General features: G+C 70.0%; 54 protein-coding genes (2 of these 54 running past the window's edge). 36 read left to right on the forward strand and 18 right to left on the reverse strand.

Going from position 1 to position 55,999, the window contains the following annotated elements; all coding sequences use genetic code 11:
* Window positions 1–116, reverse strand: partial view of a hypothetical protein gene (locus tag ACTOWY_RS19960; RefSeq protein ID WP_441311148.1) — the beginning only. The gene continues 262 nt to the left of window position 1, outside the view; 116 of the gene's 378 nt are visible here — the first part of the coding sequence; its start codon is at window positions 114–116; its stop codon lies beyond the left edge, outside the window.
* Between the two features lie 112 nt (window positions 117–228).
* Complete coding sequence (locus ACTOWY_RS19965) at window positions 229–2,010, reverse strand: discoidin domain-containing protein (RefSeq protein WP_441311149.1); 1,782 nt, start codon at window positions 2,008–2,010, stop codon at window positions 229–231.
* Between the two features lie 416 nt (window positions 2,011–2,426).
* On the opposite strand from ACTOWY_RS19965, the gene arfB reads away from it, so the two are divergent.
* The gene (gene arfB, locus ACTOWY_RS19970) at window positions 2,427–2,852 is read left to right on the forward strand and encodes an alternative ribosome rescue aminoacyl-tRNA hydrolase ArfB (protein ID WP_441311150.1); all 426 of its coding nucleotides are present in this window, start codon (window positions 2,427–2,429) and stop codon (window positions 2,850–2,852) included.
* Between the two features lie 29 nt (window positions 2,853–2,881).
* On the forward strand, window positions 2,882–3,880 hold the full coding sequence (gene moaA / locus ACTOWY_RS19975) for a GTP 3',8-cyclase MoaA (protein ID WP_441311151.1): 999 nt from the start codon (window positions 2,882–2,884) through the stop codon (window positions 3,878–3,880).
* Window positions 3,881–3,889: 9 nt separating this feature from the next.
* Here the strand turns inward: moaA and ACTOWY_RS19980 are convergent, their stop codons facing one another.
* Window positions 3,890–5,335, reverse strand: coding sequence for an NAD(P)H-dependent oxidoreductase subunit E (locus tag ACTOWY_RS19980; protein WP_441311152.1), 1,446 nt, complete (start codon window positions 5,333–5,335; stop codon window positions 3,890–3,892).
* Window positions 5,336–5,392: 57 nt separating this feature from the next.
* On the reverse strand, window positions 5,393–6,385 hold the full coding sequence (locus tag ACTOWY_RS19985; protein WP_441311153.1) for a 2-dehydropantoate 2-reductase: 993 nt from the start codon (window positions 6,383–6,385) through the stop codon (window positions 5,393–5,395).
* 193 nt (window positions 6,386–6,578) lie between these two features.
* Here ACTOWY_RS19985 and ACTOWY_RS19990 point away from each other — a divergent pair, with 193 nt between their 5' ends.
* The 7 genes from ACTOWY_RS19990 to ACTOWY_RS20020 all read left to right on the forward strand — a co-directional run bounded on the left by ACTOWY_RS19990 (window position 6,579) and on the right by ACTOWY_RS20020 (window position 16,976).
* Window positions 6,579–8,246, forward strand: coding sequence for a SelB domain-containing protein (locus ACTOWY_RS19990; protein ID WP_441311154.1), 1,668 nt, complete (start codon window positions 6,579–6,581; stop codon window positions 8,244–8,246).
* A gap of 219 nt (window positions 8,247–8,465) precedes the next feature.
* The gene (locus ACTOWY_RS19995) at window positions 8,466–10,193 is read left to right on the forward strand and encodes a thiamine pyrophosphate-binding protein (protein ID WP_441311155.1); all 1,728 of its coding nucleotides are present in this window, start codon (window positions 8,466–8,468) and stop codon (window positions 10,191–10,193) included.
* Window positions 10,194–10,214: 21 nt separating this feature from the next.
* Entirely contained in the window at window positions 10,215–11,444 is a 1,230-nt protein-coding gene (gene frc / locus ACTOWY_RS20000; RefSeq protein WP_441311156.1) for a formyl-CoA transferase, read from the forward strand.
* A gap of 3 nt (window positions 11,445–11,447) precedes the next feature.
* On the forward strand, window positions 11,448–13,586 hold the full coding sequence (locus ACTOWY_RS20005; protein WP_441311157.1) for an acetate--CoA ligase family protein: 2,139 nt from the start codon (window positions 11,448–11,450) through the stop codon (window positions 13,584–13,586).
* 116 nt (window positions 13,587–13,702) lie between these two features.
* Window positions 13,703–15,220 (forward strand): Nramp family divalent metal transporter, encoded by a 1,518-nt coding sequence (locus ACTOWY_RS20010; protein ID WP_441311158.1) that lies wholly within the window; start codon window positions 13,703–13,705, stop codon window positions 15,218–15,220.
* A gap of 5 nt (window positions 15,221–15,225) precedes the next feature.
* The gene (locus ACTOWY_RS20015) at window positions 15,226–15,942 is read left to right on the forward strand and encodes a hypothetical protein (RefSeq protein WP_441311159.1); all 717 of its coding nucleotides are present in this window, start codon (window positions 15,226–15,228) and stop codon (window positions 15,940–15,942) included.
* A complete protein-coding gene (locus tag ACTOWY_RS20020) occupies window positions 15,942–16,976 on the forward strand; it encodes a TerC family protein (RefSeq protein ID WP_441311160.1) in 1,035 nt (344 codons plus the stop codon). The genes ACTOWY_RS20015 and ACTOWY_RS20020 overlap by 1 nt, the downstream gene beginning before the upstream one ends.
* A 75-nt stretch (window positions 16,977–17,051) precedes the next feature.
* On the opposite strand, the gene ACTOWY_RS20025 is transcribed toward ACTOWY_RS20020, so the two are convergent.
* From ACTOWY_RS20025 to ACTOWY_RS20035, 3 genes are all read right to left on the reverse strand, one after another.
* On the reverse strand, window positions 17,052–17,252 hold the full coding sequence (locus ACTOWY_RS20025; protein WP_441311161.1) for a hypothetical protein: 201 nt from the start codon (window positions 17,250–17,252) through the stop codon (window positions 17,052–17,054).
* A gap of 98 nt (window positions 17,253–17,350) precedes the next feature.
* Entirely contained in the window at window positions 17,351–18,106 is a 756-nt protein-coding gene (locus ACTOWY_RS20030) for a GntR family transcriptional regulator (protein WP_441311162.1), read from the reverse strand.
* 241 nt (window positions 18,107–18,347) lie between these two features.
* Entirely contained in the window at window positions 18,348–19,691 is a 1,344-nt protein-coding gene (locus tag ACTOWY_RS20035; RefSeq protein ID WP_441311163.1) for an MFS transporter, read from the reverse strand.
* Window positions 19,692–19,811: 120 nt separating this feature from the next.
* Between ACTOWY_RS20035 and sucC the strand changes: the two genes are divergently transcribed.
* The 7 genes from sucC to ACTOWY_RS20070 all read left to right on the forward strand — a co-directional run bounded on the left by sucC (window position 19,812) and on the right by ACTOWY_RS20070 (window position 28,743).
* On the forward strand, window positions 19,812–20,984 hold the full coding sequence (gene sucC, locus ACTOWY_RS20040) for an ADP-forming succinate--CoA ligase subunit beta (protein ID WP_441311164.1): 1,173 nt from the start codon (window positions 19,812–19,814) through the stop codon (window positions 20,982–20,984).
* 4 nt (window positions 20,985–20,988) lie between these two features.
* Window positions 20,989–21,882 carry a succinate--CoA ligase subunit alpha gene (gene sucD, locus ACTOWY_RS20045; protein WP_441311165.1) on the forward strand — a complete coding sequence of 298 codons (894 nt, stop codon included), beginning with the start codon at window positions 20,989–20,991 and terminating at the stop codon, window positions 21,880–21,882.
* Window positions 21,883–21,905: 23 nt separating this feature from the next.
* Complete coding sequence (locus ACTOWY_RS20050; protein ID WP_441311166.1) at window positions 21,906–22,766, forward strand: hydroxypyruvate isomerase family protein; 861 nt, start codon at window positions 21,906–21,908, stop codon at window positions 22,764–22,766.
* Complete coding sequence (locus ACTOWY_RS20055) at window positions 22,763–23,653, forward strand: 2-hydroxy-3-oxopropionate reductase (RefSeq protein ID WP_441311167.1); 891 nt, start codon at window positions 22,763–22,765, stop codon at window positions 23,651–23,653. The genes ACTOWY_RS20050 and ACTOWY_RS20055 overlap by 4 nt, the downstream gene beginning before the upstream one ends.
* Before the next feature lie 14 nt (window positions 23,654–23,667).
* On the forward strand, window positions 23,668–25,365 hold the full coding sequence (gcl, locus tag ACTOWY_RS20060) for a glyoxylate carboligase (RefSeq protein WP_441311278.1): 1,698 nt from the start codon (window positions 23,668–23,670) through the stop codon (window positions 25,363–25,365).
* A gap of 187 nt (window positions 25,366–25,552) precedes the next feature.
* Window positions 25,553–25,747 carry a hypothetical protein gene (locus ACTOWY_RS20065; protein WP_441311168.1) on the forward strand — a complete coding sequence of 65 codons (195 nt, stop codon included), beginning with the start codon at window positions 25,553–25,555 and terminating at the stop codon, window positions 25,745–25,747.
* Window positions 25,748–25,788: 41 nt separating this feature from the next.
* On the forward strand, window positions 25,789–28,743 hold the full coding sequence (locus ACTOWY_RS20070) for a helix-turn-helix transcriptional regulator (RefSeq protein WP_441311169.1): 2,955 nt from the start codon (window positions 25,789–25,791) through the stop codon (window positions 28,741–28,743).
* 15 nt (window positions 28,744–28,758) lie between these two features.
* Here the strand turns inward: ACTOWY_RS20070 and ACTOWY_RS20075 are convergent, their stop codons facing one another.
* Window positions 28,759–29,157 carry an NUDIX hydrolase gene (locus ACTOWY_RS20075; protein WP_441311170.1) on the reverse strand — a complete coding sequence of 133 codons (399 nt, stop codon included), beginning with the start codon at window positions 29,155–29,157 and terminating at the stop codon, window positions 28,759–28,761.
* A gap of 65 nt (window positions 29,158–29,222) precedes the next feature.
* On the opposite strand from ACTOWY_RS20075, the gene ACTOWY_RS20080 reads away from it, so the two are divergent.
* Window positions 29,223–29,768, forward strand: coding sequence for an EF-hand domain-containing protein (locus ACTOWY_RS20080; protein WP_247763673.1), 546 nt, complete (start codon window positions 29,223–29,225; stop codon window positions 29,766–29,768).
* A 59-nt stretch (window positions 29,769–29,827) separates the two neighbouring features.
* On the forward strand, window positions 29,828–30,562 hold the full coding sequence (locus tag ACTOWY_RS20085; RefSeq protein ID WP_441311171.1) for a DUF4429 domain-containing protein: 735 nt from the start codon (window positions 29,828–29,830) through the stop codon (window positions 30,560–30,562).
* Here the strand turns inward: ACTOWY_RS20085 and ACTOWY_RS20090 are convergent.
* On the reverse strand, window positions 30,559–31,557 hold the full coding sequence (locus ACTOWY_RS20090; RefSeq protein WP_441311172.1) for a LysR substrate-binding domain-containing protein: 999 nt from the start codon (window positions 31,555–31,557) through the stop codon (window positions 30,559–30,561). The two genes, ACTOWY_RS20085 and ACTOWY_RS20090, sit on opposite strands and share 4 nt — an antisense overlap.
* Window positions 31,558–31,673: 116 nt before the next feature.
* Here ACTOWY_RS20090 and ACTOWY_RS20095 point away from each other — a divergent pair, with 116 nt between their 5' ends.
* On the forward strand, window positions 31,674–32,606 hold the full coding sequence (locus ACTOWY_RS20095; RefSeq protein WP_441311173.1) for a trypsin-like serine protease: 933 nt from the start codon (window positions 31,674–31,676) through the stop codon (window positions 32,604–32,606).
* 82 nt (window positions 32,607–32,688) lie between these two features.
* The gene (locus tag ACTOWY_RS20100; RefSeq protein WP_441311174.1) at window positions 32,689–34,428 is read left to right on the forward strand and encodes a lipoxygenase family protein; all 1,740 of its coding nucleotides are present in this window, start codon (window positions 32,689–32,691) and stop codon (window positions 34,426–34,428) included.
* On the opposite strand, the gene ACTOWY_RS20105 is transcribed toward ACTOWY_RS20100, so the two are convergent.
* Entirely contained in the window at window positions 34,425–34,988 is a 564-nt protein-coding gene (locus ACTOWY_RS20105; RefSeq protein ID WP_441311175.1) for a TetR/AcrR family transcriptional regulator, read from the reverse strand. The genes ACTOWY_RS20100 and ACTOWY_RS20105 overlap by 4 nt on opposite strands.
* 95 nt (window positions 34,989–35,083) lie before the next feature.
* Here ACTOWY_RS20105 and ACTOWY_RS20110 point away from each other — a divergent pair, with 95 nt between their 5' ends.
* From ACTOWY_RS20110 to ACTOWY_RS20130, 5 genes are read left to right on the forward strand one after another with little or no spacing between them, the layout of a single operon-like run.
* Window positions 35,084–35,569, forward strand: a complete 486-nt coding sequence (locus ACTOWY_RS20110) for a DoxX family protein (RefSeq protein ID WP_441311176.1) — start codon at window positions 35,084–35,086, stop codon at window positions 35,567–35,569.
* Between the two features lie 58 nt (window positions 35,570–35,627).
* Window positions 35,628–35,969: an ArsR/SmtB family transcription factor gene (locus tag ACTOWY_RS20115; RefSeq protein WP_441311177.1), complete on the forward strand. Its 342-nt coding sequence runs from the start codon at window positions 35,628–35,630 to the stop codon at window positions 35,967–35,969.
* Window positions 35,962–36,459: an SRPBCC family protein gene (locus tag ACTOWY_RS20120; protein ID WP_441311178.1), complete on the forward strand. Its 498-nt coding sequence runs from the start codon at window positions 35,962–35,964 to the stop codon at window positions 36,457–36,459. The genes ACTOWY_RS20115 and ACTOWY_RS20120 overlap by 8 nt, the downstream gene beginning before the upstream one ends.
* Window positions 36,456–36,875 (forward strand): glyoxalase superfamily protein, encoded by a 420-nt coding sequence (locus ACTOWY_RS20125; RefSeq protein WP_441311179.1) that lies wholly within the window; start codon window positions 36,456–36,458, stop codon window positions 36,873–36,875. Before ACTOWY_RS20120 ends, ACTOWY_RS20125 begins: the two co-directional genes overlap by 4 nt.
* Window positions 36,875–37,603 (forward strand): DNA alkylation repair protein, encoded by a 729-nt coding sequence (locus tag ACTOWY_RS20130; RefSeq protein WP_441311180.1) that lies wholly within the window; start codon window positions 36,875–36,877, stop codon window positions 37,601–37,603. Before ACTOWY_RS20125 ends, ACTOWY_RS20130 begins: the two co-directional genes overlap by 1 nt.
* Here ACTOWY_RS20130 and ACTOWY_RS20135 read toward each other — a convergent pair.
* The gene (locus tag ACTOWY_RS20135) at window positions 37,593–38,630 is read right to left on the reverse strand and encodes an MBL fold metallo-hydrolase (RefSeq protein WP_441311181.1); all 1,038 of its coding nucleotides are present in this window, start codon (window positions 38,628–38,630) and stop codon (window positions 37,593–37,595) included. The two genes, ACTOWY_RS20130 and ACTOWY_RS20135, sit on opposite strands and share 11 nt — an antisense overlap.
* A gap of 115 nt (window positions 38,631–38,745) precedes the next feature.
* Here ACTOWY_RS20135 and ACTOWY_RS20140 point away from each other — a divergent pair, with 115 nt between their 5' ends.
* Window positions 38,746–39,702, forward strand: coding sequence for a LysR substrate-binding domain-containing protein (locus tag ACTOWY_RS20140; protein ID WP_441311182.1), 957 nt, complete (start codon window positions 38,746–38,748; stop codon window positions 39,700–39,702).
* Window positions 39,699–40,553: a serine hydrolase gene (locus tag ACTOWY_RS20145; RefSeq protein WP_441311183.1), complete on the forward strand. Its 855-nt coding sequence runs from the start codon at window positions 39,699–39,701 to the stop codon at window positions 40,551–40,553. Before ACTOWY_RS20140 ends, ACTOWY_RS20145 begins: the two co-directional genes overlap by 4 nt.
* 76 nt (window positions 40,554–40,629) lie before the next feature.
* Here ACTOWY_RS20145 and ACTOWY_RS20150 read toward each other — a convergent pair whose 3' ends face one another.
* Together ACTOWY_RS20150 and ACTOWY_RS20155 are read right to left on the reverse strand one after the other, a co-directional pair.
* Window positions 40,630–41,631 carry an ArsR/SmtB family transcription factor gene (locus ACTOWY_RS20150; RefSeq protein ID WP_441311184.1) on the reverse strand — a complete coding sequence of 334 codons (1,002 nt, stop codon included), beginning with the start codon at window positions 41,629–41,631 and terminating at the stop codon, window positions 40,630–40,632.
* 224 nt (window positions 41,632–41,855) lie between these two features.
* Window positions 41,856–42,521 carry a DUF6766 family protein gene (locus ACTOWY_RS20155; RefSeq protein WP_441311185.1) on the reverse strand — a complete coding sequence of 222 codons (666 nt, stop codon included), beginning with the start codon at window positions 42,519–42,521 and terminating at the stop codon, window positions 41,856–41,858.
* Window positions 42,522–42,822: 301 nt separating this feature from the next.
* On the opposite strand from ACTOWY_RS20155, the gene ACTOWY_RS20160 reads away from it, so the two are divergent.
* The 3 genes from ACTOWY_RS20160 (at window position 42,823) to ACTOWY_RS20170 (ending at window position 45,283) form a co-directional block, all read left to right on the forward strand.
* Complete coding sequence (locus tag ACTOWY_RS20160; protein ID WP_441311186.1) at window positions 42,823–43,896, forward strand: type III PLP-dependent enzyme; 1,074 nt, start codon at window positions 42,823–42,825, stop codon at window positions 43,894–43,896.
* Between the two features lie 101 nt (window positions 43,897–43,997).
* Window positions 43,998–44,405, forward strand: a complete 408-nt coding sequence (gene speD, locus ACTOWY_RS20165) for an adenosylmethionine decarboxylase (protein ID WP_441311187.1) — start codon at window positions 43,998–44,000, stop codon at window positions 44,403–44,405.
* The gene (locus ACTOWY_RS20170; protein ID WP_441311188.1) at window positions 44,402–45,283 is read left to right on the forward strand and encodes a spermidine synthase; all 882 of its coding nucleotides are present in this window, start codon (window positions 44,402–44,404) and stop codon (window positions 45,281–45,283) included. The genes speD and ACTOWY_RS20170 overlap by 4 nt, the downstream gene beginning before the upstream one ends.
* 49 nt (window positions 45,284–45,332) lie before the next feature.
* Here the strand turns inward: ACTOWY_RS20170 and ACTOWY_RS20175 are convergent, their stop codons facing one another.
* The 5 genes from ACTOWY_RS20175 to ACTOWY_RS20195 all read right to left on the reverse strand — a co-directional run bounded on the left by ACTOWY_RS20175 (window position 45,333) and on the right by ACTOWY_RS20195 (window position 49,531).
* Window positions 45,333–46,577, reverse strand: a complete 1,245-nt coding sequence (locus ACTOWY_RS20175) for a hypothetical protein (protein ID WP_441311189.1) — start codon at window positions 46,575–46,577, stop codon at window positions 45,333–45,335.
* Between the two features lies 1 nt (window position 46,578).
* Entirely contained in the window at window positions 46,579–47,181 is a 603-nt protein-coding gene (locus ACTOWY_RS20180) for a DUF3558 domain-containing protein (RefSeq protein WP_441311190.1), read from the reverse strand.
* On the reverse strand, window positions 47,178–47,714 hold the full coding sequence (locus ACTOWY_RS20185; protein ID WP_441311191.1) for a hypothetical protein: 537 nt from the start codon (window positions 47,712–47,714) through the stop codon (window positions 47,178–47,180). Before ACTOWY_RS20185 ends, ACTOWY_RS20180 begins: the two co-directional genes overlap by 4 nt.
* Before the next feature lie 99 nt (window positions 47,715–47,813).
* Window positions 47,814–48,677, reverse strand: a complete 864-nt coding sequence (locus tag ACTOWY_RS20190; RefSeq protein ID WP_441311192.1) for a S1 family peptidase — start codon at window positions 48,675–48,677, stop codon at window positions 47,814–47,816.
* On the reverse strand, window positions 48,674–49,531 hold the full coding sequence (locus ACTOWY_RS20195; RefSeq protein WP_441311194.1) for a S1 family peptidase: 858 nt from the start codon (window positions 49,529–49,531) through the stop codon (window positions 48,674–48,676). The genes ACTOWY_RS20190 and ACTOWY_RS20195 overlap by 4 nt, the downstream gene beginning before the upstream one ends.
* Before the next feature lie 491 nt (window positions 49,532–50,022).
* Here ACTOWY_RS20195 and ACTOWY_RS20200 point away from each other — a divergent pair, with 491 nt between their 5' ends.
* The 6 genes from ACTOWY_RS20200 to menC all read left to right on the forward strand — a co-directional run.
* The gene (locus ACTOWY_RS20200; RefSeq protein ID WP_441311195.1) at window positions 50,023–51,555 is read left to right on the forward strand and encodes an MFS transporter; all 1,533 of its coding nucleotides are present in this window, start codon (window positions 50,023–50,025) and stop codon (window positions 51,553–51,555) included.
* A gap of 10 nt (window positions 51,556–51,565) precedes the next feature.
* Entirely contained in the window at window positions 51,566–52,168 is a 603-nt protein-coding gene (locus ACTOWY_RS20205; RefSeq protein ID WP_441311196.1) for a class I SAM-dependent methyltransferase, read from the forward strand.
* 171 nt (window positions 52,169–52,339) lie between these two features.
* Entirely contained in the window at window positions 52,340–53,716 is a 1,377-nt protein-coding gene (locus ACTOWY_RS20210; RefSeq protein ID WP_441311197.1) for a serine hydrolase domain-containing protein, read from the forward strand.
* A gap of 123 nt (window positions 53,717–53,839) precedes the next feature.
* On the forward strand, window positions 53,840–54,928 hold the full coding sequence (locus tag ACTOWY_RS20215) for a M20 family metallopeptidase (protein WP_441311279.1): 1,089 nt from the start codon (window positions 53,840–53,842) through the stop codon (window positions 54,926–54,928).
* On the forward strand, window positions 54,925–55,776 hold the full coding sequence (locus tag ACTOWY_RS20220) for a GNAT family N-acetyltransferase (protein ID WP_441311198.1): 852 nt from the start codon (window positions 54,925–54,927) through the stop codon (window positions 55,774–55,776). Before ACTOWY_RS20215 ends, ACTOWY_RS20220 begins: the two co-directional genes overlap by 4 nt.
* A protein-coding gene (gene menC / locus ACTOWY_RS20225; protein WP_441311199.1) for an o-succinylbenzoate synthase crosses the window boundary here: on the forward strand, window positions 55,773–55,999 show its beginning. 883 nt of this gene lie beyond the right edge of the window; 227 of the gene's 1,110 nt are visible here — the first part of the coding sequence; it begins with the start codon at window positions 55,773–55,775; the stop codon falls past the right edge of the window. The genes ACTOWY_RS20220 and menC overlap by 4 nt, the downstream gene beginning before the upstream one ends.

Raw genomic sequence — 55,999 nt, forward strand, 5'->3', positions numbered from 1 at the left:
TGGCGGATCGGCGCGCCGCTCAGCCCGGTCATGATGCCGTGGATGTACAGGCCCGCCGCGCCGATCGCGGCAACACAGCAGGTCAGCAGCAGGATGTCCCGAGTTCGTTTCCCCACGCCCTCCACCATGCGGCACCGGCGGCGCGGATGGCTCGGACTTTCGGCCAGGAAAACTCAGCCGAGTGGCCAAAGCCGTGCGCACCGCCGGTGCCCGGATGATCGCGCAGGGTCAGGACACGAACGCCGAACCCAGCCAGGCCTCGTCCACCCGCAGCCGCTTGTGCCGGGTGCCGTCACTGGCGGCGGCCCAGGTGCTGACCACCTCCAGGCGGACATGCCGGGCGGTGGTCTGCGGGATGTCCACAAAGGACACGCCGCGGTGGCTGGCCAGCTGACCGGAGGCCACCGGCGAACCCCAGTTGCCGCCGTCGTCGCTCACGTAGACCCGGTAGTCCTTGATCCGCGCGGACTGCTCGGTGCCGGAGCGGGCATAGCTCACCGAATCCTCCCGCTGGTTCACCGCCAGGTAGCGCACCGGCTTGGCCGAACCGAGGTCGAAGCGCAACGAGACCGGGGTGGACTTGTTGCTGTCCCAGTAGGTGGCGTGGTTGCCGTCGTTGACCGCGGCCGCGGCGTGCCCCGAGGCCGAGGCGGAGGCGGACACGGTGAAGGCCGAGGACGGGTAGACCCCGGCCCGGCCGTCGGTGTCCACCCGGAACACGGTGTCGTACTCGTTCCAGCCGGTCACCCCGGTCAGCGTCAGCGAACCGTTGGCCTGGCTGAAGGACACCGGGTTCCCGGTGCGCAGGTTGGTCACCTTGGCCACCTGGTACCCGTTGTCCCGCAGGCGAAGCGTGCTGCCGGATGGGCGGTTGAGCACGTGGATGTAGTGCCGGTTCGGATCGGCCTTAGCCACCGTGGTGACCCCGTGCGCGCCGTCGTTCCAGAAGCCCGGCTTGAGCCCGCCGTGCCCGTACCCGCCGCCGTGCACGCCGTAGATCGACTCCCGGATCTCGCCGAAGAAGTTCGCGGCGAAGTTGTTGAACGCCACCTGTTTCGACGGGAATTTCCCGTTCACCATGGCGGTCTCGGCCATCAGCGCCTTGACGTCGGAGCCCAGGTTGGTCAGATAGCGGCCGATAGTGAGCTTGTAGTCCACGGTCGAATCCGAGCCGGAGTACCACCAGGCGCCCGCGGAGGGCAGCTTGAAGCAGGCCTCGATCAGGCGCGGCGCGGCGGTGTAGACGGCCTGCGGGTAGTCGTAGTTCGGTGACATGCCGGTCTTCTGCTCATTGCTGATGGTGTCCATGATCGGCGTGTCTTCGTTGTTGTTGCTCAGCAGGAAATGCGGCCGCTCCTTGCGGATGCGCTCGTAGAGGCCGGTGCGCTCCCAGTAGGCGTTGTCGTTGTCGATCCAGAACCCGGACAGCTCCGGATACCGTTGCGCCACTTCGACAATGCTGTCCGAGCTGAACTCGCCGAACCCGTCCCGGGTGGTGATGTCGACATTCCGGCCCTTGTACCTGGAATATGCCGCCGAGTCCAGCCAACTGCCACTGGGCCGGCCTTCCTGGTGCCACTGCGGGTCGTCGGTCATGTACATGATGACCTTCATGTCCCGCTTGTTCGCCGCGTCCAGGAGTTCCCGGACGAAGTCCCGCTTGGTGGAGCAGCTGCCGGGCACCTTGGACGGCCAGGCCTTGCTGTAGCCCAGCCTGCTGTGGAAGGAGGCCAGCACCAGATACTGCGCGTGCAGCTTCTGCGCCTCGGTGATCCAGTAGTCCGGGCTCCAGCCGCCGGAGGTGATCGCGTTCTCCCAGGCGGAGCAGCTGGTGTAGCCGGGCGAGGTGCGCATGCCCCAGTGCAGGAACAGCCCCGCGGTGGAGGCTCGCAACCAGTCCTGGCGGGGGTGCTGTACCTCCGCGGTGGCCGGGGTCACGCCCAGGCCGAGCAGAGCGAGAACGGAAAACAGGACGACGATGGCGGAACGTCGCCGACCGGGTGCGGACATCAGAATGCCTCCTCGACGCGGCGGGTGCGCCCCAGGATCTACCGCCGAGGGTGGGCGGCGGCAAGAGGTCATCGGAGGTCTGGCGGCAGACGGCCGCCATTTGGATCGATCCAGTCCACTCGGCCCCACCCGGACAGCCGAGGTCTACCCCACCCCCACACCGAGTGTTGGCCGATCTGGTACGCCGAGTTGGCCGAAGTGGTACGGGTCGTTGGCCCAAGTGGGACGCCGACTTGGGCCAAGTGGGACGTCGGGTTGGCCCAAGTGGGACGGCGGGTTGGCCCAAGTTGGCGGGGATCGGTCCGTAACGGCCAACTCGGCGTACGACAACGGCCAACACGCCGTCTATTTCGGCCAACACTCGGGGTGGGGGAATGTGGTTGGTGTGGGTGGGGGTGGTGGGGCATTCTTGGGGTATGGCCGAGGACCTGCGGGTTAACGCCGCGCTGGTGATCCCCGGCGCGGAGCTGAGTGAACGGTTCTCCAGGTCCTCCGGGCCTGGTGGACAGGGGGTCAACACGGCGGACAGCCGGGTGGAGTTGTCCTTTGACGTCGCCGGGTCCCGGGTGCTGGCCGAGCATGTGCGGCGGCGGGCGCTGGCGCGGCTGGCGCCTCGGCTGATCGACGGCGTGGTGACGATCGCGGCTTCGGAGTATCGGACGCAGCTGGCCAATCGCAAGGCCGCGCGGGAACGCCTGGCCAGCCTGTTGCGGGACGCGGTGTTGCCGCCCGCGCCGCCGCGGCGGGCGACCAAGCCGAGCCGGGGAGCCCGGGAGCGGCGGCTGACGGCCAAGCATCAGCGGGGCGCGTTGAAGCGGGATCGGCGTAGTACCGACGACTAGGTTCCCGCTTTTTGGCATACAATATGCAGATGACCGGTCTTGGGCTGCTGGACTCGTTCGGCCGGGTGGCGACGGACCTGCGGGTCTCGCTGCTCGACCGGTGCAATCTGCGCTGCACCTACTGTATGCCCGAGCAGGGTCTGGACTGGCTGGCGAAGCCGGATTTGTTGACTGGCGCGGAGTTCGTCCGGTTGATCGGCATCGCGGTGCGTGAGCTGGGTGTCCGGGATGTGCGGTTCACCGGTGGCGAACCGTTGCTGCGGCGGGATCTGGCCGACATCGTGCGTGGCGTGGCTGCACTGGAACCTCGGCCGCGGATCGCGTTGACCACCAATGGGATTGGACTGGTGCGCGCTGCTGACGCACTGGCCGCGGCGGGGTTGGACCGGGTGAACGTCTCCCTGGACACGTTGCGGGCGCCGCGATTCCTGCGGATCACCCGGCGGGATCGGCTTGATCAGGTACTGGCCGGGTTGCGGGCGGCGCGGCGCGCCGGGCTGGGACCGGTCAAGGTGAACGCGGTGTTGTTGCGTGGGATCAATGAGGATGAGGCGGCGCCGTTGCTGCGGTTCTGCCTGGCGGCCGGGTACCAGTTGCGGTTCATCGAGCAGATGCCCCTGGATCCGCAGCACGGGTGGGACCGGGACGCGATGGTGTCCGCGGCGGAAATCCTGGCGATGCTGCGACGGGAGTTCGAGTTGACGCCGGAGCCGGGGGAGCGCGGCTCGGCGCCAGCCGAGCGGTGGCTGGTCGACGGGGGACCGGCGACCGTGGGCGTGATCGGCTCGGTCACCCGGCCGTTCTGCGCGGACTGCGCGCGGACCCGGCTCACCGCGGACGGGCAGGTGCGATCCTGTCTGTTCGCGCACACCGAGACCGACCTGCGGGCCGCCCTGCGCGGTGGCGCGAGTGACGCTGAACTGGCCGGGCTGTGGCGGGCGGCCATGTGGGCCAAGCCCGCCGGACACGGGATCGACCGGCCCGGATTCGCGCAGCCGGACCGGCCGATGAGCGCCATCGGCGGCTGACCCGCCGGCTCAGCGATCCCGCTCCTCATCCAGCAGCACCACCGAACCCGGACCGGCCGCGGGCAGCGGGCGATCCAGGTGCAGCGGACGGGTGAGGGTGCCGTTGATCAGCGCGGCGCGGGGCGTGCGGCCGGTCAACGCGCCGCCCGCCGCGGCCAGCAGGCGGCTCAGCGTGGTGCCGCGCGGCAACTCGTACACGCCGGGGCGGCGGAAGATGCCGGAGGCGCTGTACAGGCGGGAGCCCGTGGGCAGCCCGGTGATCACCGGCGGGACGGCGATCAGGGTCTCCACCGAGTGCACGATCACCGGTTTGCCCGCCAGCACCGGTTCGGCCGGGAACGGCGGCATGCCACGGGACTCGCCGCGGCGGCCGGGATAGGCGCCGCCACCGCGGCGGATCTCCAGGTCGAAACTGTGACCGGAGCCGAGGATGTTGCGGCCCAGCAACCCTTTCTCCCGGGCCTGGGCGACCGCTTCGGTGATCGCCTGGCGGGCGCGCGGGTACTCGCCGCGCAGGTGCAGGTAGCCGTGGCGGCTGCCGGTGGCGATGGCGGCGATGGTCATCGCCTCCACCACCGCGAACGGATCGCCCTCCAGGAGCACCCGGTCGGCGAAGGCGGCCGGGTGGCTCTCGTCGGCGTCGCACACCAGGTAGTGCGGGCTTTCCTGTTGTCCGGCAAGCACTTCCCAGCTCCGCGCGACCGGCACGCCCGCGCCGTCCCGGCTGGGCAGACCGGATTCCCGGACCAGGCGCAGGATCTCCGCCGGGCCCATCCGCAGCGCGTGGTGCAGGGCGGTGTAGCCGCCGGTGTTGAGGTAGTCGGACAGACTGGCCGGGTCGACCTGGCCGATCCGGCGCAGCAGCACCAGGTTCTCGCCACCGGACTGGGGCGCGGCGGCCGCGGCCGGGGGTTCCGGCCGGGCGCGGCGCAGGTCCAGCGCGGCGGAAATCGTGGCGTCCACAGTGGATGGTGCGGAGACGGCGGTGCGCGGTGGCTCGCCCGCCTCCAGGATCAGGGCGGCCGGGGCGCGTTCGCACAGGCCGAGGCAGGGCGAACGCTGCCAGATCACCCCGCCCGCGGGGCGGTCGGCCGGACCCAGGCGACGTTCCAGGGTCCGGCACAGGGTGGTGGATCCCGTTGCGCGGCAAGCGGGTCCGGCGCACACGTGCAGCACCCGGCGCGGCCGGGGCCGCAGCGAGAACAGGGCGCACGAGGAAGCGACGCCGAAGACCTCGGCCGCCGAGAGGGTGAGCCGGCGGGACAGGTAGTCCAGTGCCGCCTCGCTGATCCAGCCCACCCGGTCGTTGAGCGCGTGCAGGGCGGGCAACAGCAGGTCGTGCGGACTGGCGGGGAGCCCGCCGTCACTCCGACCGGAGGACGACGGGGCCAGCACGACATCGATCGCCGCACGTTCCTCAGTGGACGGTGCGGTGTCACGAGAACGGGAATCCATGAGCTGCCCCCGGGAGGTCAGGCAGGAGGGAGGGAGAGGGCCTGGCGGAGCAGGCCGTTAAGAAGCGACCGCGGTGGGCAGCCGGGTGACCGAATCGTTGAGCAGATCGGCCACCGCGTGGATCGCCTTGAGCGTGGGCACCTCGGCGCCGGTCAGCGCGGCCAGTTCGACCACCGCCGCCAGGATCACGTCCAGTTCCAGGGGTTTGCCCTTCTCCAGGTCCTGGAGCGTGGACGTCTTGTGCTCACCGGCACGTTCGGCCCCGGCCAGCCGTCGTTCGATGGAGATCTCGGGGTGGGACCCCAGCCGTCGCGCGACCTCCAGGGTCTCCCGCATCATCGACACCACCAGTTCCCTGGTACTGCGGTGCTTGCAGATGGCGGCCATGGTGGAACGGGTCAGCGCGGAGATCGGGTTGAACGCGATGTTGCCCATCAGCTTGAGCCAGATGTCCTTGCGGAGATCGGCTTCCACCGGACACTTGAGCCCACCTTCGATCATGGCCGTGGAGAAGTCCAGGCAGCGGGCGGAGATCGACTGGTCCGGCTCGCCGATGGAGAAGCGGGTGCCCTCCAGGTGGCGGATGACGCCGGGAGCCTCGATCTCGGTGGCCGCGTAGACCACGCAGCCGATGGCCCGCTGGACCGGGAGTGCGGCGCTGACCGCGCCGTCGGGGTCCACGCTGTTGATCCGGTGGTTGTGGAAAGGGCCGGGCAGACCGTGGAAGTACCACCACGGAATCCCGTTCTGCGCAGCGATGATGGTGGTGCGCTCGTGTAACAGCGGCTCGATCATCCGGCCCGCGGCGGCGTACGAGTTCGCCTTGAGGCCAAGGAAGATGTGGTCCACCGGGCCGACCTCGGCCGGGTCATCGGTTGCGTGTGGGCGGGCATGGAAGTCGCCGCGGTCGGAGAGCACCCGAACCCCGGCTTCGCGGATGGCCGATAGATGCGCACCGCGGGCGATGAGATGAACCTGCGCTCCGGCACGGTGTAGGGCTGCACCCACGTACGCGCCGATGGCGCCGGCACCAAGAACAGCGATTCGCACATCACTCTCCTGTTCTTGTGTCGACAACTCATTCAGCATACAGTATGGAGTAGCCCGGTCAACGGGCCGCACGCGGCAGCGACCGCGTGGGTGAGGAGGCGTTGCGGTGCCTGAAGGGTTCGGGTTCCAGTCGCTCCCGCCGATGCGCGTGGTCGCCACTGCTGGAAGCGCCGGAGCCGGCACATCCACCCTGGTGCGAGCGCTCACCGGACGGGATCCGTGGGCACGTCTGCCCTCGGGGCGGGTACTGGCATTGGTCGATCGCGCACCCGGCGCGGTCCAGGCGAGCGTGGCCACCGCCGAGGCGGTGGTGGTCGTGGTCGCGGCCGACCAGGAGTTCTCCGCCGAGCTGGCGAGGCAACTGGATGTGTTGCACGCCTTGGACATCCGGCACGGGTTGCTGGTGGTGACCCGGTCCGACCTGGCCGATCCTGGCCCGGTGCTGCGGCGGAGCAGGCGCGCGCTGGCCACCGGCGCGCTCGGCCGGATCGAGTGCGCGGTGGTGAGCGCGCGCACCGGCGCGGGCATCGACCGGTTGCGCTCGCTGCTGGACCGGCTGGCCGCCGCGCTGCCCCCGCCGCCGGAGGTCCCGGTGCGGCTGTGGCTGGACGAGGTCGCCGAAGCGGCGGCGGAGGAGGAGAAGGGGGCGCTGGTCACCGGCACCCTGACCGCCGGATCGATCGAGACCGGCGCCGAACTCGCCCTCGGACCCGAGGACCGGCGGGTGCGGGTCGGCGGCCTCGAATCGTTGCGGTGTCAGGTGTCCGCCTTGTCCGGTCCGGCCCGGATCACGGTGCACCTGCCCGAGGCGCGACCGGAGGAACTACCCGTGGGCGCCGCGCTGGTGACCCCGGGCCGGTGGCGGCACGTCAGCGTGCTCGACGTGCGGCTGCGCCCGCTGCCCGGCCGCAAACTGGACGGGGTCGCCGGCGATCTGGAGCTGGGCTGCGGTTCGGCCCGGCAACCGGTGTTCACCAGGGTCCTGGACGGCGATATCGCGCGACTGCGGCTCAGTGAGCCGCTGCCGCTGCGCATCGGCGACCGCGGCCTGCTGCGCGGCGGCGAGGAGATCCTGGCCGGGTTCACCGTGCTGGACATCCTGCCGCCCGAACTGGGCAGCGAGGCGGAGCTGATCGCACGCGGAAACGAACTGATGAGTCGGTCAGGGATTCCCAACGGCCAGGACGAACTGCGCAGGCGTGGTCTGGTCCGGGCAGGCGACCTGCTCGCCATGGGCGCGGGCCTGCCACTGGCGCCCAGGGCGGGGGACTGGCTGATCGACCCGGCCCGGCTGGACGAACTGTGCGGGCAACTGGCCGAACTAGTGCGCGCCCGCGCGCGCGAACAACCCTATGACCCCGGCGTGCCCAAGGCGGAAGCGGTGGCACTGCTGGCTTTGCCACACCGAAGACTGCTCGAACCGGTGGCGAGAGCGGCTCGTGACCTCGGTGTGCGGATCAACCAGGGCCGGCTGGTGCTGGCCGAGAACGGGAGCGAACTCCCGCTGCCGGTGCGGCAGGCGATCGAGGCGTTGCGGGCCGAGCTGGCGCGCACTCCTTTTCTCGCACCGGAAGCCGATCAGCTGACCGCGCTGCGACTGACCCCCAAGTCACTCGCGGCGGCCGTGCGCACCGGATTGCTGCTGCGCCTGGCCGACGGCGTCTACCTGGGACCGGACGCGGTGGAACGGGCGGTGGCGGTGCTGTGCGCGCTCCCACAACCCTTCACCGTGGCCGCGGCCCGAACCGCGCTCGGCACCTCCCGCCGGGTCGCGGTGCCCCTGCTGGAACTGCTCGACACCAAGCGGATCACCCTCCGGCTGCCCGACAGCCGGCGTCGGATTCGCCCGGAACACGACTGATGAAGGGCCCTCGATGGGTGGAATTCCGTCGAGCGGCTGACCTGTGGACCCTGGACAACGTTTGCTCGACGGAGTATCACTAAACCACCATACGGTATGCAGTATGGGGATCGAGTGGTGTGCGGTCCGCGCAACGTCGGCCTTCACCAGTCACCACCAAACCAGCCCGGCTCGCCCAGAGCAGACGAGTGGGCAGCGACGTGAGGAGATGACGCACCTATGGCGCAGACTGCCGAGGCACCCCCCAGCGCCAGTCAGGTCGAGGTGAAGGAGACCGGAGCAGGTCTCATCTCGGGCGGCCACCTGGTGGCGAAGGCACTCAAGGCCGAAGGCGTCGACGTGGTGTTCACTCTGTGTGGCGGCCACATCATCGACATCTACGACGGCTGTGTCGACGAGGGCATCGAGGTCATCGACGTCCGGCACGAGCAGGTCGCCGCGCACGCGGCCGACGGCTACGCCCGGATCACCGGCAAACCGGGTTGCGCGGTAGTCACCGCGGGACCCGGCACCACCGACGCGGTCACCGGCGTGGCCAACGCGCTGCGCGCGGAGAGCCCGATGCTGCTCATCGGCGGCCAGGGCGCGCTGAGCCAGCACAAGATGGGCTCACTGCAGGACCTGCCGCACGTGGACATGATGGCCCCGATCACCAAGTTCTCCGCCACCGTGCCGGACACCGCCCGCGCGGCCGACATGGTCTCGATGGCCTTCCGCGAGTGCTACCACGGCGCGCCCGGCCCGTCCTTCCTGGAAATCCCCAGGGACGTGCTGGACGCCTCGGTGCCGCTGGAGAAGGCCAGGATCCCCAAGGCAGGCGCCTACCGGGCCTCCACCCGTTCAGCCGGTGACCCCGAGGCGATCGAGAAGCTGGCCGACCTGCTGACCCAGGCCGAGAAGCCGTGCATCCTGCTCGGCAGCCAGGTCTGGACCACCCGGGGCACCGACGCGGCGATCGACCTGGTCCGCGGCCTCAACATCCCCGCCTACATGAACGGCGCCGCCCGCGGCACCCTGCCGCCCGGCGACCCGCACCACTACCAGCTCTCCCGCCGCTACGCCTTCACCAACGCCGACCTGATCATCATCGTCGGCACCCCGTTCGACTTCCGGATGGGTTACGGCAAGCGGCTTTCCGCCGACGCCACCGTGGTCCAGATCGACCTGGACTACCGCACCGTCGGCAAGAACCGGGACATCGACCTGGGCATCGTCGGCGACGCGGGCCTGGTGCTCTCCCAGGTCCTGGCCGCCACCACCGGCCGGATCAGCAACGGCGCCACCAGTCGCAAGGCCTGGCTGGAGGAGCTGCGGGCGGTGGAGGAGCAGTCACTCGGCAAGCGGATGGCGCGGCAGCTGTCCAATGCCAACCCGATCGACCCCTACCGCCTGGTGCACGAGATCAACGAGTTCCTCACCGAGGACTCCATCTACATCGGCGACGGCGGCGACATCGTCACCTTCTCCGGCCAGGTGGTCCAGCCCAAATCGCCGGGTCACTGGATGGACCCGGGGCCCCTGGGCACCCTCGGCGTCGGCATCCCGTTCGTGCTGGCCGCCAAGTACGCCCGCCCGGACAAGGAGGTCGTCGCGCTCTTCGGCGACGGCGCGTTCTCCCTGACTGGCTGGGACTTCGAGACCCTGGTCCGGTACAACCTGCCGTTCGTGGGCATCGTGGGCAACAACTCCTCGATGAACCAGATCCGCTACGGCCAGGCCGTCAAGTACGGCGAGGACCGCGGCCGGATCGGCAACACCCTCGGCGATGTGCCGTATGACCAGTTCGCCAAGATCCTCGGCGGCTACGGCGAGGAAGTCCGCGACCCCGCCGACATCACACCCGCCCTGCAGCGTGCCCGCGAGTCCGGGCTGCCCTCGCTGATCAACGTGTGGGTGGACCCCGACGTGTACGCGCCGGGCACCATGAACCAGACCATGTACAAGTAGGTCCGGAGGGGGAAAGCCGTTATGGGACAAGCACTCGAAGGTGTTCGCGTCCTCGACATGACGCACGTCCAGTCCGGGCCGTCGGCCACCCAGATCCTGGCCTGGCTGGGCGCGGACGTGGTCAAGCTGGAGGCGCCCAGCGGGGACATCACCCGCAAGCAGCTGCGCGACATCCCCGATGTCGACAGCCTCTACTTCACCATGCTCAACTGCAACAAGCGCAGCATCACGCTGAACATGAAGAGCGACAAGGGCAAGGAGCTGTTCACCAAGCTCGTGTCCGATGTGGACATCCTGGTGGAGAACTTCGGTCCAGGCGCGGTGGACCGGATGGGCTTCACCTGGGAGAAACTCCAGGAGATCAACCCGAGGCTGATCTACGCCTCCATCAAGGGTTTCGGCGACGGCCCCTACACGCACTACAAGGCGTATGAGGTCGTGGCCCAGGCCATGGGCGGCTCGATGACCAGCACCGGCTTCGAGGACGGCCCGCCGCTGGCCACCGGAGCGCAGATCGGCGACTCCGGCACCGGCATCCACACCGTGGCGGGCATCCTGGCCGCGCTGTACCAGCGGGAGTCCACCGACCGCGGCCAGCGGGTCACCGTGGCCATGCAGCACGCGGTGCTCAACCTGTGCCGGGTCAAGCTGCGCGACCAGCAGCGCCTGGCGCACGGACCCCTGGCCGAGTACCCGAACGAGGAGTTCACCGACGAGGTGCCGCGTTCGGGCAACGCCTCCGGCGGCGGACAGCCCGGCTGGGCGGTCAAGTGCAGTCCCGGCGGGCCCAACGACTACGTCTACGTGATCGTGCAGCCCGTGGGCTGGCAGCCCATCGCCGAGCTGATCGGGCGGCCGGAACTCGCCGAGGACCCCGAGTGGGCCACCCCGGAGGCCCGGCTGCCCAAGCTGGACAAGATGTTCCAGCTCATCGAGGAGTGGACGGTCCACCACACCAAGCGCGAAGTCCTGGCGATGCTCAATGCCAAGAACGTCCCCTGTGGACCGATTCTGTCCACAAAGGAACTGATCGAGGACGAATCGCTGGTGGCCAACGAGATGGTGGTCACGGTGGACCACCCCGAACGCGGCGCGTTCAAGACCGTGGGCATGCCGCTCAAGCTGTCGGACTCCCCGGCCAAGGTCGAGCGCTCCCCGCTGCTCGGCGAGCACAACGAGGACGTGTACGTGAAGGAGCTGGGCGTCTCCGTCCCGGAACTGGCCCAGCTCAAGGCGAACGGAGTGATCTGAGCCATGGTGGCTTACGACAAGGCCGCGGTTCGCGAAGTCCTGGACAAAGCGCGCGCCGAGGGCCGCGAGTCGCTCAGCGCCCCCGAGGGCAAGCGGCTCTGCGACGCCTACGGCATCCCGACGCCTGGCGAGGGACTCGCGGCCACCGCCGACGAAGCGGTGGCCCTGGCCGGTGAGATCGGCTTCCCGGTGGTGATGAAGATCGTCTCACCGGACATCCTGCACAAGACCGAGGCGGGCGGCGTCATCGTCGGCGTCACCGACGAGGCAGGCGCCCGCGCCTCCTACGAGAAGATCATCGCCAACGCCAAGGCGTACAAGGCGGACGCGGACATCACCGGTGTCCAGGTGCAGAAGCTGCTCGCCGAAGGGCAGGAGGTGATCATCGGCGCGACCACCGACGACACCTTCGGCAAGATCGTGGTCTTCGGCCTCGGCGGCGTGCTGGTGGAGGTCCTCAAGGACGTCACCTTCCGGCTGGCCCCCCTGGAACAGGGCGAGGCCCGCGCCATGGTGGAGGACATCAAGGCGGTGGAGATCCTGCGCGGGGTGCGCGGGGCCGACCCGGTGGACCTCGACGCACTGGCCGAGGTGGTCAAACGGCTCTCCGACCTGGTCACCGACTTCCCGGAGATCCGCGAACTCGACCTCAACCCGGTCTTCGCGGCCAAGGACTCCGCGATCGCCGCGGACGTCCGGGTGCTGGTGGAGACCGGCGAGATCACCGAGAAACACGTCTACTCCGACGAGGACATCATCATCGCGATGAACCGGCTGATGAAGCCGAAGAACATCGCGGTGATCGGCGCCTCCGCCGAGGACGGCAAGATCGGCAACTCGGTGATGAAGAACCTGGTCAACGGCGGTTACCAGGGCGGGATCTACCCGATCAACCCCAAGGCCGACGAGATCCTGGGGCGCAAGGCCTACAAGGCGGTCGGCGATGTCCCCGCCGACGTCGACGTCGCGGTCTTCGCCATCCCGGCCAAGTTCGTCGCCGGGGCGCTGGAGGAATGCGGCAAGAAGGGCATCCCGGCCGCGGTGCTCATCCCCTCCGGGTTCGCCGAGACCGGCAACCAGGAGTTGCAGGACGAGGTCGTGGCGATCGCGCACAAGTACAAGATCCGGCTGCTCGGACCCAATATCTACGGCTACTACTACACGCCGGAGAACCTCTGCGCGACCTTCTGCACGCCCTATGACGTCAAGGGCGGGGTGGCGCTGACCTCCCAGTCCGGCGGCATCGGGATGGCCATCCTCGGCTTCTCCCGCACCACCAAGATGGGTGTCTCGGCCATCGTCGGCCTCGGCAACAAGTCCGATGTGGACGAAGACGATCTGCTCACCTTCTTCGAGCAGGACGAGAACACCCAGTGCGTGGCCATGCACCTGGAGGACCTGAAGAACGGCCGTGCCTTCGTGCACGCGGCCAAGCGGATCACCAAGAAGAAGCCGGTGGTGGTGCTCAAGGCCGGGCGCACCTCGGCCGGGGCCAAGGCGGCCAGCTCGCACACCGGCGCGCTGGCCGGTGACGACAAGGTCTACGACGACATCCTGCGCCAGGCCGGGGTCGTGCGCGCCCCCGGGCTGAACGAGATGCTGGAATATGCCCGCGGGCTGCCGCTGCTGCCCACGCCCAAGGGCGAGAACGTCGTGATCATCACCGGCGCCGGTGGCTCCGGCGTGCTGCTGTCGGACGCCTGTGTCGACAATGGACTGTCCATGATGGAGATTCCACCCGACCTGGACGAGGCGTTCCGCAAGTTCATCCCGCCCTTCGGCGCGGCGGGCAACCCGATCGACATCACCGGCGGCGAACCGCCCTCCACCTACGAGGCCACCATCCGGCTCGGGCTGGAGGACCCGCGGATCCACGCGCTCATCCTCGGTTACTGGCACACCATCGTCACCCCGCCGATGGTCTTCGCCGAGGTGACCGCGCGAGTGGTCAACGAGGCGCGCGCGAAGGGCATCGACAAGCCGGTCGTGGCCTCACTCGCGGGTGACACCGAGGTCGAGCGGGCTAGTGAATACCTGTTCGACCATCGTATTGTCGCCTATCCCTACACCACGGAGCTGCCGGTCGCGGTGCTGGGAGCCAAGTACCGCTGGGCACGTGCGGCGGGACTGATCGAACAGTAAGGCGACGGCCGACCAGTGTGGTGGGGGTCCCGTCGGCCAGGCGGGACCCCCACCACACCAGGCCAGGGAGGTCAACGGGCGGAGTCCGAGAGTTCTCGTGAAAGAGGTTTCTCATCATGGATCCTTCGAACACCCCGAGCGCGGGGCCGACCACCAGCGGGGGCAATGACCTCGCCGGCGGCGGCTCGGAACGCGTGTGGCGGGCCGGTCGGCTCGATCCGATGCCCATCCGGAAGTTGCCCGACGCGCCACCGTCGGTGCACCTGATCGGTCCCACGGTGTTCCTGGTGGCACTCGGGGTCGGCATGGGCGAGTCGTACATGTGGCCCCGCCTGGTCCTGGTCTTCGGACCGGAGATCCGGTGGTTGTTCCTCATCGGCGTCACCCTGCAGGCCGTGGTGATGCTGGAAATGGCCCGTTACGCCATGGCCACCGGCGAGAGCATCTTCGCCGGCGCGGCCCGGGTCTTCAAACCCATCATGTGGTTCTTCTTCTTCGTCGCGATAGCCGTCTACATCTGGCCCGGCCACCTCTCGGCCGGCATGTCGGCGCTGGAGAAAATCAGCGGAATACCTTGGCAGGTCAGCGCGATCGTCGGCCTGGTACTGGTCGGCGTGCTGTTCAGCCTGGCCAAGGTGATCTACAACCTGCTGGAGAACGTCCTAGCGATCCTCATTGGACTGCTCGTGGTCAGTACCGCGGTGGTGGCGGCACTGGTCGGCACGTGGGCAGACCTGTCCAGCACGATCAGCGGCATGTTCCAGTTCGGCTATCTACCGACCGAGATGTTCTCCCAGACGTGGTTCCCGATCGTCGTGGGCTCGATCGCCTTCGCCGGACCCTCTGGCATGCAACAGATGTGGTACACGCTGCACCTGCGTGACTCCGGCGCCGGCATGGGCGCGCACATCCCGCAGATCAAGGGATTGCGAGCCTCCGAATCCGGTGCGGCCGAACAGATGCCCGCCCGCGGGTTCATGTTCGACACCGCCGATCCGGCGGAGATGGCCAAGTGGAAGGGCTGGCGGCGCTGGGTCACCTTCGACGCGCTGCTGTTGTTCTGGGGCGTGACCATGCTGGTCACCGTCTCCTTCACGGTGCTGGCCCAGACCGCGGCCAGGCAGAACCCCAACGTGAAGGACCTCATCGCGGGCGGTGACCGCAACGCGGCGCTGGACGCGATGGCCGACGCCTTCTCCTCCCTCGGCGGACCCGCGCTGGGCACGGTGTTCTTCGGGTTCATCGCGCTGATCGGGTTGAACGCCACCCTGGGCCTGTTCGACTCCTTCTCCCGCGGTCAGGCCGACATGACCTACTTCTTCGTGCCCGGCGCCAAGAAGATCGGCATGTCCCGGCTCTACGCGGGCTTCCTGTGGGGCCTGATCCTGTTCGGCATCGTGATCCTGTTGTGGGGCCCGGCCAAGGGCCCGGCGGCGATCCTGGACGTGCTGGCGTTCCTCTCCGCCTTCGCCATGGGCGCCTACTGCGTGGTGCTGTTGCTGGTGAACAACAAGATGCTGCCCAAACCGATCCGGCCGAAATGGTGGACCAACGTCATCATCGGCTTCGGCGCGGTGTTCTACCTGGGCATGCTGTTCTACTCCCTGATCGCCTACGGCGTGGTATTGGACTGATCATCATGAGTGAACCGCTGCAACCGCCACGAATCAGCGCCTTCGCTCAACTGGCCGCCCCCGGCGCGCTGGTGGGTGTGCTGGCCGGCTCGGTCGCCGGTCTGCTGGCCTTGCTGGTCGGCCAGCCGCTGGGCTGGGCGCTGACCACCGCGCTCGGACTCGGGGTGCCACTGGCCCTGCTGGGCGGGCTGTACGGGATCGGCGCGGCCACCGGTCACATCCGGCTCGGCGTGTTCGCGCCTGCCGCGGTGTTCTGGCTCATCGGATTCCCGTTGAGCAGGCTGACCCAGGAGATCGTGGTCCACCTGGTGATCGCGGGCAACCTGCGAGTGCCCGACGATCTGCTCGGATTCCTGGCCTACCAGGGAATCGTGAGCGCCGGATTCGCGATCGGCTTCATCTGGCTGCACGAACGCCTTGCCCCACAGCTGTTCCGGCGGTTCGCTCCGCGCAACCCGCTGGCCGCTCAGGCATTCGCCCGTTACGCCTCCCACGCGGAAACGGTGTGGGCGGCCAAGACCCGTGCCCGAGCCGCGCGAGCGGCTGTGAGGGGCCGCTCCGGGAGTGCCACACGGAATAGCCGCGCCGAGGCGGCCCCTGGCGGCACGGCCGGACCACCCGAATACGCCCGGTATGAGGGCGGCCCGGCCGCACCGCCAGAAACCACCTCGATCACGCCTCTCCCGCACGGCACTCCCAGAGCGGCCCCTGAAGGAGCCTGATGACCTTCTCCATGTGGGTCTGGATCGCCACGGTGGGTGGTCTGGGCGCGATCGTCGCGTTCGACTTCTACCTGGCGGCCCGCAACCCGAGGGATCCCTCGTTCTCCGAATGTGTGGGCTGGACCGTCGCCTACGTCACCCTAGCCGTCCTTTTCGGACTCGGGGTGCTGTGGCTGGCCGGTCCGCGCTACGGCGGGGAGTTCTTCGCCGGCTGGATCACCGAGTACTCGCTGTCGGTGGACAACCTGTTCGTGTTCATGCTGATCATGAGCAGGTTCGCGGTGCCCAAGCTGTACCGGCAGAAGGTGTTGCTGGTGGGCATCGTGATCGCGTTGCTGATGCGCGCGGTGTTCATCGCGGTGGGCGCGGAAGCGGTGTCCCGGTTCAACTGGCTGTTCTACGTCTTCGGCGCCTTCCTGATCTTCACGGCGTGGAAGCTGCTCCGGCAGGACCCGAACGCGGAGGAGGAATTCGCCGAGAACGTCGTCCTGCGCACGGTGAAGAAGTTCGCGCCCACCACCGAGGACTACGTGGGCGCGAAGATGGTGACCCGGATCGACGGGCGGCGGATGGTGACGCCGATGCTCATCGTGATGGTCGCGATCGGCACCACCGACCTGTTGTTCGCACTGGACTCGATCCCGGCGATCTTCGGGCTGACCAAGGAGCCGTACCTGGTCTTCACCGCCAACGCGTTCGCGCTGATGGGGTTGCGCCAGTTGTTCTTCCTGATCGGCGGCCTGCTCGACCGGCTGGTCTACCTCTCGGTGGGCCTGGCCGTGATCCTGGCGTTCATCGGGGTGAAACTGGTGCTGGAGGCCATGCACGGCTCCGGTGTCCCGTGGGCGCCGACCATCTCCATCCAGCTGTCCCTGTCCTTCATTGTGGGGACACTGGCGGTGACCATCATTGCTAGTGTGATCAAATCCAAGCGGACCGAACGAGCCGCTGCCGCCGCTGCGGCACCGGAACCCGTGCGGACCGCTCAGGCCTCGTCCAGCACAGCGGCGCTGGACGAGACCGGGACCGGATGAGCCCGGCGCACTGGAGCTATCCCTGGACCCAGTGACCGGTTGTGCGGTTCTCGGCAAACCATGAGGTGGCCGGGGTCAGGAGGAGGCAACCTCCTGGCCCTGGCCATGCCGCGTGGTGCTGGCCTGGCCTCGCAGGTAGTTCTCCACACCCGCGGTGGGGTTCTTCTTCGCTTCCGCCATGGCCGTGGCCAGGCCAAGGCCCATCGGGCGGTCGCCGCGCATGCCCAGCGGTTCCTGGGTGAGCGAACGCAGCAGCTGCTTGAACTTGCTCATCATCGATACACCTCCTCACATCAGGGGATACCCGAGCGGCGACGGTGCCATTCGGGAGTGTGTCGCAGTGAACTCCGGGAAATCCCGGAGTGTGGCGGGTCCTAGGGCTTGACGGGCGCGGTGCGGGCCACCGTGCGGCGGCGGCGCCGCAACGGCACCTCCGGCGCGGGCGGCTGCGCCGGCGCGCTCTGCCGGGCCTCCAGGTAGGACTGCCGGGTGCGGTCGGTGTGCTCACGCATGATCTCCGCGGCCCGCTCGGCGTCGCCGGTGGAGATCGCGCTGATCAGCTTGCGGTGCTCGCGCCAGGACTGCTTGCCGCGCTGGCGGGCGACCGGGGTGTAGAACCAGCGCACCCTGCGGTCGACCTGGGCGGCCAGTTCGAGCAGCACCTTGTTGCCGGAGAGTTCGGTGACGTAGCGGTGCAGGGCCGCGTTGGCGGCCACCGCCCCGTCCACGTCGTCGGCCATGACCGCGGCCTCGCCCTGCTGGCAGATCTCGCGCAGCCGGGCCACCCCGTCCTTGTCCGCGTTCAGCGCGGCCAGCCGCGCCGACTCGGTCTCCAGCAGGGTGCGCACGGCGAGCAGCTGGTCCGCCTCCTGCTCGGTCGGCACGTGCACGAACGCGCCGTATCCGGGTACCAGATCGACCCAGCCCTCGTTGTTGAGCCACTGGAGCGCCTCGCGCACCGGCTGCCGGGAGACACCCAGCATCTCCGCCAGCTCGCCCTCGACCAGGTGCTGACCCGGGGCGAGACTGCCGGTGATGATGAGGTCGAGCAGGGCCTCGAAGACCCGCTCCCGCAAGGGGACCGGCCGATCGATCCGGCGTGCGGCCGTGCCCTGCGCCAACTCCGACATCGTGTGCTCCATGAGGTGAGGTGGGCGCTTTCGCCCGGTGTGCCGATCTTGACTCTATTGTGCCTGGTCGACTGCCTACAGCATACAGTGTTCCAAATGCCTGAATTGCGTGAGCACGGCCACAAGCGGCAGACCACCCATACCGCGTACTCGATTCGGAAAGAAACACACCGATTGCGAGCAGTGCATCACCTTCCGCCACCAATCCGCATCTCATGATGCCCCAAATGGACGCTCGATCTCAGTGGACACGCTGGGTTGTCCAGAGCAATGGGATTCGGCCGGGTTGCCGCAGTGACCTGCACAACAGCGCCGAACCCAAGGCCAGGGCTCCTGCCAGCAAGAACAGTGCCGGGTACCCCATTGTGGGGACGGCGGCGGCGGTGAGACCGACCCCGGCGATTCCGCCGAATGCCTTGGCGCTGTAGACCACTGCATGTATCTCGCCGTGCCGCCGGTCCCCGAAGTACTCCCGGACCAGGCTGGCCACCAGCGGATAACACGCCCCGCCCGCGCCCGCGAGTACCGCCGCGGCCAGTAGCAATGGCAGGGATCGATCGGTGGCACTGGCGGCCAGTGCGGCCTGGGACAATGCCAGCACGGTGAGGGTGGCGGCCAGGGTGCGGGCCCGGCCGAGCCGGTCGGAGACCCGCAGCACCACCGCCCGCGCCACCCCGTTGCTCGCCACCAGCAGGGCGGTGGCCGCGCCGATCACCGGCGGGCTCAGTTCCAGCCGGGCGGCGAAGCCGGCGAAGGCGGCCACGGTGAACAGGGTGACCGCGCTGGCGCAGAACAGGATCACCGCGAGCGCGGGCAACGCGCCGATGCGCACCGCCTCTCCCGGTGAGTAGTCGCGGACCGCAGGGAGGTTGGCCGAGCCGGGGCCGCGGCGGCGGGACAGCGCCCACACCCGCGGATCCACCTGCGGCGGCCACCAGTTCGACGGCGGGTCCCGGAAGAGCACCCCGGCCACGGCGATCACCAGGCCCAGCACCAGGCCGGTGCGGTCCAGGGCGGGCACCAGGTTCGCCACGGAGACCGCGGGGAAGACGAAGAGCAGGAACGGGATGGCGCCGCAGGCGAACGCGCCGGTGACCAGGCTGACCCGCACGGCCGAGCGGTCCGGGAACCACTTGGCCACCGTGGACGCGCTCACCGCGTAGACCAGCCCGGCCCCCGCGCCGCCGAGCAGCGAGAAGCCCAGCAGGGCGCCGGCGAAGCCGGGTGCGCGACCGAGGGCCACTGGACCCAGCAGACACATCGCCGCGCCCAGCCAGAGTAAGGCCCGGGGACCGAGGACACCCCGTTCGCGCAGGTAAGCAACAGGTAAACCCACTCCGGCCTGGGCCACGATCCACAGCGCCAGCAACCAGAAGGTCTGGCTGACCGACCAGCCGTGCAGGGTGGACAGGGCGGGCGCGAGCGCGCCGAAGGAGTACTGGAACACCCCCGCGGCGGCCATCGCGGCCAGTGGCGGCAGCAGTTGCCAGGAGCGGGAATGGCCGGTCAGCAGCTCCGCGCTGGGGCCGACCCGGTAGTCGCGGCCGAAGCAGTCACGCAGCTCGGCGGGTGGGGGAGTGGTCATCGGTCCTCCCTCTACTAGATACTGTATGCAGTATACACAGAGTAGCAATGCTGGGGACCTGCTGAAATCATGCGGCTTGGCTCTGGTGCTCGGTCTCACATACTGTATACAGTAGGCGGCGTGGATCTGTACGAGTACCAGGCGAAGGATCTCTTCGCACAGCACGGGGTCCCGGTGGGTCCGCCGCAGCGGGTCGTCGAGGATCCGGCCGACGCCCGCGCGGCGGCGGCCGAGTGGGGCAGCCGGGTGGTGGTCAAGGCGCAGGTGAAAACCGGCGGCCGTGGCAAGGCGGGCGGAGTCAAGCTCGCCGTCGACCCGGAGGACGCGGAACGCAAGGCCGGAGCCATTCTGGGGCTGGACATCAAGGGGCACGTGGTGCGCCGGGTGCTGGTGACCCCCGCTTCGGAGATCGCCGAGGAGTACTACGTCTCCTTCTTGCTCGACCGGACCCAGCGCACGTTCCTGGCGATGGCCTCGGTCGAGGGCGGGATGGACATCGAGGAGGTCGCTGCCACCAATCCGGCGGCCCTCGCCAAGGTGCCCGTTGACGCCCTGCGTGGCGTCGACCTGGCCAAGGCCAGGGAGATCGTCGCAGCCGCCGCGTTCCCGGCCGAGGTGGCCGAGGAAGTAGCCGCGGTGCTGGTGAAGCTGTGGAACACCTTTGTAGCCGAGGACGCCACCCTGGTGGAGGTCAATCCACTGGTCCGTGACCCGCGGGGCAACATTCTCGCCCTCGACGGCAAGGTGACCCTCGATGAGAACGCCGATTTCCGGCATCCCGGACACGGCGACCTGGTCGATCAGGCCGCGGAGAACGAGCTGGAGGCCAGGGCGAAGGCCAAGGGCCTCAACTACGTCAAGCTGGACGGGCAGGTCGGCGTGATCGGCAACGGCGCGGGCCTGGTGATGTCCACATTGGACGTGGTGGCCTACGCGGGCGAACGGCACCGCGGGGTGAAACCGGCCAACTTCCTCGACATCGGCGGCGGCGCCTCCGCCCAGGTGATGGCCGACGGCCTGGAGATCATCCTGGGTGATCCGGACGTGCGCTCGGTCTTCGTCAACGTCTTCGGCGGCATCACCGCCTGCGACGCGGTCGCCAACGGCATCGTCGCGGCGCTGGAGATCCTGGGCGCGGACGCGGCGAAACCGTTGGTGGTGCGCCTGGACGGCAACAACGTCGAGGAAGGCCGCCGGATCCTGGCCGAGGCGGACCACCCGCTGGTGACAGTGGTGGACACGATGGACAACGCGGCCGACAAGGCCGCCGAACTGGCAGCCGCGGGGGTATGAGTCGATGGCGATCTTCCTGACCGAGCACAGCCGGGTCATCGTGCAGGGCATGACCGGCGCCGAAGGTGTCAAGCACACCAGGCGGATGCTGGCCGCGGGCACCACCGTGGTCGGCGGTGTCACCCCGGGCAAGGGCGGCCAGTCCGTGGACTTCGACGGGGTGGCCGTGCCGGTGTTCGGCTCGGTGGCCGAGGCGATGACCGCGACCGGCGCGGACGTGACGGTGGTCTTCGTGCCGCCGCGCTTCGCCAAGGCCGCGGTGATCGAGGCCGTCGACGCCGGCATCGGCCTGGCGGTGGTGATCACCGAGGGCGTGCCCGTGCACGACACCGCCTACTTCTGGGCCCATGCCTGCGCCGCGGGCAACAAGACCCGGATCATCGGCCCCAACTGCCCGGGGATCATCTCGCCCGGCAAGTCCAACGCGGGCATCATCCCGGCCGACATCTCCGGGCCGGGCAAGATCGGCCTGGTGTCCAAGTCGGGCACCCTGACCTACCAGATGATGTACGAGCTGCGGGACTTCGGTTTCTCCACCGCGGTCGGCATCGGTGGCGACCCGATCATCGGCACCACCCACATCGACGCCCTCCAGGCCTTCCAGGACGACCCGGAGACCGCGGCGATCGTGATGATCGGTGAGATCGGCGGCGACGCCGAGGAGCGCGCGGCGGCCTACATCGCCGAGCACATCACCAAGCCGGTGGTCGGCTACGTCGCGGGCTTCACCGCCCCCGAAGGCAAGACCATGGGCCACGCGGGCGCCATCGTCTCCGGCTCCTCGGGCACCGCCGCGGCCAAGCAGGAGGCCCTGGAGGCCGCGGGCGTCAAGGTCGGCAAGACCCCCAGCGAGGCGGCCCGTCTGATGCGGGAGTGCCTCAACCCGATCACCGTGTGACGAGAAGCCTGAATGGAGCCGTCTTGACCAGTCCGAACCTGCGTTTCGACGTCAACCTCTCCATCCTGTTCACCGAGCTGCCGCTGCTCGAACGCTTCGCCGCGGCAAGGGCCGCCGGGTTCGACGCGGTGGAACTGTGGTGGCCGTTGCCCGAAGCCGTGCCACTGCAACGGGAACTGGACGCGGTGCGGCGCGCGATCGAGGACGCGGGCGTGCGCCTGCTCGGACTCAACTTCGCCGCCGGGGACATGGCGGCGGGAGAGCGCGGACTGCTCTCCCGCCCCACCGACGTGCACCTGTTCCGGGAGAACGTGCACGTGGCCGTCGAGTTCGCCGGCCAGCTGGGCTGCAAGACCCTCAACGCCCTCTACGGCAACCGGGAACCCGGGCTGTGGCCACAGGAACAGGACGAGCTGGCCGTGGCCAACCTGACCTACGCCGCCCAGGCCGCGGGCCGGATCGGCGCGACCGTGGTGGTCGAGGCGCTGAACTCGCACGAGAACCCGATCTACCCCATCATCTCGCTCGCCTCCGCCTACCACGTGCTGGACCTGGTGCGCGCGAACGGGCCATCCAACGTGGCCTTCCTGGCCGACCTCTACCACCTGAGCCGGATGGGTGAGGACCTCGACACCCAGATCGACCGGCGGGGCGCGGAGTTCGGCCATGTGCAGATCGCCGACACCCCTGGCCGCGGCCAGCCCGGCACCGGCGGCATCGACTACGAGAAGGTGCTCGCCCGCCTGCTGCTCGCGGGTTATGACGGCCACATCGGCCTGGAGTACCGCCCCGTCGGCCCCAGCGCGGACAGCTTCGGCTGGCTGCCCAAGCTGAAGGCATGCGTGGAAGTTCAGGTGAAGGACGCTGTGGAGGGATCGGCATGACCGCTGTCGGATTCATCGGCCTGGGCATCATGGGCGCCCCGATGGCCGTCAACCTGGTGCGCGCGGGCCACCAGGTGATCGGCCACGACGTGTTCGGCGCCGGGCCCGCCCGGCTGGCCGAGGCGGGTGGACAGACCGCGGACAGCATCGCCGAGGTGCTGGCCACCGCCGAGGTGCTGATCACCATGCTGCCGGACTCCCCACAGGTGGAGCAGGTGGTCCTCGGCGAGGGCGGGGTGTTCGAGCACGCCAGACCCGGACTGCTCTACGCCGACATGAGTTCCATCCGGCCAGCGACCTCGCGCCGGATCGGCGAACTCGGCGCTGCCGCCGGGATCCGGGTGCTCGACGCCCCGGTCAGCGGCGGCGAGAAGGGCGCGCTGGACGGCACGCTGTCCATCATGGCCGGCGGCGCGGCCGAGGACTTCGCCGCGGCCCGGCCGCTGTTCGAGGTCCTCGGCGGCACCATCGTCCACGTAGGACAGTCCGGCGCCGGGCAGACGGTGAAGGCGGCCAACCAGCTGGTGGTCGGCGGCACCTATGCCCTGGTGGCCGAGGCCATCGTGCTGCTGGAGGCCGCGGGCGTGGACGCGAACCTCGGCCTGGACGTGCTGGCAGGCGGACTCGCGGGCAGCCGGATCCTGGAGATCAAACGCAAGTCCATGGTGGCCAGGGAGTTCACCCCCGGCTTCCGGATCGACCTGCACCACAAGGACATGGGCATCGTGCTCGCCGAAGCGCGCGCCGCCGAGGTGGCCCTGCCGGTCACCGGGGTCACCGCGGCGCTGATCGCGGCGGCCAGGGCCCAGGGCCACGGCGCCCTGGACCACTCGGCTCTGTTGAAGGTGATCGAGAACCTCTCCGGACGAGGGAGCACGACATCATGAAGAGCATTCCCTGCATGGAGGCCGTGGTCCGGGTGCTGGAATCCGAGGGCGTGGACACCGTCTTCGGCATCCCCGGCGCCGCGATCCTGCCCCTCTACGCCGCGTTGCGGCACAGCACGATCCGGCACATCACCGTGCGCCACGAGGAAGGCGGCACGCACTCCGCCGACGGCTGGGCCAGGGTCACCGGCAACGTCGGGGTGTGCATCGGCACCTCCGGCCCGGCGGGCACCAACATGATCACCGGGTTGTACACCGCGCTGGCCGACTCGATCCCGATCATCTGCATCACCGGCCAGGCGGCCAAAGCCAAGCTGCACCAGGAATCCTTCCAGGCCGTGGACATCGTGGAGATCGCCAAACCGGTCACCAAATGGGCGGTGCAGCTCAAGGAACCGGCCCAGGCGGCCTGGGTGTTCCGGGAGGCCTTCCGGATCGCCCGCTCCGGGCGGCCGGGCCCGGTGCTGATCGACTTGCCCATTGATGTCCAAAGAGGACTGTGCAACTACGACCCTGCCCTGGACGCGGCGCTGCCGGTGGAGGTGCCGCAACCCAGGGCCGAGCCGGTGCGCGCCGCCATCGAGATGCTCCTGGCCGCCGAGCGCCCGCTGATCCTGGCCGGTGGCGGGGTGATCGTGGGCGACGCCACCGACGAGTTGCGTGGCCTGGCCGAGCACCTGGGCATCCCGGTGCAGGTCACCCTGATGGGCAAGGGCGCCTTCCCCGAGGACCACGACCTGTTCGCCGGGATGGCCGGATTGCAGACCCAGACCCGGTGGGGCAACGCGGCCTTCCTGGAAAGCGACTGCGTCCTGGCGGTCGGCGCCCGCTTCGGCGACCGGCACACCGGCGACCTGGAGACCTACCGGCGCGGCCGCAAGTTCATCCACGTCGACATCGAGCCCACCCAGCTGGGCAAGGTCTTCGAACCCGACCTCGGCATCGTCGGCCACGCCCGCCCCACCCTGGCCGCGCTGGCCTACCAGGCCAAGGAACGCACCCGCCCGCGCACACCGGGCGACTGGCCCAAGCGGATCGGCGAACTCCGGGAGACCCTGCCCCGGCGCGACGACTTCGACGACGTGCCGATCAAACCACCGAGGGTGTACCGGGAACTCAACGAGTTCTACCCGCCGGACACCACCTTCGTCACCGCGATCGGGCTTTACCAGATCTGGTCCGGCCAGTTCCAGCGCACCTACCTGCCGCGCCGCTACCTGGTCTGCGGCCAGGCCGGGCCGCTGGGCTGGGAGATCCCGGCCGCGATCGGCGTCAAATGCGCCTACCCGGAGCGCACCGTGGTCGCGGTCTGCGGCGACTACTCCTTCCAGTTCCTGATGGAGGAGGTCGCGGTCGCCGCCCAGTACGAGATCCCGTTCGTCATCGTCATGATCAACAACGAGTATCTCGGGCTGATCCGCCAGGCCGAGATCCCCTACGACATGAACTTCGCCGTCGACCTGCACTACGGCAGCAGCGGCATCGACCACGTCAAGGTGATGGACGCCTTCGGCTGCCCAGCGGTCCGGGTGGAGGAGCCCGGCAAGATCCGCGAGGCCCTGGCCTGGGCCACCGAGGAGGCCGAGCGGGTGCGCAAGCCGGTGCTGGTGGAGGTCATGGTCGAACGCGAGGCCAACGCCGCCATGGGCGCTTCCCTGGACGCGATCAAGGAGTTCGAGCCCGCGCCCGAACTGGCCCCGGCGGCCGACTGAGCACTTAGGCGTCTCCGCGGGGAACCTCAGCCCCCCTTACCCCCGAATCTGGGCGGGTAAGGGGGGCTGAGGGGTCCCGGGTAAGGCATATCCCGTCCACAACCGGGGCGATCTTCCGACGCGGCCCCCCGGCCCTCAGCAGCAGTCTTCACCTCACAACGACACGAGTCGAACCGAGGAGAAGACGATGATCACCTGGACTGACCAGGCACTGCGGGCAGAGGTCGACTACCGGACCGACCGCGCCCAGGCCGCGATGGGCCACGGCGACCGCAAGGAGCGGATCGCCCGCCGCTGGCTCGGCCTGGTCCGCAAGGACGCGGACACCCAGCCCGAGAAGGACCCGGAAGAGCCCTCAGAGGAGTATCGGACCGCCGCCTGAACAGGGAATTCGAGCCGAGAATGTCAGGCGGGTATGCCACGATGCAGGACGTGGCACGGTTGGGTTCAGGAATTCCGCTCGTCGCGCGGGGCGCGCAGTTGCGCCAGCTCCGCGCGGCGTTGCGGCAGGCGTCCAAGGGCGCGGCGAGCGCGGTGCTGGTGGCCGGGGACGCCGGGGTCGGCAAGTCCCGGCTGCTGGCCGAGCTGAGTGAGCTGGCCGCGGCCGAGGGCGCGCTGATGCTCACCGGCCGCTGCCTGGACGTCGGGGAGGGCGGTCTGCCCTACCTGCCGTTCGTGGAGGCCCTCGGCCTGCTCCGGGAGGGCCACCTGGACGCGCTGCGCGCGCATCCCGCGCTGGCCAAACTGCTGCCCGAGGTGCTGCCCGAGCACGTGGTGCCCTTCGACCCCCGGCGCACCGAGCTGGACATGAGCCAGCTGCAGATGTTCGACGCGGTGCACGCGCTGCTGGCCGAACTCGCCGCCGACCGCACCGTGGTGCTGGCCATGGAGGACCTGCACTGGGCCGATGGCTCCACCCGGCACCTGCTCTCCTTCCTGCTCTCCCGGCTGCGTGCCGGGCGGCTGCTGGTGGTGGCCACCTACCGCAGCGACGACCTGCACCGCCGCCACCCGCTGCGCCCGGTGCTGGCCGAACTGGTCCGGCTGCCCGCGGTGGAACGCCTCGAACTGAGCCCGTTCACCAACACCGACGCCCGCACCTTCGTCCGCCGCCTCTCCGACGGCACCTTGGCCGAGGACAAGATCGCCCAGATCGCCGAGCGTTCCGAGGGCAACGCTTTCTTCGCCGAGGAACTGATCGCCGCCTGCGCCGACCGGGACGACCGGATGCCGATCGGCCTGGCCGACGTGCTGCTGGCCCGGATCGAACGACTCGCCCAGGCCACTCAGCAGATCATCCGGGTCGCCTCGGTCTCCGGCCGCCGGGTCACCGACGCCCGGCTGCGCACCGTCAGCGGCCTGCCCGACGCCGAGATCGAGGCCGCGCTGCGCGAGGCGGTCACCCACCACGTGCTGCTGTACAAGGACGACAACCACGCCTACGTCTTCCGGCACGCCCTGCTGCGCGAGGCCGTCTACGCCGACCTGCTGCCCGGCGAACGGGTCCGGCTGCACGCCGGGTACGCCCGGTTCCTGGCGGCCAAGGACGGCAAACGCGGGGTGGCCGCCGAACTGGCCCACCACAGCCTGGAGAGCCACGCGCTGCCGCAGGCGCTGGCCGCCTCGGTCGCGGCCGCCAGGGAGGCCATGGAGGCCCGCGCGCCGGCCAAGGCGTTGCGGCACCTGGAACAGGCCATGAAGCTGTGGGGCGCGGTGCCCGATCCGGAGCAGGTCAGCGGCGGCGACGAGCTGCGGCTGGTGCACAAGGCCATGTACACCGCCGGCCTGGCCGGTGAGGACGACCGGGCGCTGGCCTACGGGCGCACCGCGGTGCAGATGGCCGAACAGATCGGCGACCCGGTGCGCTCGGCCGAGGTGCAGCGCAAGTACGTGCAGACCCTGCTGGCCCTGGAAGGCAAGCGGGACAAGGCGGTGCAGGTGATCGAACGCGCCTGGCAGCTGGTCGCCGACCAGCCGGCCAGCCCCACCCGCGCCTGGGTGCAGGCCATGCGGGCCAGGGTGGCGATGAGCGCGGACGAGCAGAGCTACGGGCTGGCCCGCGAGTACGCCGAGGGCGCGCTGGCCGACGCCAAGGCCAGCGGTTCGACCGGGGCCGAGATGGACGCGCTGATCTCGCTGTCGGTGATCCTGGAACGCGGCGGCCACCCCGAGGAGGCGGTGCGGCGGCTGCACGAGGCGGTGGACCGGGCCGCGGCCGCGGGCGCGCACAGCGTGGAGCTGCGGGCCTGGTTCAACCTGGCCGTCTCGCACTACGAACGCGGCCTGCTCGACCAGGCCCTGGACGCCGCCGCCAGCGGCCGCGGCCGGGCCGGGGCCACCGGACTGGAGTGGAGCCCGTACGGCACCGAACTGCGAGTGCTCAACATCCTGCTGCACTACGTCGCAGGCGACTGGGACGCCGCGACCGAGGCCGCCGACCAGGGCGCCTGCTCGGTGCCCGATATCGCCAGCGCCCGGCTCACCGCGATCTCGCTGTTCACCCTGGCCGGCCGCGGCGCGTACGACACGGTCGCCGAACTGGTCGCCCGGCTGCGCCCGGAATGGCACAAGGACTGGGACATCGCGGTGATGGCCGCGGCCTGCGCCGCCGACGCCCAGCTCTGGCACGGCCGCCCGGACAAGGCCCTGGAGTGGATCGACGAGGCGCTGTCGGTGGCCGAACGGCACCGCGAGCTGGCGGTGATCCGGATCGGCGCGCTCGGCCTGGCCGCGCACGCCGAACTGGCCGCCAAGGCCCGGCACAAGAAGGACGCCGCCACCGAGACCCGGCACCTGGACGCGGGGGAGCGGCTGCTCGCCAAGATCCGCCGGGCCGCCACCAGCGCCCGCCCGCGCACCGGCGAACTCGGCCCCGAGGGCCTGGCCTGGCTGGCTCGCGCCGAGGCCGAGGCCGCCCGCGTGCGCGCCGAGGACACCCCGGAGCACTGGCACCGGGTGGTCGAGGCCTTCGGCTACGGCCACACCTACGAGCAGACCCTGGCCCGCCTCCGCCTGGCCGCCACCCAGCTCACCGCGGGCGACAAACCCGCGGCCGAGGTCACCCTGTCCCAGGCCACCGAGGCCGCCGCCGCCCTGGGCGCCACCCCGCTGCAGGACGCCCTGGCCGCGCTGGCCCGCCGCGCCCGCCTCAACCTGGCCACCCCGGCCACCACCCGGGACACCATCGACCCGTTCACCCCGCGTGAGCGCGCGGTGCTGTCCCTGGTCGCCAGGGGGCACACCAACCGGCAGGTCGGCGCGGAGCTGTACATCAGCGAGAAGACGGTCAGCGTGCACCTGAGCCGGGTGATGGCCAAACTCGGCGCCGCCAGCCGCACCGAGGCGGTCACCAAAGCGCACGAACGCGCGTTGCTGTGACGCCCCGGCGCGGGATCAGCGCAGCGAACCGGCCTGGTGCAACTCGTCGAAGATGATCTTGTCGACCGGCGCCACCCGCTCCCGGTCGGCGTAGCCCAGCCACACCACCTCGGCGATCTCGTTGCTGGCCACCGGTGTGCCCGCGTACTCCGCCGAATAACAGGTCATCCGCACCAGCACCCCCTCGGCCTGTCCGTGCGCCTGCGCCTCGAAGGTGCCCACGTGCACCGCGGTCCCGGCCGCGACCGCCACGCCCAGCTCCTCGGCGATCTCCCGGACCAGGGTCTGCACGTCGGTCTCGCCGGGTTCGCGCTTGCCGCCGGGCAGGTAGTAGGCGTCCTTGCCGTGCGAGCGGGTGCTCAGGATCCGGCCGTCGGCCAGGTCGATCAGCGCGATCTTGTCGATGACGGTCATGCGGACATTCTCCGCCGCCGCAAATGCGCCCCCGGCGACCGGTCACCCCCTACCATGTGCGCGTGATGCCGGAACTGGTGCGGAAGCTCGAACACTCCTTCGCCGCCTTCGACGAGGACAACGACGGCTACATCCAGCTCACCGACCTGGAGGAGCGCAGCAAGCGCTTCTGCGTGCGGTTCAACGAGACCGACTCGCTCAAGGGCATCGCCGCCCTGGAGGGCATGCGGGAGCACTGGCGGGCGCTGGTCGAGCTGACCGACACCGACAACGACGGCCAGATCAGCAAGGCCGAGTTCGTCGCCGCGGTGGGCGCCGCGCTGGCCGAGTCCGACGCCGGCTTCGACCGGGTGTTCCGCCCGGCCCTGGCCGCCGGGTTCGCGCTGGCCGACACCAACGACGACGGGCACATCGGGGTGGAGGAGTTCGTCGCCTTCATGTACCTGGCCGGGTTCTCCCTGGCCAAGGCGCCGCGGCTGTTCGCGCTGCTGGACGCCAACGGCGACGGCAAGGTCAGCGTGGACGAGTGGCTCACCGCGTTCAAGACCCACTACACCGAGGCCACCGCGGATCTCGACCTCCCGGCGAACGCCTTCTTCGGCAGCACCTGAGATCTGAGAGATCGGTCGCATACACACCGTCCACACGCGACCCTGATTACCATTGCCCGGTGATTTCCGGGCCAGCCAGCACCCTCCAGGGCCATGACGGCGACGCCGTCCTGCACCAGGACGCCGTCGAGTTGCGTTTCCCGGTGCGGCTGAGCACGCGTGCGGTCAAGAGCGCGCGCGGTCCGCGGCGGGTGCCGTTGTCCGCGATCACCGACGTCGAGTACGAGGCCGCCGGCCGTCGGCCATACCTGCGGTTGCGGCTGGCCGGGGAACTGCCGGGGCACGAGCCGCGGCAGCCCGAACTGGACGTGGACGCGCTGGTGCTGCACTCGAATCGGCGGGCCGACAACGACGCGTTCGTGGCCGAGTTACGTTCGCGGCTCTCCGCCGACCCGGTGCCGGACCCGCGGTTGCTCGCCCCGGACGCGCACGCGCCCGGCCTGGCCCCGGTCACCGACCCGGTGCGGCTGCGGGTGTCCACTCTGGACGGTGTGGTCAGCCTGGACGAGCGGCGCCTGGTGATCGAGTTCAACTCGGGCATGCGCAAGCCGCGGCGGCACGAACTCGCCATCGCCGAGCTGCAGGGCGTGGAGTTCATCCCGGCCAAACCGCACCGCTGCGGGCTGGTCCGGTTCCTGGTGCCGGGCGCGGAACTGCGGCCGGATCCACGCCGTGATCCGCACACGGTCCGGTTCATGGCCGGCGCCGAGGAGGGCCGGATGGCCGACCTGGCCGCGGAACTGGCCGCCCGCCTGACCCCAGCCACCGAACCCGCACTGGTGTCCCAGACCTAGACCGCCAGGGGCGGGCAGACCAGCATGGCCGCGTCGAGTTCGGCGTGTGCCTCGGGATGGTCGGCCCACCACTGGGCGAAGGTCGGGTTTCTGTCCACAATGGACCGATAGGCGTAGGCGGCGCTGGCGAAGACCTCGTGCGCCCGGCCGGCCAGGGCGCCGTCGGTGCGCACCCCCACCATGATCGGCACCTGTAGCGGGTCGCCGAGCAGTGGCCGGACCGCTATTCCGTTGCCACTGCGCGAAGCCGGGGCGGCCAGGGACACCGCGCCGTTCTCCACCAGCACCCGCGCCATGCCGGCTTCCCAGGTGTGGTGCCGGATCCGCGGGGTGAAACCGGCGGTGGCGCAGGCGGTGTGCAGCTGCATGCGCAGGCTGTTGGCCTCCGGCGGCGGCACCACCCAGTCGCAGTCGGCCAGCTCCGCCAGCGAGATCACCTCGCGCACGGCCAGGGGATGGTCCTCGGCGACGGCGACGAACTGGGGTTCCAGGACCAGGGTGCGGATCTCCACACCGCTGAGTTTGCGGCGCTCCAGGCCGTCGAAGCGCTCGAACACGGCCAGGTGCAGCCGCGCGCTGTTGAGCATCTCGACCAGGGTGTGCCCGACCGGTTCGATCTCGGTGCGCACCTCCGAGCAGGGCAACCGGTTGCTCAACTCGGCTACCAGCCGGGCCAGGAACAGCATCGGCATGCATCCGGCCAGCAGCGGCTGCGGGGTGAAGGTGCGCGCCCGGTCCTGCGCGGAGGCCAGTAGATGATCTAAGTCGTCCAGCACCAGGCGCGCGGTGTTGACCACGTATCGGCCCAGTTCGGTGGGGGTGCTGCCGGTGGGGCTGCGGTCGAACAACCGCCCGCCCACCAGGCGTTCCACCCGCTGCAGCTGCGCGGTGAGCGCGGGCTGGGTGAGGCCGAGCCGGATGGCCGCCTTGCTCATGCTGCCGGTCTCGACGATGGCGCAGACCGCACGGAGATGCCGTAGCTCCAGGTCAGCCATAAACCGAAGTTATCGCCAATTCCGATGACCGGACACCCGACGTTCGGACGATATTTCAGTGCATCCGCCGGAGCCCCTGCCCTGCTTTTCCGGCGGCCCTGTGGAAAGGACAAGACATGTGGTCAAGCTGGCGGGGATGGGGTGCGGCGCTGGTCGCAGCCCTGGCCCTGACGACGGGCTTCGCCTCCTCGGTAAATGCTGCGACAACCAACAATGACGATGTTCAACCGTTGATCGTCGGTGGCCGCCCGGCCAGCGAGGTGTATTCGTTCATGGCCTCGCTGCAAGGCGGTCAGGGACATTTCTGCGGTGGTTCGCTGATCACCCCGACCTGGGTGGTGACCGCGAAACACTGTGTCCAGGGCCAGAGCCCCGGCGGGTTCCGGATCCGGGTCGGCAGCACCACCTGGAACGCGGGCGGCACCCTGGCCCAGACCGCGCAGATCGTGCAGGGCCAGGGTGACATCGCGCTGGTCCGGCTCAGTGCCGCGGTGCCGCAGGCGCCGATCGCGCTCGCCGCCGACGGTGGCGCGGCGGGCACGGAGACCCGGCTGATCGGCTGGGGCCAGACCTGTCCGACCCGCGGTTGTGGTGGCGCGCCGGTCCAGCTGCAGGAGGTCGATGTGCGGGTGCAGGCCAGCGGCTGCACCGACAACTTCAACCCGCAGACCGAACTGTGTCTGGGCGGCCTGCCCAGCGCGGGCGCCTGCTACGGCGACTCCGGTGGTCCCTCGGTCCGCCAGGGCAACGGGCGCTGGGAGCTGACCGGCGCGACCAGCCGGGCCGGCCGCGGGCAGCCGACCTGCGGGCAGGCCCCGGCGATCTACATGAACGTGCCGGCGCACAAGCAGTGGATCGACCAGGTCACCGGCGGCGATCCCGGCACGGGCTGTGGCAGCACCGCGGCCTGGACCGGCGATCAGCTGTACCCGCCGGAGACCGAGGTCGCGCACAACGGGCGGCGCTGGCGCTCGATCTGGTGGAACCGGGCCCAGGAACCCGGCGCCGGACCCTGGTACTGGCAGGACCTGGGGGCCTGCAACTCCTGACCGGACCCTATTTCGCGCACTATTTGCCACGGGCCCGCGGATCACCGCCGAAGGCTCGCGGGCCCGTGGCAGCCTCGCGCCTGTGGCCGACTACTTGATCTCGCACCGCGACCAGCGCGCGGACCGGGCCGACCAGGTGGCCGCCGTCCGCGCCACCTACCGGTACAACCTGGAACTCGGTTTCCCGGTGGCCGCGGGGGGCGGCGAGCAGGACGCGCCGTCCTCCCGGTGGCGGTTACGGGCCCTGGAGCAGCAGGAACGTCTGCGGCTGAACCTGCGGATGCTGCGTCGGCAGGGCAAGTGGAACTTCGTCAACGACCTGCGGCCGCTCGCGCCGCTGAAGCTGGCCGCGATGGTCAGGGAAGATGACATGGCCGGGATCGTGGACTACTTCATGCCGCTGCCCGGCGGCGTCACCGGCGATGTCCGGGAGAAGAGCCTGCAGGATTTCCGCGATGTCTTCGCGCTGTCGCAACCACCCTCGGTGATGGAGCGGTTCCGGAGTGACGACTACTTCGCCGAGTGCTTCGTGGCCGGGCCGGACCCGACCCGGCTCACCCGGATGACACACATCCCGGCGAAGTTCCCGATCAGCACCGAACACCTCGACCAGGTGCCCCAGCTCGGCGCCGACGACCTGGCCACCGCGATCGCCGCCGGCCGGGTGTACTGGGTGGACTACGAGTCCATGGCCGAACTGGACAACGGCGCCCACCCGCAGGCACCCAAGTACATGTACGCGCCGATGGTGGCCTTCTGCGTGCCCCGCAACGGCGATCAGCTCCGGCCCTTCGCCATCCAGTGCGGCCAGGACCCGGCCGGGCGGGAGATCTACACCCCGGCCGACGGGCACTCCTGGAACCTGGCCAAGAACTGCGTGCTGGCCGCGCACAACACCTACCACGAGGTGTTGACCCACCTGGGTTTCACCCATCTGATGAGCGAACCGGTGCTGCTGGCCGGGGTGCGCAACTTCGCCGCCAATCACCCGGTGTGGGTACTGCTGCGCAGGCACTTCGAGGGCACCTTCTCGATCAACAAGCTCGCGGTGGAACTGTTGATCCAGCCGGGCAAGGCGGTGGAGTACCTGATCGGCTCGGACCTGAAGAGCACCTACCCGTGGCTGGCCAAGCATCGCGCCGGCCACTCCTTCCGGGACAACTACCTGCCGAGGCGGCTGGCCGGGCATGGCACCGGCGGCCGGTCGCTGCCGCACTACCCCTACCGCGACGACGGCCTGCTGGTCTGGCAGGCCATCCAGGACTGGGTGCAGGAGTTCGTCGCGCTGTACTACCGCGATGACGCCGACGTGCGCGCCGACCACGAACTCCAGTCCTGGGCGGCCGAGGTAGCCACCGACGGCCAGGTCCGCGATTTTGGCGCCACGCCAGGGAAAATCGCCGACCAGGCCGATCTCGCCGAGATCCTGACCATGGTCATCTGGACCGCGGGCCCGCAGCACGCCGCGGTGAACTTCGCGCAAAAGGACCACCTGGCCTTCCTGCCCGCCAACCCCCTGGCCGGGTACACGCCGGAGCCTCGGGGCAAGGGGCACAGCGAGGCGGACTGGCTGGCCAACCTGCCCCCGCTGGACGTGGCGGTGCAGCAGTTCTGCGTGATGACCTTCCTCGGCTCGGTCCACCACACCACGCTCGGCGACTACGGCCGCGACTTCGCCACCGGCCCGGCCGCGGCCGCGCACCGGCGGTTCCAGGCCCAGCTCGGCGGCGTAGAGGACGCCATCGCCGCCCGCAATCAGCGGCGCGCGGTGCCGTATGAGTACCTGCAGCCCTCGCTGATTCCCAACAGCACCAACATCTAGAGCCCGCTGACCAGTATCGCGGTGATCACCCGCGCCGCTGCCTCCGGATCGGTGCCGACCGCCGGGGGCAGCGCGCCGGTGAGCCACAGCGTGGCGAACCCGTGCACCAGGGACCAGGCCGCGATCTCACCCAGTTCCGGCCCGGCCCTGCGCACCGACCGCACCCCGCTGACCAGCGGCGCGTTCGCCCGCTCGCGGGCGGCCAGCACCGCCGGATCCTCGGCGCGGTACAGCTCCGGGCGGAACATCACCTCGAAGTGCGCCCGGTGCCCGACCGCGAACCGCACATAGGCCACGCCCACCTCGGCGAAGCTGCCGGTCCGCTCGGCCACCTCGGTCAGCGCGTCCGCCAACAGCTCGAAACCCTCGGCGGCCAGCGCGGTGAACACCCCCGCCTTGTCGCCGAAGTGGTGCACCGGCGCGGCGTGCGAGACCCCGGCCCGCCGGGCCAGCTCGCGCAGGCTGAACCCGGCCGGGCCCGCCTCGGTGATCGCGGTGACGGCCGCGGCCAGCAGCGCGCGCCGCAGATCGCCGTGGTGGTAGGAGTCCCTGGTCGCCATGGGGCCACCCTAACCCGAATCTAGACGTTGACAAGATGCCGGTTCGCGGCGCATCTTGTCACCGACAAGTTCGAGCTTCTGGGGAAGGTGGGGCGATGGCTCCGTTCGTCATCCTGATCGTGGTCACCCTGGTGTTGTGGCTGGCTGGACGCCTGGGCGTGCGCTGGTTGCGGCCGTGGACGGCGCCGCTGCGCGGTGGGCTGGCGGCGATGTTCACCGCGACCGGCCTTGCGCACTTCATCGGCCTGCGGGCCGAGCTGATCGCGATGGTCCCGCCCGCGCTGCCCGCGCCGGAACTGCTGGTCACGGTTACTGGGGTGCTGGAACTGGCCGGGGCCCTGGGCCTGCTGTGGACGCCGACCGCACGCTGGGCCGCGGGCGCGCTCACCGTGTTGCTGCTGGTGATGTTCCCGGCCAACGTCTACGCCGCGCTCAATGGCCTGTCCCTGAGCGTGTTCGACCAGCTCTGGTCGCGCACCGCGCTGCAGATCGTCTTCCTGGTCGCCACCATCGCGGTGTTCCTCGGCCTCCGCCACGCCACCCGCACCGCGCCCGCGCCAGGCGCTGACCTGCGGGCTTGACCTCCGGCCGCGAACGGAGTAGAAAACTGACAGGTTATGAAACCGAGAGGTTATGGATATGGCGCCCGACTTGCTCGACGCGACCTTCGCCGCGCTCGCCGACCCCACCCGGCGGGCCATCCTCGCCCGGCTGACCCAGGGCGAGGCGACGGTCACCGAGCTGGCCGAGCCGTTCGCGATGAGCCAGCCCGCGATCTCCAAACACCTCAAGGTGCTCGAACGCGCGGGCCTGGTCTCGCGCGGCAGGGACGCGCAACGGCGACCGGTCCGGCTGGAGGCCCGGCCGCTGAAAGCCGCCACCGACTGGCTGGCGGCCTACCGCGAGTACTGGGCGGCCAGCTTCGACCGGCTCGACGCGCTACTCGCCGAGATACAGGAAGAGGAGGAGAACCGTGGCTGAACCGAGCCTGACCGTCACCACCCCGACCGACCGGGAGATCGGGTTACGCCGCGAGTTCGCCGCCCCGGCCCGGCTGGTCTTCGCCGCCCTCACCGAGCCGCCGTTGCTGAAACGCTGGCTCGGCGCCCAGGGCTGGCAGCTCGTCGACTGTGAGATCGACCTACGGGTCGGCGGACGCTGGCGGTTCCTATCCCGCAACGCCGAGGGTCTGGAGATGGGCCACGGCGGTGTGTACTGGGAGATCCAGCCGCCGGAACGCCTGGTGCACACCGAATCCTTCGACGACCAGTGGGTGCCCGGTGAGTCCGTGGTGACCCAGGACCTGGCCGAGTCCGACGGCCGGACCGTGCTCACCACCACCATTCGCTACCCGAGCACACAGGCCCGCGACCAGGCGGTGGCCAGTCCGATGGAACGCGGCCTCGGCGAGGGCTACCGCCGCCTGGACATCGTGCTGGACTCCCTTGTCCGCCAAGGAGGAACACCGTGAAGTGGACCCTGGAAGTCGTCATCGTCCCGGTCGCCGACCTGGCCCGCGCCCGCGAGTTCTACGCGGACAAGCTGGGCTTCGCCGTCGATCACGACACCAGGATCAGCGAGGACGTGCACATCGTCCAGCTCACCCCGCCCGGCTCGGGCTGTTCGATCGTGATCAGCAAGGGCATGTCCCAGATGGCGCCCGGTTCGCTCAAGGGCGTGCAGCTCGTGGTCGGTGATGTGCGGGCCGCGCACGCCCAGCTGGCCGAGCGCGGGGTGCCGGTCTCCGAGGTCCAGGTGGCCGGCGCTGGTGGCTTCCGGCCGGCCACCGCCGAGGATGATCTCAACAACCAGGGCTTCGTCTTCTTCGACGATCCGGACGGCAACAGCTGGGCGGTGCAGCAGATCACCAGCCGGGGCGTGGACTGATGAGCGCGCTGACCGCCGCGGCGTTCACCGCCCGGCTCACCGCGCTGGCCGATCCGGTGGAGAAAGAGAAACTCCAGCGCTACTTCAAAACCGGACCCGGCGAGTACGGCGAAGGCGATGTGTTCCTTGGCGTGCGGATGGGCGCGCTGTTCGAGGCGGCCAAAGACTTCCTCGAACTGCCCATCGCCGAACTGGACCGGCTCCTGGACAGTCCACTGCACGAGATCCGGGCCGGTGCACTGTCCATCATGGACAAACACGCCCGCCGCACACGCACCCCGGACGAGCGCAGGAAAGAACTCTACGAGCTGTACCTGCGCCGCCTGGACCGGATCAACAACTGGGACCTGGTCGACCTGGCCGCCCCGCACGTGGTTGGCGGCTACCTGTACGCCAGGGACCGCGCCCCGCTCTACAAGCTGGCCCGGTCGGCGAATCTGTGGGCCCGGCGCACCGCCATCTACGCCACCGCCTTCTTCCTGCGCAAGGGCGAGGTCGAGGACACCCTGGCCATCGCGGAAATCCTGTTGGCGGACAAGGAGGATCTCATCCACAAGGCGGTCGGCGGCTGGTTACGCGAGGTCGCCAACCGGGCCCCCGACCGCCACCGCGAATTCCTGGACCGGCACGCGCCGACCATGCCCAGGGTCACCCTGCGCTATGCCATCGAACGCCTGCCCGAGGATCGCCGCCGCCACTACCGGGAACTCAAAGCCGCTACAGCGTGAAGGTGCCGAGGTGCCCGTCCGGCTCGATCACCGTGCTGCGTGGGCTGATCCGGGCCACCACCGCCCGGAAGTCCCGCAGCAACTGGGGATCGATCCCCGGCGTGCCGAGCGGGGTGTCCATCCGGTCGTGGTGACTGGGCACCACGAACCGGGGCCGCCCCAGTGTGACCAGGGCCCGCTCCACGAACTGGTAGGTGGTGCCGCCGGTCAGGCTCAGCACGGCGACATCCGGTCGCTGCCCCGCCAGTTCGTTCTCGATGAACGCCGCGGTGCCGATGAACACCGCCGACAACCGGTCCCCGACATCCACCCGATAGGCCAGGGTGCCGCCCTCGACCAGTTCGCCGATGGTGGTCGGCGGCGGCGGGGGAGTGCGATGGGTGCCGGGCGCGAAGTACTGGTAGTTGGCCCCGGTCCCGTGCAGGCTGCGGAATCCGCGCACGGTGAAACCCTGGAAGTCCAGGTACTCGCCACCGCGGACGTCGATCATCCGCCCTGGATCGACGCCCAGCGCGGTGAGCAGGCAGCGGTGCGTCTCGGTGCCGGTGACCCGGGGCGTGTTCTTGTCCTTGCGGTGCAAGGCTTTCATCAGGTGCGGCACGTCAGCGAGATGGTCCCAGTGCCCGTGGGTCAGCAGGATCAGCTCCACCGGCGCCGGATCGTCGAGGACGGGAGCGAGGTGCTGGAGGTTGGTGGTCAGCGGGGCCGACGGGTCGAGGGCGCCCGCGGCGGTGGTGTAGCGGAACCGGCTGAGGTACGGGTCGATCAGCACCCGCCGCCCGTCGAAGCCCAGCTCCCACCCCGCCACCCCCAGCCACCGGAACCGGACCCCGGCACTGGCCCGGCGCGGCCACCCGGCACCGGCGGCGCCGGCGGCCTCGGCGGGTGCGGCGTTGCCCGGGGCGGCCTGGGCCGCCGCCGCGCCCAGCCCGGTCGCGGCCACCGTCGCCCCCGCGGTGCCCGCGAGCAGGCCGCGCAACAGATTCCGCCGGCCCGGGTCCGGCGCCCCGGCGCACTCGTCGCACATCGAAGATCCCCTCTCGTCATCGACTCGAACGGCGCGAGTTGATCAGAGCCCATCCCCAGTGTCCAACACCGATATCGCAACCGCAGCCATACCCGATCCGATATCATCCCTGCTTGTGGACCTGGTCCGGCATCTCCGCTACTTCCTCGCGGTCGCCGAGGAACTGCATTTCGGCCGGGCCGCGCACCGCCTGGGCATGGCCCAGCCCCCGCTGTCCCAGCGCATCCAGCGCCTGGAACGCGAGCTGGGCGTGCGGCTGTTCGACCGGTCCGCGCGCACCGTCGCGCTCACCGACGGCGGCCGGTTGCTGCTCGCCGAGGCCAGGGACCTGGTCGAGCGGGCCGAGCGGCTGCGCGCGCTGGCGGGTCAGGTCGCGCGCGGCGAGGTCGGCACGTTGCGGGCCGGGATCCTGCCGGACCTCGGCGGCGGCGCGATCGGCGCGCTGGTGAGCGCGTTCCGGCAGCGATGCGCCGGGGTGGAGCTGGAACTGCACGAGATCACCACCGCGGAACAGCAGTGCGAACTGGCGCAGCGACGCCTCGACGTGGGCATCCTGCGCCATCCCTTCGACGTCCACAGTGGACTGTCGATGGGCGCGGTGCTGGTGCGGGAACTGGAGGTGGTGCTGCCGGTGGGACACCGGCTGGCGGAGCGGGACGAGATCGGCCTGGCCGAACTGGGCGGCGGACTGGTGCTGTTCCCTCGGGCCGCCGCACCCGCCTGGTACGACGAACTGCTCACCGGCTGCGCCCGGCACGGCTTCACCCCCGGCGAGGTGCACCCGGCGGGCAACCCGGACTTCGCCGCCGGCCTGGTCCTGGCCGGGACCGCGGTCGCCCTGGACGACGGCGCCCTGGCCGCCCGGCACCCCGGCCTCCGCTCCCGGCCGTTGCGCGGCGGACCCCTGGTCCAGCGCACCTCCCCGGTCTGGCCAGCCGACCGGCGCACCGCGGCCACCGACGCCTTCGCCGCCGCGGTCGCCGAGGTCCTCGGCGCGGCAGGCATGCGCCAGGCCACCCTGCCCGCGGGCAGCGCCCTGCATCCACGACCGGTCTCGGAGTTCTGGGTATGAGCGGCATTCGCGGCCGGATCGAGGCCGCCTTCACCGAAGCCGGGGTCACCGGCCACCTGCACGCCGCCGACCTGGACGGTCCAGGCCAGCTCGCGGTGCGCGCCGACGCCCCGGTCTGCCTGGCCAGCGTGTTCAAGGTGCCGCTGCTGGTGGCCTGGCACCGGTCGGCGCTGGATCCGGCCGAGCAGATCACCCTGCACCCCGGCGAGCGGACCGGCGGCCCCACCGGGATCGGCGCCATGCAGGACCCGATCACCCTGTCCCTGCGCGATCTGGCCTACCTGGCCATCGCGGTCAGCGACAACGCCGCCGCGGACGCCCTGCTCGACCGGATCGGCCTGCCCGCCCTCAACGAGACCCTCGCCGAACTCGGCCTGACCGCCACCACCATCCGGCACCGCGGCCGCGACCTGCAGACCACCATGGCCCAGGACGCCGGCGGCCCCGATCCGGCGCTGCTGGCCGATCCGGCGGTGCTCGCCCGGTTGCGAGTGCTTGATCCGGCCCGCACGAATTCCTCCACCGCCAGGGAGATGACCCGGCTGCTCGGCCTGATCTGGCGGGATGAGACCCCGGGCGCGGCGCTGCTGCGGCGGGCGATGGGCCTGCAGGTGTGGCCGCACCGGCTGTCCTCGGGCTTCCCCTTCGACGACGTGCGGGTCTCCGGCAAGACCGGCACGCTGCCCACGGTGCGCAACGAGATCGGCGTGGTCGAGTACCCCGACGGCGGCCGCTACGCCGTCGCGGTCTTCACCCGCAGCGCCAGCACCGCCTTCGCCCTGCCCGCAGCCGACGCGGTCATCGGCGCCACCGCCCGCCTCGCCGTCGACCACCTTCGCGCCGGCGGCTGACTCGCCGGGTTGGCCCAACTCGTACGCCCGGTTGGGCCAACCCGGCGTACGAGTTGGGCCAAGTGGGCGGCCGGGGTCAGCGGGCCTGGCGGAGCTGGGTGCGGGAGGAATCCAGGAGGGCCGAGCCGCCCGCGCTGAGGCGGTGGTAGGCGGCGCCGGCCCGGCGTTCGGTGGTGATCAGGCCCGCGTTGCGCAGCACGCTGGCGTGCTGGCTCGCCCCGGCCAGGGAGATGTGCATCAGCTTGGCCAGTTCGGTGGTGGTCAGGCTCGGCGTGCTGGCGATGGTGTCCAGCAGCTGGGCGCGGGTCCGGCCCAGCAGCGTGCCCAGCGCGGCGCTGCCGGTGGGCCGCTCGCCCAGCGACCAGGACCAGTCGCTGGTCCGGGCCACCGGGTAGACCAGCACCGGCGGCTGGTCCGGGTCCTCCAGGGTGATCGGGCGGCCCCAGCAGAAGAAGGACGGGATCAGCAGCAGGCCGCGGCCGCCCAGGTGCAGGTCCTGCTCCACCGGGTAGTCGACCTCCAGCACCGGGGCCTGCCAGCGGATCGCCGGGTGCAGCGTGCTGAACAGCCGGTCCAGGCCGCCGGAGAGCAGGGCCTGGCCCCTGGCCTGGCGGTCGGACTGGACCGCGGCGGTGACCGCGGGCCAGTAGGGGGCCAGCGCCACCCGGTGGTACTGGTGCAGCGCGGTGCCCAGCCTGCGCAGCATCGGCGCCTCGCCCCTGGCCAGCTCACCCGCCCAGCCCGGCAGCCTGCGTTCGGCGGCCAGCCTGGTCAGATCCCGGTGCAGCACCGGTGTGGCCGTGCCGCAGAGCGCTTCGATGCCGTCCAGGAGGGTCTGCCCGGAGACCGGCGGGGTCAGGAAGTCGGCCGAATAGCCGGTGGGCGGGGCGAGCACGGTGAGCAGGCCGGTCGAGGAGGTCAGCTCGGCACGGGCCAGCCTGCGCCAGTGCCCGAAGGTCTGGGAACCGATGGTGGACTGCACCAGGTGCAGGCTGAGCAGGATCTCCCACAGCGGGTCGGCGCCGTCGTTGAGCCTGACTCTGGCCAGGTCGGCCGGTGTGAAGTGGATGCGAAGCACGGGGACTTCCAGCGGCGAGTGGGCGGACGGGGCGCGGCTGGCGGGACCGCGGTGGCGATATGTTACAAGCTGAAACAGTTAGGTGTGCCGTTAAACTTTGAACGTCCTAGGTTTCAGCGAGAAGTGAAACCGCTAGCTCACCGGGTCCCCGCACTGCACCCTGGCGCACGTGAAGTCTGGTTGGGACAGCAGCGCTCCCTGACACGCTGCGCACGAGCCCGGGTTCAGGTCCCGGTCTCCCGGTGTGGTTCGGCGACGTTCTTCGACTGCGCCGAGTTGCGCTGCCGCAGGAAGATCGTGAACACGATGAGCACGCCGACGGCGAGGAACTCCGACTGCCAGTTCTGCATCGACTGCGACCAGAACTCCGCGCTGCCCAGGAACTCCCCGGCGCTGACCGGCGACTTGCCGTGCAGCGCCTGCTCGGCGTTGTAGGCCGCGGTGCCGGTGAACAGGTGCAGCACGAAGGACAGCAGGAACATGCCGATCAGGGCCAGCCCGAGGCTGTTCTGGTAGAGGGTGAGCAGCCAGCCGCCCCGCTTGACCGGCGCTGGCGCGTCCGGATGCGGTCGCGCGTCATCGCCCTTGTCGCCGTCGAGCGGGTTGGACTCCGGTGAGCCCCGCTGCACCAGGAACGCGGTGAGCAGCACGTAGGAGCCCATTTGGAGGAACTCCGACTCCCAGTTCTCGAAAGTCTGCTCGCCGAAATCGCCGCTGCCCAGGTACTGCCAGTAACCGAGCGCGGGCGCGCCGAAGTCGGCCAGCTCGTTGTTGTGCGCCTGCCAGCCGAAAACGCTCTGCAACGTCAGGAAGACCAGGAAGCTGCCGAACATGGCCAGCGAGAGCCCATTGAGCCACAGCCAGTGACGTCCGTCTCGTTTCGCGCTCATAACGGCCTGGGTACCCGCTCTGACCTGCGCTAATCGCGGTCCGCAGTGGACAGACCCTGGGTCTGACCGGATCGGAGTATGGATCACCCGTCGCGGTGGCCTAGAGTTGCAGGCTGCGCTGCGTGTCGTGCGTAGCGGGACGGAGGTATTTAGCGGAATGGTCGAGCGCCTCGCCGTTGCCGGAGTGCACACGGATTCACGCACCCGCCCCACGGTCGCATCGACTTTTCCGCCGACAGCCGCCGATACCGGCCGAGTCCAGCGTTTTCTGGACACCCAACGGCCGGCCACCCCCTGCCTGGTGCTCGACCTGGACATCGTGCGGCAGCGCTTCCTGGACTTGCGCGCGGCAATGCCGGACGCGGAGATCTTCTACGCGGTGAAGGCCTGCCCGGCGCCCGAGGTGGTGGCGCTGCTGGTGGAGCTGGGCTCCCGCTTCGACGTGGCCAGCCCGGCCGAGATCGAACTGTGCCTGGCCCAGGGCGCCCGCCCGGAGACCATCTCCTACGGCAACACCATCAAGAAGGCCGCCGACATCGCCCGCGCCTACGCGGCCGGGGTCCGGCTCTACGTCACCGACAGCGCCGAGGACCTGGCCAAGCTCGCCGAGCACGCGCCGGGATCCGCGGTCTTCTGCCGGGTGCTGGTGGTCAACGAGAGCGCGGGCACGCCCTTCGGCAAGAAGTTCGGCTGCGCCGAGGACATGGCCCTGGACCTGCTCGCCGAAGCGGGCAGGCTCGGTCTGCGCCCGGCCGGAGTCTCCTTCCACGTGGGCTCCCAGCAGGTCGACCCGCATGCCTGGCACGACGGCATCGCCCAGGCCGGCCGGATCACCCGGACCCTGCGCGAGCGCGGCATCGAGCCCACGCTGGTCAACCTCGGCGGCGGTTTCCCCGCCCGCTACACCGAGAGCACGCCGCCGCTGGCCGAGTACGCCGAGGCCATCGAGGGCGCGCTCACCGAGCACTTCGGCGCGCACCGGCCGCGAGTGCTGATCGAACCCGGCCGCGCGATCGCCGCGGACGCCGGGATCATCCGCACCGAGGTCGTGCTGGTCGCCCGGAAGTCCTATGTGGACGATCGGCGCTGGGTGTACCTGGACATCGGCCGCTACAACGGACTCGCCGAGACCGAGGGTGAGATGATCACCTACCGGCTGGCCGCGGGCACGCCGACGGACGCGCGCGGACCGGTGGTGCTCGCCGGGCCGACCTGCGACGGCGACGACGTCCTCTACCAGCGCACGGTGTACGAGTTGCCGTTGGCGCTACGCGCCGGAGACCACGTGGACATCCTCAGCGCGGGGGCCTACACCGCCAGCTACGCCTCAGTGGAGTTCAACGGCTTCGCGCCGCTGCCCACGCACTGCCTCTGACCCACACCAGCACGCCCACCCCAACTCCCCATCCCCGTGCGGGCTGGGCCTTCCCTGCGCGCGAACCCCGCGCGCTACTTCGACAGTAGGGAGGTTGATAGATGTCCATTGCTCCTGAAGCGGTGCAGACCGTCGGTTTGTTCAGCGGACAGCACGTCCTCGCGGAGATCGACGGGATCGACGCCGCGTTGCTTGACGACGAGGTGTTCCTCTGCCAGATCCTGGATGACGCGCTGAAGCGGGCCGGTGCGACCGTGCTGCAAGTCATCTCCAAGCAGTTCGACCCGCAGGGGGTGACCGTGCTCGCCCTGCTGTCGGAGTCCCACGCCTCCCTGCACACCTATCCGGAGATCGGGTCGGTGTTCGTCGACGTGTTCACCTGTGGCACCAAGGCCCAGCCCGAGGTCGCGGTCGGCCTGCTGGCCGAGGCGATGGGCGCCACCACGGTGCAGAGCCGGACCATCAGGCGTGGCCTGGAAAACCAGAACGAGATGAAGGTGACCCCATGACCAGTGTCGTCGAGGCCACGCGGGTCATCCGCGAACCCATGGGACCGGGCCTGACCCGGATCTGGGACGTGCGGGACGTGCTGTGGGAGGGCGACACCGCCTTCCAGCACGTGGTGATCGGCCGGACCGAGCAGGGTGTGTCCCTGTTCTGCGACAACGACCGGCAGAGCACCGAGTACAGCCAGCTGACCTACCACGAGGCGCTGCTGGTGCCCGGTCTGCTGCTGGCGGAGAAGGTCAAGCGGGTGCTGGTGGTCGGTTCCAGCGAGGGCGTGGTCTGTCAGCTGTCGGTGGCCTTCGGCGCCGAGATCGTGGACCACGTGGACATCGACTCCGAGTGCGTCAAGGTGTGCGCGGAGAACCTGCCTTACGGCTACACCCCGGCCGAACTGGCCGCCGCCGAGGCGCATCAGGGCCCGGTGCGGCTGCACTACACCGACGGCTGGCAGTACCTGCTCGACGCCGCCGCGGACGAGAGCCTGCGCTACGACATCGTGCTGGTGGACCTGCCGGACGAGCGCGAGGAGGAGGCCCAGCACAACCGCCTCTACGGCGAGGAGTTCCTCGGCATGTGCAAGGCGGTGCTGGCCCCCGGCGGCGTGGTGATCACCCAGGCCGGCTGCCAGACCATGTGGCGCAACACCACCCTGGTCCGCTCCTGGCAGCGCTTCAACGACACCTTCGGCACCGTCGTCTACTACGGCTCCGACGAGCACGAGTGGGCCTACCTGTTCGGCCGCGCCGACGAGGTGGAGTCGCCGGTGGAGAAAATGGTCGAGCGGCTCGGCACGAGCAGCTACCCGCCCGCGTCCATCGACGCGGAGTCCTTGCGCGGCAACAGCATTCCGCCGTACCTGGTGCGCAAGAGCTATAGCTGAACGCACCCGCGTGCCGGTCCGGGCAGAACGGACCGGCACGCGCGGTGACTCAGTTCCCGTAGGGCCCGCCGGTCTCGCCGATCACCGGCGGGGCGACCGTCCGGACGTCGCCGAAGATGTCCTCGGTCTCGATCAGGTACTCCGGCCTGCGCCGTTCCTTGTCCTCCTCGCCGCGAGCACCCGACCCGGCGCCCATCGGCCCACCGGGGGTGCCCGCCGCGCCACGTGCGCCGGTGCCACCGGGTCCACCACGACCACCGGCCGCGTGCGGGTCAGCGCCGATGCCCGCCGACCCACCGGGCCCAAAACCCTTGCCCGCACCGGAACCGCCCGCACCGCCGGACCCGAAGGCCCCGCCACTGCCCCGCGGCCCGAACCCGCCGCCCTGGCCACCACGGCCACCACCGGCCCCGGGTGGCTGCCCGCCACCGGGCGGGAAACCGGGTGGTGGCACCGGAATCGGCAGTGGGCTCGGTCCGGGGACTGGTCCAGGTGCGGGAATGGGTTGTGGCAGTGGGGGTCCGCCGACTGGGGGTGGTGCTGGGATGTTCCAGTCGTTGCGTACCTGGTCGTTGCCGGTGCCGCCCCCGCCTCCACTGACGGTGGGTCCGCCGCCGGGGCCGGGTGGGTCCACGCGGCCTGGTTGTCCTGGGAGTCCGCGTGGTGGGTCGACTCGGCCTGGGTCGCGGCGGCCGGGGTCGACTTCACCTGGGTTGCCGTTGCCGGTGTCCAGGGTCAGTTCGGGTTGGGGCTGGAATTGGTATTGGGGCAGGGCGTCGACGGTGCCCTGGGTGTTGCCGCGGTAGGACTCGAAGCGTTCCTGGTTGCGTTTGAACGCTTCGCTTTCGGCGCGTTTGGCTTTGTCGTAGTCGGTGTCCATGGGGTTGAGGTCGTTGAGCCAGGGCTTGTCGGGCACATCGGGGACCTGTTCCATGGCCTGTTGTGCTCGCCGGGCGTGGTCTCCTTGTGCGGCGACCTGGAGTGCGACGCTGTCGCAGACGCCTTTGGCCTGGGTGGCGATGGCCACGACGGGGGCGATCTTGTTCTGCATGGCGTCGGCGGCTTTGCCCTCGAAGGCGATCCGGCCGGTGGACATGGCGTCGGTGATCAGCTGGGCGACGGCGTCGTAGCGTGTGCCGAGTTTGTTCCAGGAGTCTTTGTTGGCCTCGACCGTGGGGCCGGTGCCTTTGACGTTCTGGTTGAAGTAGTCGTAGATGGTGCGGCCGTCGAAGGCTTGGGAGCGTGGCAGGCTGCCGTCCCGGCTGATCGCGATGTACCTGATTTCCTGGCCCATCTCAGCCCCCCGCCTTGATGTTCTGAATGATGAGCGTCGCCATCCGGTCCGAGACCACACACGGCGTCTTGTAGTCCGGGGACCTCGATGGGAGGTTTACGGACACATCCATCATGAGGTCCTTGCGCAGGCCCAGATGGGTGGTGCAGCCGCCGCGGTCGACGCGTTTCTCGTCGTTGGTGTGCACGGCCGGGGTGCCGGCCAGCTCACCGGCGGGCTCGAAGAACGGGTTGCGCTCTCGCTCCTCGAAGAACCGTTCCCACTTGATGGCTTCGGGCTTGGTGTAGAGGGTCGCGGAGACGCGAGTGTCCTCGCTTACGTTCTTGGCGTCCCAGACGCAGGCTGGCCCGAGGACGGAGTCGTCAGCCTTCGGGGGGAAGGTCGCACCGACGGACGCCCGTTGCGCGGGGGTGAGCAGGTCGCAGGGCCGGTCCTTGAATGCGTCGGCGGAGATCGGGTTGTTGATCGGTGGGGCCAGGCTCTGCTTGCTGGTGCTGGTCGGAGCACTGGTCGTCTGGGCCGGATCGGGAGTGCCACCGCCGCAGCTGGCCAGCACCAGCGTGCTCAGTGAGATGATCGCGGCGAGCTGGACTGTGCGGGTCACGAGCGGTGTCCTCCGATGCCCTTGTTCTTGCCCTCGGCGTTCTCGTGCTCGCGCACCATCGCCTCGATGTTCTGGATCATATTGTCGAGCGTCTGCTCCAGGTCCCTGTTGGCCTTGCCGTGGCAGCCTTGCTCGTCGCTGGCCCGCTGGATGATCGCCTTCACCGCGGCCTTGCTGTACGGGTCGTTGTACGGCGGGTCGAGCTGTTGAAGCTTACGGGCGGCCTCGCCGATGGCTCGGACCTCGCGGAGGGCTTCCCTCAACTTGTCCAGGGACTTGCCTGCGTGCGCTGGGTCGATGCGGTAGGTGCCGACCTGGCTCAGTGAGCCCTGGACGTCGACTGGTCGCGGGTTCGGGTTCTCCCGTTTCTGCTGGTCAAGCAGCTTGCGTTGGCTGGGCGTGAGCAGGTGCTCGTCCGGATCCGCCATCTCGCTGTCCTCCCCTGTCAGCGCGGCGATTGTCGGCCGCAGCTGGCTTTTTCCATCCCCCAGGCATCGTAACCATGGACGGATCGGGAAAGAAAACGGATCCACTCAAAGGCAGGATCCCTCAAAAGGAGTAGTACTACTCAGGAAAAAGTAACGCTCCGCCAGTGAATTGCACTGGCGGAGCGTCAATTGCCGTTAGTTGAATCAGGAACGTGCTCTGGGCGAGATGTACTCGCCGATCTCCACGTTGGACAGCTTGGCGTACACGCCCGGGTAGCCGATGGCCGCGCAGCCCTGGCCGCGGCTGACCACGCCGACCTGGATGAAGGTGTTGCGGCTGGGCAGCGAGACGAACAGCGGGCCGCCCGAGTCGCCCTGGCAGGTGTCCTTGCCGGTCCGGCCCGCGCACAGGTCGCGGTCGGAGGTGTCCGGGTAGGACACCGCGCACTCGTCGTTGGACACGATCGGCACGTCCACCTCCTGGAGGCGGTCCGGCCGGTTCACCACGCCACCGCCGGGGAAGCCCGGCTGGGCCTCCATGTTGCCCCAGCCGATGCCGGTGACCAGGCGGCCGGGACGCTCCAGCGCGTCGGTGCCCGGGGTGACCAGCTGGATCGGCTTGATGGTGGTGATCGGGGTGGTCAGGAACAGCAGCGCCACGTCGTAGCTGCCGTCGGCGGCGTACTTGTCGTGGATCTCGAAGCCCGCGACCGCGCGCTCCTCACCCTGGGTGGCCGAGAGCTGGGTGCGGCCCACGATCACCGAGACGTTCTTGATGGTCTCGGTGGTGTAGCCCTCCACGCAGTGCGCGGCGGTCAGCACCACCCGGGGGCCCACCAGCGAACCGCCACAGCGGTGCCGGTTGTACGCGGTCGGGCCGCGCCGGGCGTCCTGCATGGTGGCCATGAACGGGTACTTGCCGTTGGGCACCGGGGTGCCACCGACGACGAGCGCGCCAGGGTCACCGGGCGGCGGGCCGGACGGGGACGCGGCGGAGGTCCCCGTCAGCAGGCCAAGGCCCAGTGCGGCGGTCATCGCCGCGAACAGAAGTCGCTTGCCACGGTTCACTGGGCTGCCTCCAACGACGCGAGGGTGCTCGGGTTCTGGATCCAGCCGCCGATTTCCGGGTGCGACAGCTTGGCGTACACGCCGGGGAAGCCCAGCGCCGCGCAGCCACGACCGCGGCTGACCACGCCGATCTGGATGAAGGTGTTGCGGCTGGGCAGGGAGACGAACAGCGGGCCGCCCGAGTCGCCCTGGCAGGTGTCCTTGCCCGACTTGCCGGCGCACAGGTCCCGGTCAGAAGTGTCCGGGTAGGAGACCGCGCACTCGTCGTTGGAGATCAGCGGGACGTCGACCTCCTGCAGGCGGTCCGGGTAGTTGATCACGCCGCCGCCGGGGAAACCGGTCTGCGCCTCGGTGTTGCCCCAGCCGATGCCGGTGACGATGCGGCCGGGACGCTCCAGCGCGTCCGTGCCGGGGGTGACCAGCGAGACCGGCTTGATCGTGGTGACCGGCTGGTCGAGGGAGAGCAGCGCGATGTCGAAGCTGCCATCGGCCTGGTACTTGGGGTGCACCTGGGCGAAGCGCACCTTGCGCTCCTCACCCTGGCTCATCGACAGCTGCGTGCGCCCGACGATCACCGAGAGGTTCGCGATGGTCTCCGGGGTGTAGAAGGACACGCAGTGCGCCGCGGTCAGCACGACCCGCGGCCCGACCAGGGTGCCCCCGCAGTTGTGCCGGTCATAGGCGGTCGGCCCGAACCGGGCGTCCTGCAGCGTGGCCATGAACGGGTACTTGCCATCCGGCACCGGGGTGCCGCCGACGACCAGCGCGCCCGGGTCGCCGGGGTTGTTCGGCGGCGCCGCCGCGGACACGCCGGCGGTGGCCACCACGCCGAGTGTCGCGGCCAACACGGCCATGAGGAGACGTCTACCAAGCATGAGTGCCCCTTTTGTCTCTGTGCTGGCAGGAAGGTGTGCAGACCCCCGCCACCCGAAGATCGGCTACGGGGTGCCCGCGACGCTATGCGCAGCGCTGATCAGGCCACATCAGACGATCGGCCGGAGCTGGGGCTACGATCGGAGTGGGCCAAACGGCCGGTGATCCAGGTCACTTTCAGTTCGGCCAACCCGGGGCGGGGGTCGCGCGTCTGAACTGGATGAGCACGGCTGTGTCCGGGCAAACGATGGGGTTGACCCGACCTTCGTCAGTCGTCCGCTCGACGAAAGCTCGCTGCTGAGCCGTTGAATGACACCTTACTGTCTCTTCTGGAACTACCGTGCCGCGTCACGCGTTGGTTCAACGTAAGTTTTCCAAGTACGGGGCAGACCTGAAGCCTGGCTGAAGCTCGGTTAGGGTCGGTGCCGCGCCGGGGGAGTGTCCCCGGTGGCGAGCAGGGGAGGAAGACCCGATGGACACCGCACCCTCGGCGGTCGTCTCGCGTCGGCGCTGGGCCGTGCTCACCGTGTTGTCGGTGAGCCTGCTGCTGGTCGCGGTGGACGCCACCGTGCTGCACACCGCGGTCCCCTCGCTCGCGGCCGATCTCAAACCCGGCCCGGTCGGGCTGCTCTGGATCATCGACATCTACTCGCTGCTGGCCGCGCCGCTGCTGATCGCCTTCGGCACCCTGGGCGATAGGTACGGGCGCCGCCGCATCCTGATGTTCGGCTACCTGGTCTTCGGCGCCGCCTCGATCGCGGCCGCGATGGCCACCACCACCGGCATGCTGATCGCCGCCCGCGCCGGGCTCGGCATCGGCGGCGCGATGATCATGCCGGCCACCCTGTCCGTGCTGCGGCACATCTTCCCCGACCGCAAGGAACGCCAGTTCGCCATCGGCGTGTGGAGCGCGGTCGCCGCCTCCGGCGCGGCGCTCGGCCCGCTGCTGGGCGGGGTGCTGGTGGAGTTCTTCAGCTGGCACGCGGCCTTCCTGATCAACGTGCCGGTCATGCTGATCACCATCCCGCTGGCGCTGTGGCTGGTGCCCGAGTCGGCCGACCCGGACAAGGGCCGCTGGGACATCCTCTCCGCGGTGCTCTCCGCGCTCGGCGTGCTCGGCATCGCCTACGGCATCAAGCAGGCAGGGCACCACGGCGTGCTCGACCCGATCGCGCTGGCCACCGGCATCGGCGGCGTGCTCATGCTGGTCTGGTTCGTGCGCAGGCAGCTCTCCATGACCAAGCCGTTGCTGGACATGCGGATGTTCCGCAACGCCACCTTCAGCACCGCGGTGGCCTGCGTGGTCCTGGTGATGAGTTCACTGGCCGGACTCGGCCTCACCTTCTCCCAGTACCTGCAATACGTGCTGCAACTCGGGCCCCTGGACGCCGGGGTGCGGCTGATGCCCGCCATGCTCGCGGCCATCGCCGGTGGCCTGCTCGCCGCGCCGCTGCTGCAACGCTTCTCCACCAGCGTGGTCACCGCGGGCGGCTTCACCATCACCGCGCTCGCGCTGGTGCCCGCCGGGTTCTGGCTGGACACCACGGACCACCCGTGGCTGCTGGTGCCCTGCCTGCTCGGCGTCGGCCTCGGTGTCTCCGCCGCGTTCACCGCCTCCTCCGACGCGCTGCTGGCCTCCGCGCCGCCTGCGCAGGCAGGCGCGGCCGCCGCGGTGGAGGAGACCGGGTACGAACTGGGCACCGGGCTGGGCACCGCCATCGTCGGCAGCGTGATGACCGCCGTCTACACCGCGCACCTTGGCGCCGTGCCCGGCGTGCCCGGCGGGGTGCTGGACGTGGCCAGGCAGTCCATGTCCGAGGCCGACCGGGCCGGTCGCGAACTCGGCGGACCGGCCGGTGAGGCGCTGCTGGCCGCCGCCCGGCAGGCCTTCGTGGACGGGCTCACGGTGACCCTGGTGATCGCCGCCGTGGTGCTCACCCTGGCCGCCATCGTCGCCTCCCGTCTCCTGCCCCGGCAGGTCATCAAGTCCGTCGGACACGACTGAGAGAGAAGCTGTGACCCCCACTGCCACCGAATCCGACGTCCAGGTCCGCAAGGGCTGGCGCACCCCCGCCGTGCTGTACCGGCTGATCAGCCACCCCGTGCTGCGGTTCGTGCTGGGCTGGGACCTGCCCAGCCGGGATGTCGGCAAATGGGTGCAGCGCAAGCCAGGCGGCACCACCGTGGAGATCGGCAGCGGCGGCGGCTTCTTCACCACCGCGCTGCGCGACCACCTGGGCGCGGACAACCGGCTGATCGGGCTGGACCCGGCCGCGGGCGCGCAGAAGAAGCTGGCCGACAAGCACGCCGGTCAGCCCGGCGCGGAACTGGTCCTGGTGGCCGGGGACGGGTGCAAGCTACCCTTCGCCGATGACAGCGTGGACACCATCTTCTTCACCTACAGCCTGGAAGAAGTGCCCGACCCCCTCGAAGCGGTGCGCGAGGCGGTCCGGGTGCTGCGTCCCGGCGGCCAGTTCGTCGCCTTCGTCTGGCGGCCGGTGATCCTGCACAAGCGGCGCAAGCCCGTGCAGACCCTCATCGACACCCTGCTGACCAGGGAGAACTCCAGCAAGGGCCCGCAGAACCTGCGCCTGGCCTACCGCAAGGCCGCCGCGTGAGGTGATCGGCCGTCATGGCAGGCCGGGAAGTCCGCAACCGCCCGGCTGCCAGGCTTCGCCCGCCTGCCCGCGACACCCACCGCGTGGCCCGTCCATAACGGCCAACGTGGCGTACGACAACGGCCAACACTCGCACCCATCTTGGCGTACTTAGTACGGTAAGGTGGGGGTATGAGCCGTTGTGACGAGGTGCGGGGCCGGCTTCAGGAGCTGTTGCCGGAGTTGGTTGTGCGGCATGGGGTGCCGGGCGCGCAGGTCGCGGTGCTGGTGGAAGGGGAGGTTGCCGCGGCGGCCGCGGGGGTGGTCAATCTGGGGACGGGGGTGGCGGCCACGACGGACGCGGTGTTCCAGATTGGGTCGATCACCAAGTTGTGGACCGCGACGCTGGTGATGCAGCTGGTGGAGGAGGGGTTGCTGGAGCTGGATCGGCCGGTGCGGGGGTACCTGCCGGAGCTGGTGCTGGCGGAGGAGGCGGTGGCGGCCGCGGTCACCACGCGGCAGTTGCTCAACCACACCGCCGGGTTCGCCGGGGATCTGTTCCGGGACACCGGGATCGGGGCGGATGCGATCGAGAAGTTCGTGGGGACGCTGGGTGATGCGGGGCAGCTCTTCCCGGCGGGGGAGCGGTTCTCCTACAACAACGCCGGGTACGTGGTGCTTGGCCGGCTGGTGGAAGTGTTGCGGGGGAAGGCTTTCAACCAGGCGCTGCGGGATCACCTGATCGCGCCGCTGGGGCTCACCCACACGGCCACCGACGCGGGGGAGGCCATCCGCCACCGGGCCGCGCTGGGGCATCTGCCTGGTGATCCGCCGGTGCCGGCGCCGATGTGGTCCCTCGCCGCCTCCTCGGCGCCCGCGGGGTCGTTGCTGAGCATGCGGGCGGCGGATCTGCTGGAGTTCGCCAGGGTCTACCTCGAGGGTGGGCGGGCGGGAGTGCTGGGGGCGGACAGTGTTTCGGCGATGCTGGCGGCGGAGGTCTCGGTGCCTGATGTGGGCATGCTGCCCAGTCACTACGGGCTCGGCTGGGGGCTGTGGCAGGGTGCGGGCAATCTGGTTGCCGGGCATGACGGCGGCACCATCGGTCAGCACGCTTTCCTGCGGGTGGTGCCGGCGGCGGGGGTGGCCGTCACGTTGCTCACCAATGGCGGGGATCCGCTGTCGCTGTACCACGATCTGGTGGTGCCGTTGATCGCCGAGCTGGGTGGAGCCGCTCTGCCCGCGGCGGCGGTGCCGCCGGTTGAACCGATCGCGGTGCAGGCGAGCCGGGTGGTGGGGCACTACGACGCGATCATGGGCCGCTACGAGATCACCGCCGATGCGGACGGGCGGTTCTGGATGACGATCGTCCCGGTCACCGAGGAGGCCAAGCTGCTGATCCCGGAGAGCGCCCCGGTGGAGCTGGTCGGCTACACCGCCGACTCGCTGATCACCAAGGAACCGCAGCTGGGCGCCGCGCACATGGTGCTGGTGCCCATTGGCGAGCCGGGGCAGCCCGCGCGGTTCCTGCACAACAGCCGGGCCGCGGCGCGGATCGAGGTGCCGGTCTGACCCGGTTTGTCCGGTCGGACGAAAAACGGGCCGCAACTCGTCGGGCCGGATGAGGAATCCCGGGCCGTCATCTCGCAGACTGTCCGGGTGACCTCCGAACTGCTCCAGCGTGCGAACTCGGCCCTGCCCGCCCTGCTCGAGGACATCGGCGAGGTGGTGAGCTGTGAGTCGCCCTCGGCGGATCTGGCCGCGGTGGCCAGGTCCGCGGACCTGGTCGGCGAGCTGGGCGCCCGGCTGCTGGGGGCGGCGCCGGAACGGCTGGTGCGGGACGGGGTCACGCATCTGCGCTGGGTCTTCGGCGAGCGGCCGGAGGTGCTGGTGCTGGCCCACCACGACACGGTGTGGCCGCTCGGCACCCTGGCCCGCATCCCGTTCTCGGTCACCGACGGCGTGCTGCGCGGGCCCGGCTGCTTCGACATGAAGACCGGCCTGGTCCAGGCCTTCCACGCGCTGTCCTGGCTGCCCTCCCTGGACGGCGTGGCCGTGCTGATCACCGGGGATGAGGAGCTGGGCTCGTTCAGCTCCCGCGGGCTGATCGAGGAGACCGCGCGGGAGCGCGCCGCGGTGTTCGTGCTGGAGGCCAGCGCCAACGACGGCGCGATCAAGACCGAGCGCAAGGGCGCGGGCAAGTACCAGGTGGCCATCACCGGGCGGGCCGCGCACGCCGGACTGGAGCCCGAACTCGGGATCAACGCGGGTATCGAACTGGCCCACCAGGTACTCGCTATCGCCGCGCTCGGCGACCCGGAACTGGGCACCACCGTGGTGCCCACCGTGCTGTCGGCCGGCACCACCACCAACACCGTGCCGGCCGAGGCGATCGTGCACGTGGACGTGCGCGCCCGCACCATCGCCGAACAGCAGCGCGTGGACGCCGCCATCCGCGCGCTCACCCCGGTGCTGCCCGGGATCAAGCTCGAACCGGACGGCACCCCGAACCGGCCGCCGATGGAGGCCCGTCTCTCGGCCGACCTCTACGCGCGCGCCGTGCGACTCGGCGCCGAACTCGGGTTGCCGCCGCTGACCTCGGCCGCGGTCGGCGGGGCGTCGGACGGCAACTTCACCGCGGGCATCGGCGTGCCCACCCTGGACGGGCTCGGCGCGGTCGGCGGCGGCGCGCACGCCGAGCACGAGCACGTGCTCACCGCCTGCATCCCGCAGCGCGCCGCCCTGCTCGCCGCCCTGGTCCAGGATGTGCGGGCGCCGCGATGATCACCGACGACGCCGTGCTGGAGACCGCGCGGCGGGACGCCATGGCCGCCGCGCACGCCGCGGGCGTCGAGATCGCCGAACTGGCCGAACTCGCCGACCTGCAACGCACCTTCCAGCTCTTCCAGGACATCTGGCGGGCCAAACCCGGCGGCGAGCCGATGACCGTCGAGCTGATGCGGGTGCTCGAACACGCCGGTGGCTACGTCGCGGGCGCGTTCAGCGCGGACCAGCTCGTCGGGGCCAGCGCCGGATTCCTCTCCGCGCCGATCGGGCGCACCCTGCACTCGCACATCGCCGGGGTGTCCGGCCAGGCCCAGGGGCGCTCGGTCGGCTACGCCCTCAAACTGCACCAGCGGGCCTGGGCCCTGGTCCGCGGCCTGGACACGATCACCTGGACCTTCGACCCCCTGGTGCGCCGCAACGCCTTCTTCAACCTGGCCAAATTGGCCGCGCTGCCCGCGGAGTACCTGCCCGACTTCTACGGCCCGATGACCGATGCCATCAACGATTCCGGGCCCAGTGACCGGATCATGGTCGCCTGGCGGCTGGCCGAACCCGCCGTCGCCGCCGCCTGCGCCGGGCGCGGCCGCACCCCCGACACCACCAGGGCACAGCCGCTGCTGTCCGATGTGGACGGTCGCCCGGTGCGGCGGGAGACGGACGCGGAGACCGTGCTCGTCGCGGTGCCAGCCGATGTGGAGTCCTTGCGCGGCAAGGACTCCGGGCTCGCCGCCGAATGGCGCTTCGCCGTCCGCGACAGCCTCGGCGACCTGCTGGAGCGCGGCGCCGCCGTGACCGGCTTCCTCCGCAGCGGTTCCTACGTCGTGTCCAGGAAGGACCTCGCATGAAGATCACCGGAGTCGAGCTGCGCAGGCTGCGGCTGCCGCTGGTGAGCCCGTTCCGCACCTCCTTCGGCACCGAGACCCACCGCGAGCTGCTGCTGCTCCGGGTGGTCACCCCCGAGGCCGAGGGCTGGGCCGAATGCGTGGCACTGGCCGAACCCGTCTACTCCCCGGAATACCTGGCCGGGGCCGAGCAGGTGCTGACCACCTGGTTCCTGCCCACGATCCT

The organism is Crossiella sp. CA198 (assembly GCF_052078295.1).
Lineage (GTDB): Bacteria > Actinomycetota > Actinomycetes > Mycobacteriales > Pseudonocardiaceae > Crossiella.

Bases quoted from the DNA above. Each gene is read 5' to 3' on its own strand.
- ACTOWY_RS19965 (WP_441311149.1), bottom strand. From the start codon at position 2,010: ATGTCCGCACCCGGTCGGCGACGTTCCGCCATCGTCGTCCTGTTTTCC.
- arfB (WP_441311150.1), top strand. From the start codon at position 2,427: ATGGCCGAGGACCTGCGGGTTAACGCCGCGCTGGTGATCCCCGGCGCG.
- moaA (WP_441311151.1), top strand. From the start codon at position 2,882: ATGACCGGTCTTGGGCTGCTGGACTCGTTCGGCCGGGTGGCGACGGAC.
- ACTOWY_RS19980 (WP_441311152.1), bottom strand. From the start codon at position 5,335: ATGGATTCCCGTTCTCGTGACACCGCACCGTCCACTGAGGAACGTGCG.
- ACTOWY_RS19995 (WP_441311155.1), top strand. From the start codon at position 8,466: ATGGCGCAGACTGCCGAGGCACCCCCCAGCGCCAGTCAGGTCGAGGTG.
- frc (WP_441311156.1), top strand. From the start codon at position 10,215: ATGGGACAAGCACTCGAAGGTGTTCGCGTCCTCGACATGACGCACGTC.
- ACTOWY_RS20005 (WP_441311157.1), top strand. From the start codon at position 11,448: ATGGTGGCTTACGACAAGGCCGCGGTTCGCGAAGTCCTGGACAAAGCG.
- ACTOWY_RS20010 (WP_441311158.1), top strand. From the start codon at position 13,703: ATGGATCCTTCGAACACCCCGAGCGCGGGGCCGACCACCAGCGGGGGC.
- ACTOWY_RS20015 (WP_441311159.1), top strand. From the start codon at position 15,226: ATGAGTGAACCGCTGCAACCGCCACGAATCAGCGCCTTCGCTCAACTG.
- ACTOWY_RS20020 (WP_441311160.1), top strand. From the start codon at position 15,942: ATGACCTTCTCCATGTGGGTCTGGATCGCCACGGTGGGTGGTCTGGGC.
- ACTOWY_RS20025 (WP_441311161.1), bottom strand. From the start codon at position 17,252: ATGATGAGCAAGTTCAAGCAGCTGCTGCGTTCGCTCACCCAGGAACCG.
- ACTOWY_RS20030 (WP_441311162.1), bottom strand. From the start codon at position 18,106: ATGTCGGAGTTGGCGCAGGGCACGGCCGCACGCCGGATCGATCGGCCG.
- ACTOWY_RS20035 (WP_441311163.1), bottom strand. From the start codon at position 19,691: ATGACCACTCCCCCACCCGCCGAGCTGCGTGACTGCTTCGGCCGCGAC.
- sucD (WP_441311165.1), top strand. From the start codon at position 20,989: ATGGCGATCTTCCTGACCGAGCACAGCCGGGTCATCGTGCAGGGCATG.
- ACTOWY_RS20055 (WP_441311167.1), top strand. From the start codon at position 22,763: ATGACCGCTGTCGGATTCATCGGCCTGGGCATCATGGGCGCCCCGATG.
- gcl (WP_441311278.1), top strand. From the start codon at position 23,668: ATGGAGGCCGTGGTCCGGGTGCTGGAATCCGAGGGCGTGGACACCGTC.
- ACTOWY_RS20065 (WP_441311168.1), top strand. From the start codon at position 25,553: ATGATCACCTGGACTGACCAGGCACTGCGGGCAGAGGTCGACTACCGG.
- ACTOWY_RS20070 (WP_441311169.1), top strand. From the start codon at position 25,789: ATGCAGGACGTGGCACGGTTGGGTTCAGGAATTCCGCTCGTCGCGCGG.
- ACTOWY_RS20075 (WP_441311170.1), bottom strand. From the start codon at position 29,157: ATGACCGTCATCGACAAGATCGCGCTGATCGACCTGGCCGACGGCCGG.
- ACTOWY_RS20080 (WP_247763673.1), top strand. From the start codon at position 29,223: ATGCCGGAACTGGTGCGGAAGCTCGAACACTCCTTCGCCGCCTTCGAC.
- ACTOWY_RS20090 (WP_441311172.1), bottom strand. From the start codon at position 31,557: ATGGCTGACCTGGAGCTACGGCATCTCCGTGCGGTCTGCGCCATCGTC.
- ACTOWY_RS20095 (WP_441311173.1), top strand. From the start codon at position 31,674: ATGTGGTCAAGCTGGCGGGGATGGGGTGCGGCGCTGGTCGCAGCCCTG.
- ACTOWY_RS20105 (WP_441311175.1), bottom strand. From the start codon at position 34,988: ATGGCGACCAGGGACTCCTACCACCACGGCGATCTGCGGCGCGCGCTG.
- ACTOWY_RS20110 (WP_441311176.1), top strand. From the start codon at position 35,084: ATGGCTCCGTTCGTCATCCTGATCGTGGTCACCCTGGTGTTGTGGCTG.
- ACTOWY_RS20115 (WP_441311177.1), top strand. From the start codon at position 35,628: ATGGCGCCCGACTTGCTCGACGCGACCTTCGCCGCGCTCGCCGACCCC.
- ACTOWY_RS20130 (WP_441311180.1), top strand. From the start codon at position 36,875: ATGAGCGCGCTGACCGCCGCGGCGTTCACCGCCCGGCTCACCGCGCTG.
- ACTOWY_RS20135 (WP_441311181.1), bottom strand. From the start codon at position 38,630: ATGTGCGACGAGTGCGCCGGGGCGCCGGACCCGGGCCGGCGGAATCTG.
- ACTOWY_RS20145 (WP_441311183.1), top strand. From the start codon at position 39,699: ATGAGCGGCATTCGCGGCCGGATCGAGGCCGCCTTCACCGAAGCCGGG.
- ACTOWY_RS20155 (WP_441311185.1), bottom strand. From the start codon at position 42,521: ATGAGCGCGAAACGAGACGGACGTCACTGGCTGTGGCTCAATGGGCTC.
- speD (WP_441311187.1), top strand. From the start codon at position 43,998: ATGTCCATTGCTCCTGAAGCGGTGCAGACCGTCGGTTTGTTCAGCGGA.
- ACTOWY_RS20170 (WP_441311188.1), top strand. From the start codon at position 44,402: ATGACCAGTGTCGTCGAGGCCACGCGGGTCATCCGCGAACCCATGGGA.
- ACTOWY_RS20175 (WP_441311189.1), bottom strand. From the start codon at position 46,577: ATGGGCCAGGAAATCAGGTACATCGCGATCAGCCGGGACGGCAGCCTG.
- ACTOWY_RS20195 (WP_441311194.1), bottom strand. From the start codon at position 49,531: ATGGCCGTGTTGGCCGCGACACTCGGCGTGGTGGCCACCGCCGGCGTG.
- ACTOWY_RS20200 (WP_441311195.1), top strand. From the start codon at position 50,023: ATGGACACCGCACCCTCGGCGGTCGTCTCGCGTCGGCGCTGGGCCGTG.
- ACTOWY_RS20210 (WP_441311197.1), top strand. From the start codon at position 52,340: ATGAGCCGTTGTGACGAGGTGCGGGGCCGGCTTCAGGAGCTGTTGCCG.
- ACTOWY_RS20220 (WP_441311198.1), top strand. From the start codon at position 54,925: ATGATCACCGACGACGCCGTGCTGGAGACCGCGCGGCGGGACGCCATG.